General features: G+C 44.6%; 48 protein-coding genes, 4 pseudogenes and 2 riboswitches (1 of these 54 running past the window's edge). Of the genes and pseudogenes, 21 read left to right on the top strand and 31 right to left on the bottom strand.

What is annotated here, in order from left to right; genetic code table 11:
* Positions 1–228 precede the first annotated feature (228 nt).
* The gene (locus AAY47_RS02080) at positions 229–603 is read right to left on the bottom strand and encodes a hypothetical protein (protein ID WP_047766593.1); all 375 of its coding nucleotides are present in this window, start codon (positions 601–603) and stop codon (positions 229–231) included.
* A gap of 39 nt (positions 604–642) precedes the next feature.
* Positions 643–1,005, bottom strand: a complete 363-nt coding sequence (locus AAY47_RS02085) for a hypothetical protein (protein WP_047766594.1) — start codon at positions 1,003–1,005, stop codon at positions 643–645.
* A 32-nt stretch (positions 1,006–1,037) separates the two neighbouring features.
* On the opposite strand from AAY47_RS02085, the gene AAY47_RS23015 reads away from it, so the two are divergent.
* On the top strand, positions 1,038–1,490 hold the full coding sequence (locus AAY47_RS23015; RefSeq protein WP_053014193.1) for a DnaB-like helicase C-terminal domain-containing protein: 453 nt from the start codon (positions 1,038–1,040) through the stop codon (positions 1,488–1,490).
* On the top strand, positions 1,397–1,663 hold the full coding sequence (locus tag AAY47_RS23020) for a DnaB helicase C-terminal domain-containing protein (RefSeq protein ID WP_255334824.1): 267 nt from the start codon (positions 1,397–1,399) through the stop codon (positions 1,661–1,663). Before AAY47_RS23015 ends, AAY47_RS23020 begins: the two co-directional genes overlap by 94 nt.
* Here AAY47_RS23020 and AAY47_RS21160 read toward each other — a convergent pair.
* The 5 genes and pseudogenes from AAY47_RS21160 to AAY47_RS02125 form a co-directional block, all read right to left on the bottom strand.
* Positions 1,635–2,332 (bottom strand): IS1 family transposase gene (locus AAY47_RS21160; RefSeq protein WP_152669749.1). Its coding sequence is split into 2 segments (ribosomal slippage): positions 1,635–2,083 and positions 2,083–2,332, totalling 699 coding nucleotides; the frame shifts between segments, so codons are not numbered across the junction. The two genes, AAY47_RS23020 and AAY47_RS21160, sit on opposite strands and share 29 nt — an antisense overlap.
* 62 nt (positions 2,333–2,394) lie before the next feature.
* Positions 2,395–2,961, bottom strand: a pseudogene (locus AAY47_RS20305) (transposase); the annotation flags it as partial.
* A 93-nt stretch (positions 2,962–3,054) separates the two neighbouring features.
* Complete coding sequence (locus AAY47_RS02115; RefSeq protein ID WP_047766598.1) at positions 3,055–3,945, bottom strand: plasmid partitioning protein RepB C-terminal domain-containing protein; 891 nt, start codon at positions 3,943–3,945, stop codon at positions 3,055–3,057.
* The gene (locus AAY47_RS02120) at positions 3,932–4,840 is read right to left on the bottom strand and encodes a ParB/RepB/Spo0J family partition protein (protein ID WP_053014194.1); all 909 of its coding nucleotides are present in this window, start codon (positions 4,838–4,840) and stop codon (positions 3,932–3,934) included. The genes AAY47_RS02115 and AAY47_RS02120 overlap by 14 nt, the downstream gene beginning before the upstream one ends.
* An 11-nt stretch (positions 4,841–4,851) precedes the next feature.
* Positions 4,852–6,364 (bottom strand): annotated as a pseudogene (locus tag AAY47_RS02125) (recombinase family protein).
* Positions 6,365–6,874: 510 nt separating this feature from the next.
* On the opposite strand from AAY47_RS02125, the gene AAY47_RS23250 reads away from it, so the two are divergent.
* Both AAY47_RS23250 and AAY47_RS20315 read left to right on the top strand, forming a co-directional pair.
* Entirely contained in the window at positions 6,875–7,015 is a 141-nt protein-coding gene (locus AAY47_RS23250; protein ID WP_083446714.1) for a transposase, read from the top strand.
* Positions 7,016–7,281: 266 nt separating this feature from the next.
* A pseudogene (locus AAY47_RS20315) lies at positions 7,282–7,584 on the top strand (IS66 family transposase); the annotation flags it as partial.
* Between the two features lie 492 nt (positions 7,585–8,076).
* On the opposite strand, the gene AAY47_RS19890 reads toward AAY47_RS20315, so the two are convergent.
* The 9 genes and pseudogenes from AAY47_RS19890 to rppH form a co-directional block, all read right to left on the bottom strand.
* Positions 8,077–8,298 carry a hypothetical protein gene (locus AAY47_RS19890; RefSeq protein ID WP_053014195.1) on the bottom strand — a complete coding sequence of 74 codons (222 nt, stop codon included), beginning with the start codon at positions 8,296–8,298 and terminating at the stop codon, positions 8,077–8,079.
* A 304-nt stretch (positions 8,299–8,602) separates the two neighbouring features.
* Positions 8,603–8,824, bottom strand: a complete 222-nt coding sequence (locus AAY47_RS19900; RefSeq protein WP_053014197.1) for a hypothetical protein — start codon at positions 8,822–8,824, stop codon at positions 8,603–8,605.
* A 112-nt stretch (positions 8,825–8,936) separates the two neighbouring features.
* Positions 8,937–9,578, bottom strand: coding sequence for a LysE family translocator (locus AAY47_RS02140; protein WP_047766601.1), 642 nt, complete (start codon positions 9,576–9,578; stop codon positions 8,937–8,939).
* Between the two features lie 6 nt (positions 9,579–9,584).
* Positions 9,585–10,457, bottom strand: coding sequence for a hypothetical protein (locus AAY47_RS02145; RefSeq protein ID WP_047766662.1), 873 nt, complete (start codon positions 10,455–10,457; stop codon positions 9,585–9,587).
* An 85-nt stretch (positions 10,458–10,542) separates the two neighbouring features.
* Positions 10,543–10,705, bottom strand: a pseudogene (locus AAY47_RS20320) (transposase family protein); the annotation flags it as partial.
* Between the two features lie 93 nt (positions 10,706–10,798).
* Positions 10,799–11,593 carry a thymidylate synthase gene (gene thyA / locus AAY47_RS02150; protein WP_047766602.1) on the bottom strand — a complete coding sequence of 265 codons (795 nt, stop codon included), beginning with the start codon at positions 11,591–11,593 and terminating at the stop codon, positions 10,799–10,801.
* On the bottom strand, positions 11,590–12,480 hold the full coding sequence (gene lgt / locus AAY47_RS02155; protein ID WP_047766603.1) for a prolipoprotein diacylglyceryl transferase: 891 nt from the start codon (positions 12,478–12,480) through the stop codon (positions 11,590–11,592). The genes thyA and lgt overlap by 4 nt, the downstream gene beginning before the upstream one ends.
* Positions 12,481–12,815: 335 nt before the next feature.
* Positions 12,816–15,062 (bottom strand): phosphoenolpyruvate--protein phosphotransferase, encoded by a 2,247-nt coding sequence (ptsP, locus tag AAY47_RS02160; RefSeq protein WP_047766604.1) that lies wholly within the window; start codon positions 15,060–15,062, stop codon positions 12,816–12,818.
* A gap of 9 nt (positions 15,063–15,071) precedes the next feature.
* Positions 15,072–15,602, bottom strand: coding sequence for an RNA pyrophosphohydrolase (rppH, locus tag AAY47_RS02165; RefSeq protein ID WP_047766605.1), 531 nt, complete (start codon positions 15,600–15,602; stop codon positions 15,072–15,074).
* A 116-nt stretch (positions 15,603–15,718) separates the two neighbouring features.
* A riboswitch (TPP riboswitch) is annotated at positions 15,719–15,823 on the top strand.
* Positions 15,824–15,984: 161 nt separating this feature from the next.
* Between rppH and thiB the strand changes: the two genes are divergently transcribed.
* The 3 genes from thiB to thiQ are packed head-to-tail and all read left to right on the top strand — an operon-like array spanning position 15,985 to position 19,239.
* On the top strand, positions 15,985–16,971 hold the full coding sequence (gene thiB, locus AAY47_RS02170) for a thiamine ABC transporter substrate binding subunit (protein ID WP_200897719.1): 987 nt from the start codon (positions 15,985–15,987) through the stop codon (positions 16,969–16,971).
* Positions 16,947–18,551 carry a thiamine/thiamine pyrophosphate ABC transporter permease ThiP gene (thiP, locus tag AAY47_RS02175; protein ID WP_047766607.1) on the top strand — a complete coding sequence of 535 codons (1,605 nt, stop codon included), beginning with the start codon at positions 16,947–16,949 and terminating at the stop codon, positions 18,549–18,551. The genes thiB and thiP overlap by 25 nt, the downstream gene beginning before the upstream one ends.
* The gene (gene thiQ, locus AAY47_RS02180) at positions 18,544–19,239 is read left to right on the top strand and encodes a thiamine ABC transporter ATP-binding protein ThiQ (RefSeq protein ID WP_047766608.1); all 696 of its coding nucleotides are present in this window, start codon (positions 18,544–18,546) and stop codon (positions 19,237–19,239) included. Before thiP ends, thiQ begins: the two co-directional genes overlap by 8 nt.
* A 92-nt stretch (positions 19,240–19,331) precedes the next feature.
* On the opposite strand, the gene AAY47_RS02185 is transcribed toward thiQ, so the two are convergent.
* A complete protein-coding gene (locus AAY47_RS02185) occupies positions 19,332–21,035 on the bottom strand; it encodes an ArnT family glycosyltransferase (RefSeq protein WP_047766609.1) in 1,704 nt (567 codons plus the stop codon).
* 365 nt (positions 21,036–21,400) lie between these two features.
* Between AAY47_RS02185 and AAY47_RS02190 the strand changes: the two genes are divergently transcribed.
* The 3 genes from AAY47_RS02190 (at position 21,401) to rluA (ending at position 27,648) form a co-directional block, all read left to right on the top strand.
* Positions 21,401–23,743, top strand: coding sequence for a DNA polymerase II (locus AAY47_RS02190; protein ID WP_369813287.1), 2,343 nt, complete (start codon positions 21,401–21,403; stop codon positions 23,741–23,743).
* A 219-nt stretch (positions 23,744–23,962) separates the two neighbouring features.
* Complete coding sequence (gene rapA / locus AAY47_RS02195) at positions 23,963–26,872, top strand: RNA polymerase-associated protein RapA (protein WP_047766611.1); 2,910 nt, start codon at positions 23,963–23,965, stop codon at positions 26,870–26,872.
* A 122-nt stretch (positions 26,873–26,994) separates the two neighbouring features.
* Positions 26,995–27,648, top strand: a complete 654-nt coding sequence (gene rluA / locus AAY47_RS02200) for a bifunctional tRNA pseudouridine(32) synthase/23S rRNA pseudouridine(746) synthase RluA (RefSeq protein WP_047766612.1) — start codon at positions 26,995–26,997, stop codon at positions 27,646–27,648.
* Positions 27,649–27,654: 6 nt separating this feature from the next.
* Here rluA and djlA read toward each other — a convergent pair whose 3' ends face one another.
* Positions 27,655–28,464, bottom strand: coding sequence for a co-chaperone DjlA (gene djlA / locus AAY47_RS02205; protein WP_047766613.1), 810 nt, complete (start codon positions 28,462–28,464; stop codon positions 27,655–27,657).
* A 182-nt stretch (positions 28,465–28,646) separates the two neighbouring features.
* Here djlA and lptD point away from each other — a divergent pair, with 182 nt between their 5' ends.
* The 6 genes from lptD (at position 28,647) to apaH (ending at position 35,404) form a co-directional block, all read left to right on the top strand.
* Positions 28,647–31,013, top strand: coding sequence for an LPS assembly protein LptD (gene lptD, locus AAY47_RS02210; protein WP_047766614.1), 2,367 nt, complete (start codon positions 28,647–28,649; stop codon positions 31,011–31,013).
* A 64-nt stretch (positions 31,014–31,077) separates the two neighbouring features.
* Positions 31,078–32,379, top strand: a complete 1,302-nt coding sequence (gene surA, locus AAY47_RS02215; RefSeq protein ID WP_047766615.1) for a peptidylprolyl isomerase SurA — start codon at positions 31,078–31,080, stop codon at positions 32,377–32,379.
* A complete protein-coding gene (gene pdxA / locus AAY47_RS02220; RefSeq protein WP_200897720.1) occupies positions 32,369–33,361 on the top strand; it encodes a 4-hydroxythreonine-4-phosphate dehydrogenase PdxA in 993 nt (330 codons plus the stop codon). The genes surA and pdxA overlap by 11 nt, the downstream gene beginning before the upstream one ends.
* A complete protein-coding gene (gene rsmA, locus AAY47_RS02225; protein ID WP_047766617.1) occupies positions 33,354–34,169 on the top strand; it encodes a 16S rRNA (adenine(1518)-N(6)/adenine(1519)-N(6))-dimethyltransferase RsmA in 816 nt (271 codons plus the stop codon). The genes pdxA and rsmA overlap by 8 nt, the downstream gene beginning before the upstream one ends.
* A 36-nt stretch (positions 34,170–34,205) precedes the next feature.
* A complete protein-coding gene (gene apaG, locus AAY47_RS02230; RefSeq protein ID WP_047766618.1) occupies positions 34,206–34,583 on the top strand; it encodes a Co2+/Mg2+ efflux protein ApaG in 378 nt (125 codons plus the stop codon).
* A gap of 2 nt (positions 34,584–34,585) precedes the next feature.
* Positions 34,586–35,404: a bis(5'-nucleosyl)-tetraphosphatase (symmetrical) ApaH gene (gene apaH / locus AAY47_RS02235; RefSeq protein WP_047766619.1), complete on the top strand. Its 819-nt coding sequence runs from the start codon at positions 34,586–34,588 to the stop codon at positions 35,402–35,404.
* 67 nt (positions 35,405–35,471) lie between these two features.
* On the opposite strand, the gene folA is transcribed toward apaH, so the two are convergent.
* From folA to nudF, 8 genes are all read right to left on the bottom strand, one after another.
* Positions 35,472–35,957 (bottom strand): type 3 dihydrofolate reductase, encoded by a 486-nt coding sequence (folA, locus tag AAY47_RS02240; RefSeq protein WP_047766620.1) that lies wholly within the window; start codon positions 35,955–35,957, stop codon positions 35,472–35,474.
* A 345-nt stretch (positions 35,958–36,302) separates the two neighbouring features.
* Complete coding sequence (ftsP, locus tag AAY47_RS02245; protein ID WP_047766621.1) at positions 36,303–37,724, bottom strand: cell division protein FtsP; 1,422 nt, start codon at positions 37,722–37,724, stop codon at positions 36,303–36,305.
* Between the two features lie 259 nt (positions 37,725–37,983).
* Complete coding sequence (locus AAY47_RS02250; protein WP_047766622.1) at positions 37,984–38,715, bottom strand: 1-acylglycerol-3-phosphate O-acyltransferase; 732 nt, start codon at positions 38,713–38,715, stop codon at positions 37,984–37,986.
* Between the two features lie 191 nt (positions 38,716–38,906).
* A complete protein-coding gene (parC, locus tag AAY47_RS02255; protein WP_047766623.1) occupies positions 38,907–41,162 on the bottom strand; it encodes a DNA topoisomerase IV subunit A in 2,256 nt (751 codons plus the stop codon).
* 52 nt (positions 41,163–41,214) lie between these two features.
* Positions 41,215–43,110: a DNA topoisomerase IV subunit B gene (gene parE, locus AAY47_RS02260; RefSeq protein WP_047766624.1), complete on the bottom strand. Its 1,896-nt coding sequence runs from the start codon at positions 43,108–43,110 to the stop codon at positions 41,215–41,217.
* Positions 43,111–43,183: 73 nt separating this feature from the next.
* A complete protein-coding gene (gene yqiA, locus AAY47_RS02265; RefSeq protein ID WP_047766625.1) occupies positions 43,184–43,792 on the bottom strand; it encodes an esterase YqiA in 609 nt (202 codons plus the stop codon).
* Positions 43,792–44,634 carry a 3',5'-cyclic-AMP phosphodiesterase gene (gene cpdA, locus AAY47_RS02270; protein ID WP_047766626.1) on the bottom strand — a complete coding sequence of 281 codons (843 nt, stop codon included), beginning with the start codon at positions 44,632–44,634 and terminating at the stop codon, positions 43,792–43,794. Before cpdA ends, yqiA begins: the two co-directional genes overlap by 1 nt.
* Before the next feature lie 97 nt (positions 44,635–44,731).
* Positions 44,732–45,373 carry an ADP-ribose diphosphatase gene (nudF, locus tag AAY47_RS02275; protein ID WP_047766627.1) on the bottom strand — a complete coding sequence of 214 codons (642 nt, stop codon included), beginning with the start codon at positions 45,371–45,373 and terminating at the stop codon, positions 44,732–44,734.
* A gap of 218 nt (positions 45,374–45,591) precedes the next feature.
* Here nudF and tolC point away from each other — a divergent pair, with 218 nt between their 5' ends.
* The 3 genes from tolC (at position 45,592) to AAY47_RS02290 (ending at position 48,978) form a co-directional block, all read left to right on the top strand.
* Positions 45,592–46,956 carry an outer membrane channel protein TolC gene (gene tolC, locus AAY47_RS02280; protein ID WP_047766628.1) on the top strand — a complete coding sequence of 455 codons (1,365 nt, stop codon included), beginning with the start codon at positions 45,592–45,594 and terminating at the stop codon, positions 46,954–46,956.
* Between the two features lie 186 nt (positions 46,957–47,142).
* Positions 47,143–47,811: a DUF1190 family protein gene (locus tag AAY47_RS02285; protein WP_200897724.1), complete on the top strand. Its 669-nt coding sequence runs from the start codon at positions 47,143–47,145 to the stop codon at positions 47,809–47,811.
* A gap of 6 nt (positions 47,812–47,817) precedes the next feature.
* Complete coding sequence (locus tag AAY47_RS02290) at positions 47,818–48,978, top strand: glutathionylspermidine synthase family protein (RefSeq protein WP_047766629.1); 1,161 nt, start codon at positions 47,818–47,820, stop codon at positions 48,976–48,978.
* 5 nt (positions 48,979–48,983) lie between these two features.
* On the opposite strand, the gene ygiD is transcribed toward AAY47_RS02290, so the two are convergent.
* Both ygiD and ribB read right to left on the bottom strand, forming a co-directional pair.
* A complete protein-coding gene (ygiD, locus tag AAY47_RS02295) occupies positions 48,984–49,760 on the bottom strand; it encodes a 4,5-DOPA dioxygenase extradiol (RefSeq protein ID WP_047766630.1) in 777 nt (258 codons plus the stop codon).
* 219 nt (positions 49,761–49,979) lie between these two features.
* A complete protein-coding gene (gene ribB, locus AAY47_RS02300) occupies positions 49,980–50,633 on the bottom strand; it encodes a 3,4-dihydroxy-2-butanone-4-phosphate synthase (RefSeq protein ID WP_047766631.1) in 654 nt (217 codons plus the stop codon).
* Between the two features lie 118 nt (positions 50,634–50,751).
* Positions 50,752–50,936: riboswitch (FMN riboswitch) on the bottom strand.
* Between the two features lie 155 nt (positions 50,937–51,091).
* Between ribB and ubiK the strand changes: the two genes are divergently transcribed.
* Entirely contained in the window at positions 51,092–51,367 is a 276-nt protein-coding gene (gene ubiK / locus AAY47_RS02310; RefSeq protein WP_047766633.1) for a ubiquinone biosynthesis accessory factor UbiK, read from the top strand.
* A gap of 87 nt (positions 51,368–51,454) precedes the next feature.
* Here the strand turns inward: ubiK and hldE are convergent, their stop codons facing one another.
* The 3 genes from hldE to AAY47_RS02325 all read right to left on the bottom strand — a co-directional run bounded on the left by hldE (position 51,455) and on the right by AAY47_RS02325 (position 56,823).
* Positions 51,455–52,879, bottom strand: coding sequence for a bifunctional D-glycero-beta-D-manno-heptose-7-phosphate kinase/D-glycero-beta-D-manno-heptose 1-phosphate adenylyltransferase HldE (hldE, locus tag AAY47_RS02315; RefSeq protein WP_047766634.1), 1,425 nt, complete (start codon positions 52,877–52,879; stop codon positions 51,455–51,457).
* Between the two features lie 85 nt (positions 52,880–52,964).
* A complete protein-coding gene (glnE, locus tag AAY47_RS02320) occupies positions 52,965–55,811 on the bottom strand; it encodes a bifunctional [glutamate--ammonia ligase]-adenylyl-L-tyrosine phosphorylase/[glutamate--ammonia-ligase] adenylyltransferase (protein WP_047766635.1) in 2,847 nt (948 codons plus the stop codon).
* A gap of 43 nt (positions 55,812–55,854) precedes the next feature.
* On the bottom strand, positions 55,855–56,823 hold the full coding sequence (locus AAY47_RS02325; protein ID WP_047766636.1) for an inorganic triphosphatase: 969 nt from the start codon (positions 56,821–56,823) through the stop codon (positions 55,855–55,857).
* 290 nt (positions 56,824–57,113) lie between these two features.
* On the opposite strand from AAY47_RS02325, the gene AAY47_RS02330 reads away from it, so the two are divergent.
* Positions 57,114–57,671, top strand: partial view of a TIGR04211 family SH3 domain-containing protein gene (locus AAY47_RS02330; protein WP_047766637.1) — the 5' portion only. It continues 63 nt past the right edge of the window; the window shows 558 of its 621 coding nt (coding positions 1–558); it begins with the start codon at positions 57,114–57,116; the stop codon falls past the right edge of the window.

Raw genomic sequence — 57,671 nt, forward strand, 5'->3', positions numbered from 1 at the left:
TGATGATTATCGTGCACAGGTTTTCTTTGGCTGAGGATTAATCAAAGTATGCTCGCGCCCTGCAATAGACATGAGGTCTTTTTATGATTCAAAATTCTAGCCAAGAAGAGTTGTTAAGACTGATTGAAGTTGAAACAGCTGCTTTTAACCGCATTATTCAGTCTATTTTCAAAGTATTAAATGAGGAGCAAAGGAAAGACATTTATCGCGACCTAGAGGGTCTTAGCCTTACTCTTGTGAAGGAAATGAAGGAGAGTGACAGCAAGCTTTACAATCGCGAACAAGCGATTCGTAATCATGTTCATCGCCTTCTGGATAATTCAACTGGCGAATAATTTCGTGGCGTTCCCTTTCTAATTTCATGATCGGGTCAGAAGCATTATTTATTTCCCGATCATGGTCTTGTTTATAAGGATTTATTTTAGCTTGGTTGATTGCATTATCTAATTGCTGATTCACTTTTTCTCGCGCTTTGTTTAGGTATTCCACTTGTCTTGCAAGGGAAATTACATCGCGACGTGCATCTAATTTATGTTCCATCCACTGATAAATTTCCTCAATTGTATTTCCATTTGCGATTATTACTGGCTCATTCTTTTGCATTTTTATTTTCCTATGTTTTTTTAATGAATAGATTTATCACTAAACCCTAGCTGTCACCCCGCCCGACTCCGATCTACGGCGGGGCTTGGTTTTGGTTGAATACAGGGCTACGTCACTCATGCAGCAAGATCCGCTGCTGTCAGAACTCACATGCTTCTTAAGTCCCACAATAAGACGAGCGTACAATTCATTTTCATCAACGTTTCTGACGACTGAATCTATAATTTTTTCCACCGAGCGGGATTGAAATTTTGACTCCAGCTCCTGACTTTTCTTTGCCAAGAATTTAGCCCGGCGCTCAAAACGACGAGCGGTATAAGCTGTCTGAGTTTTTACTTTAACCGGGGGTTTTTTATCGCCATTTTTCTTAATAGAAAGTATAGAGCGATCTGTATTAGCCATATTCGCTTCCATAAGTAAGTTTTGGTGGTGTGTTGCATACCGGTATTGCCCGGATCACTGAGAGCGGTGTTAACGCTGTTCAGGATATTGCTGGGGATATTGAAAATCAGATATCCAATATCAATAGCGTTAATGACGGTGGAACCGCTCATATCATGGTGGGTGTTGAAGAGTCGATAGAAATTCTTGAATCGATGATCAATGGCGAAATCTGGAAACACAAAACAGAACTGGGTATGCCTGATATCGATAAGGCATTTGGTGGGTTTAATAACACAGATTTTATTGTGGTTGGCGGACGTCCGGGTATGGGTAAAACTATGATCAGCACTGCAATCACAAAATCAGTTGCATTAAAAAATAAAAAACCGGTGATGTTTTCAGTATGGAAATGCCAAAAAACCAGATCTCCGAGAGGATTGCATTTTATCATGCACGTGTCCGAAAAGAGGATTTATTGGGGGAAAACTGTACAAAGGAAATGATGGATGTGGCATGGGGAAAACTGGCTCATGCACTGGATGATATCCAAAAATCACCGATATATATCAACGATAAAACATCTCAGAGTATTAACGAAATTCGCGCAGAAGCACGGAGAATGGTCATGCTTCCAATGGTTAGATTGCTTAGAGAAAGTAGTATTCACGCTCAATAAACGTTTCTATCACTTTATCGTGTATTTCTTCGGATTTGGAATAGCCTATCGTTTTTCGATTCAGCCTTTTTATACGAATACGCAGGGTGAGATTGGTTCTTTCTATACGTTGGGTAAATTTCTTTCCCGTGAGGTGTTTTTCCTCAGGTAGGCAATCGTAAACCGCATAATCATCCGTACAGTAGAACTGAATGTTAAAAGGAGACAGGAGTGCCAGCAGTTTTTTCAGCGTGTTCCGGCTACGATCACCAAAAACATGTGCCACTATCCGCTTCAGGTTGGGTTCCCAGGCATACCAGAGCCAACGCTGATTTCGCTTGTTATCGACAAATGACCACTGTTCGTCTATTTCACAGATAATCTGAATATCACCCCCTGCAAGCGGCAGCGTAGTTATGTTTCTGGGAGAGAGTTTTTTAGTGTGCGAATGACCGTGTTAATGCCGACCTTCAGGACGCGAGCGGTATCCCTGACACCGGCGTTATTCATGGCCATATCAATAATCTGGTCTTTCATGCCGGGCTGACAGGCTTGATAAGTATAAGTCAGTTGAAAGGTTTTACGGCAAGCATAACAGTGATAACGCGGATGCCCAGTGCGCCCTTTTCCATGCCCTTTAACCTCTTCAGTTTTGTGACAGTACCGACAAACCACATCAACTTTAGCCATATCTCATCCATAACAAAAAGTAGAGAGTTTATCATATTATCTAATCATTGGGAGCATGACCCAAGGTTGATCCCCAGAGCCAGGAACACGGACTTGTTGATCACCCGCCCCTCATGTCGAACCTTAATGACGATACAGTCAAAATAAACAATAGGGTATAGGCCATCCAGCGGGCGGCCACTCAGTGACTTGCTCCAGTACGGCGTCAGTGACCTTTGAGATGAGCGTGGGCGATACATCTGCGTCGTACATTTCTTTGAAGGCGGCGGTAATTTCACGGGGCGTCATCCCCTTGGCATAGAGCGCCAGAATCTGGTTGTCCATGGCGGTGATTCGGGTTTGGTGCTTCCGGATCAACTGGGGTTCAAACGCGCCCTCCCGATCACGGGGAATACACAATTCCAAAGGGCCATCATTGCTCATGACCGTCTTTGATGAATAACCATTACGGGGGTTGGTGCCTGTTTTGGCGTTATTTTTCCCGTGGCCGAGTGTTCAGTCAGTTCAGCATTAAGGGCGGTTTCAACCGTTAATTTTTTGAGAAAACGGGAAAGCTGACTGAGATCATCAGGGGTTTTGAGATTTTTAGCCAATTCAGCCGCAAGAGCCTGTAACTGTTTGTCGTCCATAAGTGCACCTTCTTTTGAGGGTTAATTAAACATATCAAAATCGGGCAATTACACAAATCTACGTACAGGCTCTTGTAATCGATTAGTAAACATTTAAAAGATTTCTTTATCTTCGAGAACTGGTAAGGAATCAATAGCAGAGATCTTTTTTAGTTGTGTTAAATAGTCTGGATTATTATCTACTAACCAATTCAATACAGCATAATTACTAAGAAGCTTCTTGATATGATTTATAATCACAGCTAACTTTAAATTATTTGTACCATAAATATTTTCTAATTGTTTAGTTTCCATTTCCATTGCAGCCATTTCTCGCTCCATTCTGGCAAAATTTTTTGCGATATCTTGCTTCTTAAGCTTGGAGTCTTTGGGGTTCTTAAGCATTTCATCAGGGGTTGTATGCAATAATGAAAGTGCAAATTTTCTACTAAAGTTATTTATATTTATCATCGTACATACCGCCTCATGCTGTCTTTCCGGCTTCATTTTCTTCAACACCTTGAATATAGCTTGAGGAACTATTTTGTCAGCTAATAAAGCTGTTGTTTCAGGGGTAATACCGTCAAGTAATTTAAATTTTGCTCTAAGAGACTTTATCGAAATATTTAGCGCAGTGCTTAATCTCTCTTCTGATACTCCAGCCTCAACAGCTTGTAATGCCATTCGGTGCTCCTGAATGACCGATAAACGGTTAACATACTTATTATAGCTATAAGATTCCTCATCCTCCGCTATTAAGCAGTATATTTTTTCAAGGCCTGCATCTTTTGATGCTTCAACTCTTAAATGTCCATCAAGTATAATCCTTTCAGAGTTTTCGTTAATGTAGATTACGATAGGTTCAATAACACCAATTATTTTTATAGTTGAAAGTATTTGTTTATATTTTACACTTATCTTAACGTTTAATGGCAATTCTTTACCGTATTTCAGTTCGCAAACATCCATTAATATACTTAGACTATTAAACTTAGGATTGTTCATTTTCCAGTCCTCGTTCAGGATTCACATTTTCGAGAATAAATGCAGGAACAGCATTTAAATTTTCAGAAACTAACACATCAGAAAACTCTTTATTTTGCAAAAGATTTACCATGATCTCTTTAACAACCATCAGACTTAACATCGTAAACTCAGACCTTGTATGGAGCATTTTATGTCTTTTCACATTATCTTGATAAAGCTCCCTCAACTCGTCAGGCGTAATCCGCTTCTTTTTTGCGGCCTTAACAAAAGCATTATTATCACTTCCTTTCCCTGAGGTTTCCCTCTGAGCTAATATTTTTTTAATTATCGCTATTTGCTTTGAGTTAAGTTCACCAGAATTGAAACCCTCCAACAAAATATCTTGTATATCATTTCCTTTTGCTCTCGATATCTCAACAGCAAGGTAGAACGGTATTCTTCCAGATTCTACAGCAGCAAGTAGTTTATCCTCCCCATTCTCCTTTAATGAAACTATTGCACTTACCCAAGTTCGTGAACGCCCTATCTTTTGTCCTATTTCTAATTCGGTAAAACCTTTCTTTTTTAATTCTAATATACTATTGAGAAGCTCAGTTGCGCGGGGCTTTCTTCGTGCAATATTTTCAGCAAGACTCATGATATGCCCGTCTTCATGATCCACGGACTTTACTATTGCAGGGATTTGTTTCTCACCTAATATCTCATAAGCCTCAATTCTTCCTTGTCCACAAATTAAATCGTACATATACGTCTCACATGGGGAATCAGATAGTCTTACAGTTATTGGTTTTTTTAAGCCTATGTTTCTTATACTTTCAACAAGTTCATCATGAATAGATTTACTTCTGGAGCGTGAGTTAACAATCTTGATCTTAGATATAGCTATAAGCTTTATTTCTTCATATTCTTTCATCATGGTTCCTCTTAAATAATTTCACGTCTAAGAATCTGTAGAAAAGGATTCAAAGAATCAAACCTATAAAACTCTAACTGATAAGAATTTACATTTTCAAAAATTAACTGTCGTTCTAATACCTCTATTGAAGGGAATATATAGTAATCTTTCGTGTTTACGTTTTGACTATCAAGTCGAACAACAATACAAGCATCATAACTGTACTTACGTTCAAACCGTATCTTCCAACGCTTCTTAGTGGTATTCAGAAAACAACGTGAAATAACAACGGACATCTTAAATTCATCATTGATAGTAAATAATTTCGTTTCCTCATCATAATCAACATAACAACCCTGTTCTGTAATATCACGGATGAATTTTTCAATGAAGACGTGATATTTTTCTCTTAGTAATGAATTTATTCTCAAATAGTCATAATCATGTTTTGGTTTATAGTTAATTAATTGATAAGCCTGCAATAGGCCACCAAAACGCTTTCTATAAACAGATGAGGATGGGGTCTCATCGTCCTCATCTATAATGATACCGGAGAGCTTCCCTCTTGTTTTCAAAAGATCCGAGAGTTTACAAAGTAAATCCTCATTGCTAAGATGAATACTTCTATTACTAATAACCTCCTGTGCTTGTAAAAAGATCTCAGGAGAAATAATAGCCTCAAAAGCATTTTCACATCTTATCCATTCATGTTTTGGATTACGGATAAAACGTCGCTTTAATCGATAGGATGTTCGGTTATAAACATTATGACCAATATATTTTTCGTTAGTTAAAATCTCATGGATCTTTCCTCTGGTCCATTTCGTGCCTCGCTCTGCTGCTATCTCTCTCCTGTTCAGTTCAGAGGCAATAACTCGCTCTGGTTTTGAGCTATTAACGAATTGGTCGTATATCCATTTTACAACTGCAACTTCATTTTCTGGCCCTAATACTAAAATTATTCTGTCAGTCTGGATGCTTTTCCACTCTTTGTAATTAAGTATTCCTTTATGTTTCCGGTTTTCATCTACCAACATTCTCCGCAGACCATAACCTGCAGGCCCACCTTGGTGATATCCACGACCAGCCAGATTTACTTGACCAAGAAAGACTTTTTGAGATAAATTTCGACTGAATAGAGATGCTTCTTTGCGACCTATGAACAATTGGAAATCAGCATAATCGTTATCAACTTCGGCGATAGGATTCGCACAATAGATGATCTTAACATCATGCATTTCAAGTTGATGGGTGTAATATCCATATTGATCTATTTTTTTGAAATCTACCGAAACGACTTATATCATAAACTAAAACAGCTTTAATATTTATTCTTCTGCTAACTACATCATCAATTAGTTGATGAAATGCTTCTCTTCGGTTAGCCGTAACTCCGCTTTTACCTGAGTCATCGTAAGTATGAATAATATTCATACCATGTTCAGAAGCATATTTACTTATGAATTGCGACTGATTGAATAATGAATACTGTTGGTGGTCTGTAGACATTCTAAGATATTGAGCTACACTAATCTCATCCATAACATCCACCTCATCTTTAAAAAATAAAGTTTGTGGTGTTATGAAAAGCCTTGATGTCCTAAAAAATCATTTCTCCACAATACTCTATATGCAAAATACCTAACTTAAACTACACTATTAACCATGCCTATTTTCTTGATCTGGCTCCCAAATCTGAACATAATTTAACCAAAATCATTTATGAAAGTCCAAATGACATCTGAGCCACCGGACAAGGATTCCAGTATTTTTATGGGAACCTCCAAAAACTTTTCACAGCCACAAAATTGAGTAAAATGTAGACACAGTACATCTCTGCAAGGTAGCACCGTCATGATACTGCCTCGTTCTGCTTTAAAAAAAGACAAGCTGGCATCCGAATATCACCGTCGAAAAATCGATGAATGAGATGATCCACTGCTTGTTCTTGATAAGTCTGTTGATTTCTCGGCACTGGCTGACACCATAGACCGTGTCGCACCACGTATTATTTCTCCCAAAGGGGGACGCCCGCCATTCCCGACTGAGGTGATGGTTCGCATCATTATCCTGAAACATTTCCATAATCTTTCCGATGAAAAGAGGGAATATCAATTACTTGATCGAATGAGCTGGTCACGTTTTTGTCGCCTGACCGATATCATTAATATTCCAGACTGTCACACGATTTAGTGTTTCGAAAAACGGATTGGGCAGGAAGTGCCCGCGCATTGTTTGAAGAGGCGAAGCATCAGCTTTCGGCACAGGGATTCATTCCCAGAAGGGGGCAACTCATTGATGCCACGTTGATTCCAGTGCCTAAGCAGCACAATAAGAAGTAAGAGAATGAACACATCCGTCAGGGTAAAACCCCGGATAACGGGACAGCCAACAAACGATGCCAGAAAGACACCGAGGCAACCTGGCCGAAAAAACACTTTATCGCTGAGTCACCTGAAGTGAGCAATATCAGCGAAAGTCCCGGGCTGAATGGCAAAAGCTCAACGCCCTCGTCGCACAAATCCAGCTGGCGCAACCGCCTATCCAGACTGTGGAAAAGTCTGGTGAGCTGGCTGAAAAAGAGGGAACAGGTTCCGGCGTCCCGCTATGCCGGAAGGTGTGCTTATATTCTTAAGCATGAAACGGGGCGATGGGTTTTTCTCCGTCATAAAGACATCCCGTTGACCAACAACGAGGCGAAATGGTGCCTGCGTGGCAGTGTGATCATGCAAAAAATCTGCTTTGGGACCCGTTCCCAGCGGGAGTGAACAGTACTGTTTCCGAGGATGTGATCAGTGAAATCGTGACCGAGATGACCCAAAAACAGCCCTACCAGGATGTGTTTAATCTTCTTCCCACTAGTCAATATAGGGCTGGTAAAGGGTTACTGTATTTTTAACCTAAACTTTCTCCACTGCAATTTAAAATAAATTAAGAATATGCTATTTTTTCTGGTATATTTAACCAGAATTTTAATAAAAACAAACAAAAGCATTGAATATTATTTTGCAAATGGTAATTTCTTAACAAAGAAGAAATTAAATAACAAATCGTGTGTTAATGATCCTGGATTCTTCAAGGATATCATGACTTGCCTGTTTAATATTAGTTAATGCGCAGGTACGTAACAACCATCTATTATAACCATCATAACGCGCTATACCAATTCACCTTCAAGGTGCATGTTACATATTCCCGTAACACATGGAAATATAAGGCTTTACTTCATATTGCAGATTGCAATTTGAAGTTTATCAAGTATATAAACTCAGAACGGAAGGGCTATGTAACCCATCACTATAAAATCCTTTTCTAAGTAACTCATCATTATCTACATAAATAATATGGTCACCTTTAATTTTAGATAAATCACGGGTAGTATCTGGTTCTCTATATTCAATAATACTATTAGAAAAACTCATTCCTGATTGAAAATCAAAATTTTTTTGATCGTTATCGATAATATCTCCAATCATTTTCTTTAAAAGAACCTCATTTTCTCACCTTGCAAAATAGAAAGAAGACCCCAATGACAAAGTCGTTATATTTTATAAAAGGCTGCCATCCCTCATAATCAATAAATTGTCTGACATAATTACCATGCAAATGAAACCCCTCCCCTTCGTAAACTACTTTAATTTCCCCATCAAGTTGATTCAAGTAATTATACTCTCCATGTTTAAACTCTATATTTTTGGTAACAACACCTTTGTTAACAATGTTATTTTCAGCGTGAGAGTAAATATCCGACAAAGAAAATATAATAGATAAATTTGGTTGTTATTCTAAATTATTCTGTGAAAATTCATTGGTTGTAAGAAAGATATCAATATCACTTAAAATATTTCCTTTTGACATATAATTATTCATATCACATACATCAAAATTATAATATTTGAAAAAACAAACCACATTATAAAATGAGTTTTTGGCAATATTATTGCCACCTAATTTCTTATAAAAAGAATCATCATGAACAACACAAAGCCTTCTACCTTTCATTACCCAACCTCATATATAAAGATAATAATGGCATCAATTAATCTTATATTGATGCCCCCATGATGCTATAGATAAATTCGGACAGAAATAACATTCTACGGTAATAAGTCAATTAAATAAAAACAGTACCCACAAACATAACAACTCCAAATAACAGCAAGAAAATATTAGTTATAGACTCTATAATAACTTGAGAATTTCCTTTCAAAAATATATTTTGAATATAGTGAATCGCATGAACAAATATAACCCACCATAAGACCCCAATAACAATATCAATTATCCCAAGTATGATAATTTGCCTAAGAGGAGGTAGTGCCGGATTAATAAATTGAGGCAGAATACTGATAAAAAATATGGCTACTTTAGGGTTAAGTACATTAGCAAATAACCCGATTAAAAAAGGATTTCTTTTTTGCTTAATGATTCCTTGTGAATTAATAACTGACTGTTGTTGGTTTTTATTGCGATAAATCTCCCTTAATCCCGAACTTCCAAGATAAACAAGATAAACGGCGCCGATTATTTGTAATATATTGAATGCTGTTTTCGATGTTGCCAGAATAACTGTAGCGCCTAATGATCCTAACACAAGATGAAAAAACAGCCCTGACTGTACACCAAATGCAGTGATCATTCCTTCTCTCTTGCTCTTAAATACCCCTTTACTGATAACAGCCCAATCAGGTCCAGGGGTCAAATAAGAGAGTAATGCCAATAAAACAAATATAGATATCAATTCAAAACTGATCATGTTTTATCATCTCAACTTACAGTATGTCGTAATCACAATATACTCATCACTTTCTTCTGGCTTTATCTCTACCTTAACATCCTGTATTTCTTCTGTATTTTTTATATGGGTTCCACCACACGGAATAACAACCGGACGATTTTCTACCGTGCTTTTCCATAACCTCAAACTTCCAATATCTTGTGATGTATATTCAACCCGTATTTCACTCCCTGTTACCAGCCAGTTTTTCAAAATTAAATTTATTTCTTCATTGATGCTAACAATACTTTCCAAAAATGATGCTTTATCAAACCCTTTTTTCTTTAACGACTTACCAAGCCGATATGTATCTATGGATTTTAACTCAGAAATTGATGATTTAAATATTGCTGCTTTATCTAAGTTATAATTTTCTAAACCATCCTTATCATAATCTTTATTCCAATATTTATTAGTCACCTTATTTAAGGCTAAAGACATAAAGTGAGCCATACTATGTGCTGCGCTAATTTTATGCCTGACTTCAGCATCAACCGATAATTTAACTTTTGCGCCTACTATAGATTGACATTCCAGACCATTTAGCGATTCTAAATAGTGGGCTGGGATCAGTTTATCTTCTATATTCAATTTGTTGGGTATATCGTGATCAATATAAATCATACTGTCAATGATAACTGCGGTATAAGTCTTGACAATATTTACTGCTTGGTTATTAAGAACAATAACCCCAATGTCACTTTTTTGGTCACCCCATTTATAGTTTTTGGGATAGAAAGGGCTATTACTTGTAATAACGATATATCCATTATTATATTTGAATGCTTCGATGATAATTGCGTCCAAACTTAATTGCCCTGTCATAAATGATGAATTAATCGCTGCATTATTTAACATATCAATTTCTCTTGCTGTTGATTTTATCAACAGACAATCTACTAATTGATCAAAAAATGTCAAGGGTTCTATGCAGGGTAACCGCATAGCCTTCGGTATATTCCTGAATATCATGCCAGCCTTTTGCCCCCGCAATCATTGCACAAAGCGACGCAAACAGGATATCAAATAAGGGATAAGCGACTTTCGCGCTCTGGTGCGGGTCTTGGATCTCTGAAAAAATGCTGGCTAAAGTTTCTGAGGGACATGGGATTGGTTTTCAACTCTCAAAAGAGAGTATAGGATCACAGCTCTTTATGCGAAGTGTTTCCATCCCCAGATTTGAGGATGGAAAAAGAGAATTAAATGGCAACCGGTGCTTTAATACCGGGATGCGGATCGTAATCCACAATTTCAAAGTCTTCGAATCGATAATCAAACAATGAGTCGGGCTTACGCTTAATCACTAACTTAGGTAACGCACGTGGCTCACGACTTAATTGCAGTTTTGTCTGTTCCAAATGGTTGCTGTAAAGGTGAGTATCTCCGCCAGTCCAGACAAAATCACCGATTTCAAGATCACATTGTTGGGCCATCATATGTACCAATAACGCATAGCTGGCGATATTGAATGGCAATCCTAAAAATACATCACAAGAACGCTGGTAAAGCTGGCAGGAAAGTTTACCGTCTGCTACGTAGAACTGGAAAAAAGCATGGCACGGCGCCAGGGCCATTTTATCCAGCTCCCCAACGTTCCACGCAGAAACAATGATCCGACGTGAATCAGGATCACTTTTCAACTGTTCAATAACCTGGGTTAATTGATCGATCTGACGGCCATCTGCACAACCCCAGGCACGCCATTGTTTACCATAAACAGGTCCCAAATTGCCATTTTCGTCAGCCCATTCATCCCAAATAGATACGCCATTATCATGCAGGTATTTGATATTGGTGTCGCCATGCAAGAACCACAGCAATTCGTGGATAATAGAACGAATATGGCAACGCTTGGTGGTTACCAACGGAAAACCTGCTTGCAAATTGAAACGCATCTGATGACCAAAAATAGAAAGGGTTCCCGTCCCCGTTCGGTCATCTTTTGCTGTGCCCTCTTCCAACACTTTTTTCATTAAATCCAGATACTGTTTCATTTTGCCTCTTGTACCTTGCTATTGCGTGTTTTATTGCCAGGGCATTTATGCGCCCATATCATCAAAAATATTCCCGCTAAAATCATGGGGACAGAAAGGATTTGCCCCATACTTATCCCGTCAAACAACCCAAGTTGGGCGTCAGGCTGGCGGAAAAATTCGACTATTATGCGGAATGCACCGTAGCCAATCAGGAATAAGCCTGAAACACTCCCCATCGGGCGCGGTTTACGGATAAATAAGTTGAGGATGATAAATAATACGATACCTTCAAGTACCATCTCATAGAGCTGTGATGGATGGCGGGGCAGGACACCATATTTTTCCAGAATAGGCCATAAAGAAGGATTGGCGGTGGCGATGGCAATATCTTCACTGCGGGAGCCTGGGAATAACATGGCCCACGGCGTATCAAGCGTAACACGCCCCCACAATTCTCCATTGATAAAGTTACCGATCCGCCCCATGCCCAAACCAAACGGAACTAATGGCGCAACGAAATCCGCGACTTGCAAGAAATGGCGTTTGGTGCGGTGCGCAAACCACCACATGGCGCAGATAACCCCTACCAGTCCACCGTGGAAAGACATTCCGCCATCCCAAACTTTGAACAGATAAAGCGGGTTATCAAGGAACATGGGAAGATTATAGAACAGGACATAACCGAGGCGTCCACCGACGAAAACCCCGACAAACCCGGCATATAGCAGGTTCTCAACTTCAGTTTTGTTCCAGCCACTGTTTGGCTTTGCCGCACGGCGATTTGCCAGCCACATGGCAAAAACAAAGCCAACCAGATACATAAAACCGTACCAATGGAGGGATACAGGCCCGATTGAAAATATGACGGGGTCAATATTAGGAAATGCCAGATAGCTAGTGCTCATCGTTCCCCACTAAAAATATGTTGTGTGAATGAATGATCTTGTGCGAGTAAATTATATGACTTGAATAGCTTAAGACAAATAATCGCAGATAATAACACAGGCAAGTGACGTGCTCCCACCATTAGACCGCAAGTGATTGTCGTGGCGCCTCTGATGAACCCTATTAGTGGAGACTACAAACTCAGTTAGGTTGGTAGGTTGGTTGGTATGTTGCAAGGCGGCTGCACGTATCAACAACAACTTGTCGTCTGAAGAAATTCATAAGGATATATGGTCATTGGTTTCTACTGGAATCTGAGGCATCATTAAGTCCTCCAATTTTTTGTATAACTTCCCTAAATACCCCCTCGAATCAAGCCTCCCAAACCCTGTGATTCCATAAATTCGGCTGACAATACTTTTACTTCATGGCTGGTTTCAGCTCTCAAAATCAACTCAATAAGATGCTCAAGTTCTTTGGCATCCAAATGCCTTAATAAATACTTAATACGCGGAATACTGTGACCACTCATGCTCAGGCTACGGTAACCTAAGCCAAGCAATATGAGTGTTTCCATTGGCAGGCCTGCCATTTCTCCGCATATGCTAATAGGGAGATCAAGACGCTGGCATTCATCAAAGGCGAATTTCAAGGCTCTAATCACCGCAGGATGCAAATTATCATACAGCGAAGCGACGTGGGTATTATTGCGATCCACCGCAAGCAAATACTGGGTTAAATCGTTCGTGCCAATAGAAACAAAATCAATCCGTTTCTTTAATTGAGGCAGCAAAAAAATGGCTGAGGGAACTTCAAGCATAATACCAACCTGAGGCATTGTGATTGTTTCAGCCAGCGTTTGCTCTACTTCAATTTTTGCTCTCTCAATCAGTTTTCGGGCTTCATCAATCTCTTCAATACTGGTCACCATCGGCAACAGTATTTTTAAATTGCCCGTTTGTGCATTGGCTTTTAGCATCGCCCGCAGCTGAATCAGGAATATTTCCGGTTGATCCAGCGTGATGCGGATGCCCCGCCATCCCAGACAAGGGTTTTCTTCATTGATAGGCATATAGGGAAGTTGTTTATCAGCGCCAATATCCAGTGTTCTCAATACCACTGGCTTATCAGGAAAAAGCTCCAGTATCTCTTGATAGCGATTTTTCTGCTCATCTTCTGATGGAAAACCGCTATGCAACATAAAAGGAATTTCCGTGCGATACAGCCCAATGCCATCAATATTGTCTTCTATCTGCCGTTCATGTTTCAAACTCAAGCCCGCGTTAAGCTGCACCAGAACCCGTTCTCCGCTTTTTAGCCGTGCTTGCTTTTGCTGTTCACATTCAGCCAGCTTACTGAGAACCTGTTCCTCCTCGATGATTTGTTGGTATTCTTTAGCAACCAGAGGCTCCGGTTCAATAAAAACCTCTGCGCGATAACCATCCAGGATGAGTGTCCGATTGTGTAATAACTCAGGCTGGATATCCGCGCCCATGATAGCCGGAATTCCCATCGCACGAACCAATATTGCAGAGTGAGAATGGGTCGCGCCATCTCGTACAATCACACCCACCAATTGATCTTGTGGCAATTCAGCCAATAAGTTAGCACTGAGTTCATCAGCAACCAGTATAAAACGCGCTGGCCACTGCCTGCTCCCCGTAGAGGAACCATTCAGATGAAACAACACCCGCTGACCGAGCGCCCGCAGATCCGATGCCCTCTCGCGCATATAAAGATCTTGCAAGCTGGCAAACTGTTCCGCATATTTTTCAATCACCGTTTTAATCGCCCATTCCGCTACAAAACCGTTATCAACGGCACAAAACAGATCCCGCTTGAGTTGAGGATCATTTAATAGATGGGAATAGATATCAAAAATGGCGGCGCTTTCTTTCTGTGAACTGGCAGTAAAGCGCTTGCTGATACGACGGCATTCCGCAGTGGCTTCTTCAAGCGCCAAAGTCAGCCTGGAGCGTTCAGCCTGATAATCCGGCGTCAATGCTTCAGTCACTTGTTCCAACAAAGGTTGAGAGCGATCTTGCCATCCCTGTGCCAGAACAATGCCATTAGAAATAGCAAGCCCCTTAATGCGGGTCTGGCGATACTGGCCGAACACCCCTTTGGTTTGCGCCTGAGCGAGAACAGCAGCAAGTTGCATCGCCAGTGTCACCATGAAAGATTCTTCACTTTCATCAAATAACCGTCGCTCATATTGCTGGACAACGAGTATTCCCTGCAATTGGCGACGATAAATAATCGGTACACCTAAAAAAGCCCGCAGACTTTCTTCTCTTACTTGGGGAATATATTTAAAACTGGGATGATCACGGACATCAGCGAGATTAATTAATTCGGATAAACGCCCAACTTGCCCCACGACACCTTCATCAAAGGCGAGACTAATTGCTTGCCCCCTGGGTTTTCTCAACCCCTTGGTTGCCATCAGGTAATAACATTGCCGCTGATGATCCGCCAAATAAATAGAGCAGACATCCGTGTTCATTGCCCGGCACGTTTCATTGACCAATAACTCAAGCGCTTCAGATAAATTAGCTGCCATTGCAACCTTTTCAACAATTTCCCGTAAGCGCATGAGCATAGCAATAACCTAACTTTTTCTACGACGATGTAAATAAGGTGAATGGAATAATGAAGCCGGCTCCTGCGTTGACATCACAATAAAAGAGAATTCTTTCATCACGCGGCGATAGACATCGCGTTTAAAAGAAACGACCTGCCGGACAGGATACCAATAACTGACCCAACGCCAACCATCAAATTCCGGTGTCTTACTGCGCTGCACATTAATATCCGCTTCATTACACAATAACTGTAATAAAAACCAACGTTGCTTTTGCCCAATACAAACAGGCTTTGTATCCCAACGCACCAAACGTTTGGGTAATTTGTAACGCAACCAACTCCGGGTTGAGGCAAGAACCCGTACATCTTTGCGATTTAAACCAACTTCTTCGAACAACTCGCGATACATTGCCTGCTCTGGTGATTCCCCTGGATTGATACCCCCTTGAGGAAACTGCCAGGAGTGCTGCCCATAACGGCGGGCCCACAGAACTTGCCCTTGGCGATTACAAATTACAATTCCTACATTCGGGCGGTAGCCATCATCATCGATCACCAGACTACCTCTCGGTATAACAAATTTAAAAAGATAGCTAATTGTTTCACACTCATCTCAAGCGGTAAACCTCTATGATTAGACTTTGCAGACGTAGCCGAAGTCTCTACAATACCGCTATCTCAACGGGGTGCGGCTGTCGCAAAACAGTACCGCTGAGAACAAACCCGTCGAACCTGAACCGGTTAGTACCGTCGTAGGGATTTGAGACGCTACTCATTGATATAATAGATGTCATTTTCATTTAGCACCTTCTCAGATCCTTTGCTATCTGCTAATAACAAACATTAAGTAATTGATGTATAGAATTATCAATATTGCTAACTATTGATATATGCAATTATAGGAGAGCAAAGTGTTTACAAAATTATTTCCCCGCTTTATGGCTATCAGCCTGCTGTCTATTGCTACCAGCGTTTTTGCTCAGACAGGCCAGACAAAACCTACCCTGACAGTTTATACTTATGATTCATTTGCCTCTGAATGGGGACCCGGGCCTGCCATCAAAAAAGCCTTTGAAACCGAATGTGGCTGTGAACTGAAACTGGTTGCGTTGGAAGATGGCGTCTCCTTGCTGAACCGTTTGAGAATGGAAGGCAAAAAAACACCCGCAGATATTATACTGGGGTTAGATAACAACCTGATTCAAGCCGCTCAACAAACCGGATTATTCACACCAAGTCACGTCGATACCTCAAAACTGAAATTACCCATTGCATGGCACAACACGACGTTTATTCCTTACGATTACGGTTATTTTGCCTTTATTTACAACAAAAACACCCTGCCTCATCCCCCCAAAAGTATGGATGAATTAATCAATAATCCCCAGAATTGGAAGATTATTTACCAAGACCCACGCACCAGCACGCCGGGTTTAGGGCTATTACTCTGGATACAAAAACTCTATGGCGACAAAGCCGCTCAGGAGTGGCAAAAAGTGGCGCCAAAGACACTCACTGTGACTAAAGGTTGGAGTGAAGCCTATGGCCTGTTTCTGAAAGGTGAAGGTGATATGGTGTTGAGCTATACCACATCACCTGGCTATCACATGATGTCAGAGAAAAAAGATAACTACGCCACCGCTATCTTCAAGGAAGGACATTACTTGCAAATTGAAGTGGCCGCTCAGGTAGCCTCAAGCAAACAGCCAGAACTGGCACAGAACTTTTTGAAGTTCATGCTTTCTCCGGCATTTCAGCAAGCCATTCCAACAACCCAATGGATGTATCCTGTCATTGATATCCCTTTGCCCGACGTTTTCAAACAACTTCCTGTTCCTGAGAAATCCCTGCAATTCAACGCAGATGATGTGGCAAAACACCGTACAAAATGGATACGTACATGGCAAAGCGCTGTCAGCCGTTAATCGCGGGTTGGTTATTGCCGGGGGTTCTTGCCGCCGGCCTGTTAATGATGGTTGCCCTGTCGGCGTTCGGGGCGCTGTGGTTCAATGCACCTGAAAGCCATTGGCAGGCATTTTTGCATGACAGTTATCTCTGGCATGTCATTCTGTTCACCTTCTGGCAGGCATTTCTCTCTGCCGTTTTATCGGTGACACCGGCCATTTTTCTGGCTCGGGCACTGTACCGTCGTTGTTTTCCAGGCAAGACTCTCTTTCTGCGCTTATGCGCCATGACATTGATTCTCCCTGTTTTGGTTGCCCTGTTTGGCATCCTCACGGTTTATGGTCAGACCGGCTGGCTGGCTAACCTTTTCCAATGGATAGGCGTTGAATATCGTTTTACACCTTATGGGCTACAAGGGATTTTGCTGGCACATATTTTCTTCAATATGCCAATGGCAACGCGGCTATTGCTGCAATCTCTGGAGAGTATTGCCATTGAGCAGCGCCAACTTGCCGCCCAGCTTGGTATGAGTGAATGGCAACATTTTCGTTTTATCGAGTGGCCTTACCTGCGCCGTCAAATTTTACCGACGGGTGCGCTGATTTTTATGCTGTGCTTCGCCAGTTTCGCTACAGTTCTGGCCCTCGGCGGTGGCCCAGCCGCAACGACCATTGAACTTGCCATTTATCAGGCGCTGAGTTACGACTACGATCTTGGTCATGCTGCCCTGCTTGCCTTGATACAGCTTTTTTGTTGCCTCGGCTTGGTGCTTCTTAGCCAAAAACTTAAGGGCGCACTTTCCGTTGGTTATGGGCATCAACAACAATGGCGGAATCCACAGGATCCATGGCTGCAAAAATTATCTGATGGTTTACTGATTGGCATCGCGTTATTGCTGTTACTTCCCCCTTTATTGGCGGTCATCGTGGATGGCCTGAACCGTGATATTTTTGCTGTCTTAAGCCAGCCCGCTTTATGGCAAGCCTTTATGACATCCATCATTATTACAGTAGGTGCAGGATTGTTGTGTGTTATTTTCACCATGATGTTGCTATGGAGCAGCCGCGAATTACGCTTACGCCATTCCCCTCGCTGGGGGCAGGCAATGGAAAGTAGCGGATTGCTGATCCTTGCCATGCCGGGAATTGTCCTTGCCACAGGCTTTTTTCTCCTGCTAAACACAACCATTGGTATACCTCAATCACCTTACGGGCTGGTTATCCTGACCAACGCATTAATGGCGATCCCCTACACGCTAAAAGTATTGGAAAACCCCATGCGCGATCTGGCACAGCGTTATAACCCTCTATGTCGCTCCCTCAATATGCAGGGAATACACCGCCTGTATTGGATCGAGCTTAAAGCATTAAAAATACCATTGGCCCAAGCGTTGGCTTTCGCCTGTGTTTTATCCATTGGCGATTTTGGTGTGATTGCCTTATTTGGCAATGAAGATTTCCGCACTTTGCCTTATTACCTTTCCCAACAAATTGGGGCCTATCGCAGTCAGGATGGTGCCGTGACCGCATTTCTGTTGCTCCTGCTGTGTTTTGTTTTATTCACTGTGATTGAACGCTTACCGAGCCGACGCCATGATTAAACTTGAAAATGTCATTTATACTTATGAACACTTTGCCATGCATTTTAATCTAAGCGTCAAAGCCGGAGAACGCATTGCGATCCTCGGCCCAAGCGGCGCCGGTAAAAGTACCTTGTTAAGTTTAATGGCGGGTTTTCAGTTTCCAGCACAAGGCGATATTTGGCTGGATGGCGAAAACCATACGCATACCCCACCTTCCAGGCGGCCGGTTTCGATGCTGTTTCAGGAAAATAATCTGTTTTCCCATTTAACCATCGCACAAAATATTGGTTTGGGATTGCATCCCGGCTTGCGGTTAAGTGCTGAGCAAAAGAAAACGCGACAACAGATTGCCTCCCAGGTGTCACTGGAAGAGTGTCTATCGCGCCTGCCTGCCCAACTTTCAGGTGGACAACGCCAGCGGGCTGCGTTGGCTCGTTGTTTAGTCCGCCATCAACCGATTTTATTGCTGGATGAACCCTTTTCGGCACTTGATCCGGCTTTACGCAATGAGATGCTGGGATTACTGGATCAAATATGCAGTGAACGACAAATGACGTTACTTATGGTGTCCCATAATCTTGAGGATGCCGCCAAGATCGCCCCACGCTCTTTGCTGATTGTGGATGGAAAAATTCATTATGATGGTGCAACAGAGAAATTGGTGAGCGGGGAGGCGGCTGAGGCGGTGGTTTTAGGGATAGGTTGATGTTGGGGGATAAAATTATGGCCTACATTTTAAGCACAAGACGCCCCGGTAATGGGGCGCTAATCAAAAGAATAAGAGTAATCTAATATAAATTACCCATTGTCCTTTATATCACCCAACACCACTTTCTTATAAACAACTAAATTCTCTTTATCTCGAGTTGGTCTATGCCCATGCCAAAATAGCGCCATTCCTTCGGGGGCGGGTGCTATTTCTTCGGATAATACAATCAGCCAATCACACTTTTCAGGCGCTTCAAATTGACGCTGCTGTTGATGCAAAACACGGGCAAAATAATAAAGCATTGGCGCTTCGGATTCCCCAATATAATACGACGCCATACAGTCATTATCTTTATACACTCCCGCCAACTTCTGTTTTAAATCAAGAAATGCCCCTTGATATCCTTTGGTGTAATCAATCCAGCCAACAAATAGCGTGAAGACTAATCCCCAAACGGTGGCAATACCCAAAACCCAATTTTGGGCAGCACGCAAGGCGGGTGATTGAGAGAGAAACCAACTTTTAGCTATCCATACCGCAGTGATCAAGGCAGCGGCAACAACGATAAATCCCGAAAAATGCATTTGATAATCCATTGGCAACCAGCGGCTAAATGGGGTTAACCAATGTTTATAATCAGTGGAAAGGGACAAAAAATAACAAGCCCATAAAAATACAATCAGGACAGACCAAAATAGGGAAGAAAATAGGGTTAAATATTTATAGATTATTTGCGGTATTTTAATGAATGCTCCTGTTGCCAGGATCGCCATAGGGGCAATAAAGGGCAGTAAATATAATGCACGGCCAGAAGCCGACATTTGCAATAGAACAACCCCTAAGATAACAAAGGCAGCACACAAGAAATAATGTTTATCCGACAGAATTTTAATTGGATTTGTCAATATAAAGAGAAAAGCCAATATTCCTGATGGCAGGGCAAACAACAGCACCGCCTCAGGGATCATAGTCAGATTCCCCCTTGCGCCCAGATCTTCAACAGAAAAACCTAAAAAGCGACCGATATTGTTATCCCAAATCCAGATTTTAAATAAATCAGGATGTTCAATAAGTAACATGACAGGCCACGGCAGGATTAAAACCAACGCAATAATACCCGACAATAAAGCCCTTAGCCAATATTGTTTGGTTCGGCAATGTTTAAGGAAAACGGGCGCCAAAACCAGGCAAATCCATAATAATCCCGGAATAAAGACCCCTTTTGATAAGAGTGTTACAGCCGTACCGATGATCAACCATAAACAGGCGTAGCCTGTTTTTTCGTTTTTGATTAATCCCAGTAAACCATATAATCCGATAGTTGTTCCTGTTATTAATGCGGTATCAGTAAACATATCATGGCTGTGGCGAACTAATCCGGGAGCACTGGCATACAAAGCAAAAGCTATCCATATTCGACTGTCGGTGAAGTTTTTGACATCAAATACGCGACGCGCCAACAGAATAAAAAAGGAAAAATTGATCACTGAAAAGAATAAAGAGGCGGTTCTGGCTGCATCGTGCATCGGAAGCCAATGGGATAACAAATGAATAAATGAAGTCGCTGTCCAATAATACAAGGGGGGCTTTTCCATAAAAGGTTGCCCGGCATTCATGGTGACCAACCAATTCCCTGTTTCATACATGGTATGAATAATACCAAAACTGTAATTTTCATCTTGTTTCCAAGGGGTATGTCCATAAACGCCCGGCAACAAATACAGCAGAGTAAAAGCAGTAAATAACAGTAAGGCTTTGATATCTGTTTGAGTCAATTTATTGGGGTTATTCATCAATATTTACCAGATTCAATTAATGTTTCATTTTCTCAGTAAAAAAATCGATAGAATATTAGCCAATTAATAATAACAACAAAAGTGACTTACTTACTGAGAAATAATAAATCTCTCTGATAATTTAAAATAGTTAATATTTCTCTGGTAAAAATCAAATTATTATCTACCAATCCAACTTGAAATGTGAGGGGTATAAATAATGTTTTTATGGCGTTATTAATTAATAAAATAATAAATCATCATAACTATGAAAAGCAATCCAACACAAAATACTGTATAAATAACCATATTCAATGCTATGATTGAAATGATCCCGATAACACTAAATAGGGTTGGTTTCTCATAAGAGAAAGATTATGCAGATAAATCACGTTGAACAGGGTTTTATCCTGACCCGCCACTGGAAAGATACCCCATTGGGTATCGAGCTGGTGTATTGGCTGGCGACAGAATCGGGTACACGCCGCGTGACTATTCCTCACCAAAAAGCAGTTGCCTTTGTTCCCCAACGTGATCTGCATAAAGTAAAATCTTTACTCACACAAGAGCGGCACTGTGAATTAACCGCATTGCCATTGAAAGATTTCAATCGTCAGCCTGTTGCGGCGCTGTATTGTCTGCATTACCGCCAATTGCAACATCTGGAGAAAATTTTCAGGGAACAGAATATTCCCCTCTACGAAGCCGATATCCGTCCACCCGACAGGTTTATGATGGAGCGCTTTATCACTGCTCCGGTCTGGTTCAGCCAGAAACCCGACGGTAGTTACCAGATGAAACCCAACCCCACCTATTGGCCAAATTTGAAATGGGTGTCACTGGATATCGAAACCAGCCAGCATGGTGAGTTGTATTCCATTGGTTTGGCGGGATGCGGCGAGAAAATTGTCTTTATGTTAGGGCCAGCAACGGGTAACCAACTGGATCTTGATTTCAAGCTGGAATATGTAGCCAGTCGTCCGATGATGCTGGAAAAACTCAACGAATGGCTGGCACATTATGATCCTGATGCCATTATTGGCTGGAATCTGGTGCAGTTTGATTTGAGGGTGTTACAGCAACATGCTGAACGCTATAACGTGCCGTTAAAATTCGGCCGCAATCAGACTTTGCTCGAATGGCGAGAACACGGTTTCAAGCCAGGGCACTTTTTCGCCTCAGCAGAAGGCCGTTTGATTATTGACGGCATTGATGCACTGAAAACCGCAACCTGGAATTTTCCTTCTTTCAGCCTTGAATATGTGGCACAACAACTTCTGGGGGAAGGAAAAGCCGTCGATAATCCTTATGATCGCATGGATGAGATCAACCGCCGCTTTCAGCAAGATAAACCTGCCCTCGCCCACTATAATTTACAGGATTGTATTCTGGTTAATCGTATCTTTGAGAAAGCAGATTTGATGGCCTTCTTATTGGAACGCGCCACAGTAACAGGATTAGCAGTAGATCGCAGCGGCGGATCGGTCGCGGCGTTCACGCACCTTTATCTGCCTAAAATGCACCGTATTGGCTATGTTGCGCCCGTCCAGCCAACGTATTCCGATGATAACAGCCCCGGCGGTTTTGTGATGGATTCGTTTCCGGGATTATACGATTCGGTGTTGGTGCTGGATTACAAGAGCCTTTATCCTTCGATTATTCGCACGTTTTTGATTGATCCGGTCGGGATGGTTGAAGGCCTTGCCAACCCTGACAATGAACACGCTGTCCCCGGCTTTCGGCAGGCATTTTTTTCCCGGACACAACATTGCCTGCCGGATATCGTCACCCAAATCTGGCAGGCGCGCGACAAGGCCAAACAGCAACAGAATGCGTCCCTTTCTCAAGCCCTGAAAATTATTATGAATGCCTTTTATGGCGTGCTCGGTGCTTCTGGCTGCCATTTTTTTGATCCTCGCCTGACTTCATCAATTACGATGCGCGGCCACGAAATCATGCACCAAACCCGTGAGCTAATCGAATCACAAGGCTATCAGGTGATTTATGGCGATACGGATTCCACGTTTGTCTGGCTAAAATGCCCCCATTCAGAGGATGAAGCCTGCCAAATCGGGCATTATTTGGCACAATTTGTCAGCCAATGGTGGCAAAACCATCTCAAAACCGAATTCAATCTTGAAAGTACGTTGGAGCTGGAATTTGAGACACATTATCGGCGTTTCCTGATGCCAACGGTACGCGGGGCAGAGCAAGGTAGCAAAAAACGTTATGCCGGATTAAGCGGTGATAAGGTGATTTTCAAAGGATTGGAAACAGTAAGGACTGACTGGACACCGCTGGCACAAATATTCCAGAAGGAACTGTATACTCTGATTTTTCAGCAAAAATCCCATCAAAATTATATTCGTGAATATCTTGCCAAGACGCTGGCAGGTGAATTTGATGATCGTCTGGTTTATCGTAAGCGGTTACGCCGTAAGTTGTCTGATTATCAGCGCAATATCCCTCCCCACGTTCGGGCAGCGCATTTGGCTGATGAGTATAATCAATTACATAATCGCCCACTACAGTACCAAAATGGTGGCTGGATCAACTATGTCATCACCCAAGCAGGCCCTGAGCCATTAGAAAACCAAACCTCTGCCCCCGATTATGAACACTATATCAATAAGCAATTGAAGCCGATTGCTGACGCTATCTTGCCCTTTATTCAAGATGATTTTATGCCTCTGCTGACAGGGCAAATGAGCATCTCTTTCGAATAATGGTTATTTTTGCAGGTGACGGCTTGCTCGGCTTCAATTAACATATCGCCCCTCTAATGGGCCATTGTACTTTTGTGATCCCTTTTATCAAAAAACAGGCGTTGTAAAGTGCAATTGAAAACTATCCCTATCGATAACCAATAACGATCGATATCCAACAAAAGCAGCCATCCTGCAACCATAAATAATATTGTCTAACAGAAAACTGAGCCAAAATTTATGCCATTTACTCTTGGTCAACGCTGGATAAGCGATACAGAAAGCGAACTTGGATTAGGAACAGTCGTGGCGCTTGATGCGCGCATGGTAACGTTACTCTTCCCTGCCAGCGGAGAAAACCGCCTTTACGCACGCAATGACTCCCCCATCACCCGTGTTATGTTTAATGTGGACGATACCGTGACCAGTCACGAAGGCTGGAAGCTCAAGATTAATGATGTCCAACAAGATAATGGCCTGCTGATCTATGTTGGTACGCGTCTGGATACGGAAGAAGAAAATACCTGCTTGCGGGAAGTTTTTCTGGATAGCAAGCTGACGTTTAACAAGCCACAAGATCGTCTGTTTGCAGGCCAAATTGACCGCATGGATCGCTTCGCTTTGCGTTTTCGCGCCCGTAAGCACCAAAGCGAACAGTTCCGTCTGGCAGAAAGCGGGCTGCGGGGTATTCGTGCCAGCTTGATCCCTCACCAATTACACATTGCCAATGAAGTGGGCAAGCGACACGCGCCTCGGGTATTACTGGCGGATGAAGTCGGATTAGGTAAGACCATTGAAGCCGGGATGATTATTCATCAGCAATTAATGGCCGGGCGGGTTGAACGTGTATTAATCATTGTGCCGGAAAGTTTGCAGCACCAATGGCTGGTAGAAATGCTGCGCCGTTTCAACCTGCGTTTTTCGCTGTTTGATGATGGCCGATATAGCGAAGCTCAGCATGACAGCGATAATCCATTCGAAACTGAACAGTTGATTATCTGTTCTCTGGATTTTGTTCGCCGCAATAAGCAACGTTTTGAACTTCTGCTGGAGGCAAGTTGGGATTTGATGGTAGTGGATGAAGCGCACCATCTGGCATGGAGCGAAAAATCCCCAAGCCGCGAATATCAAGTTATCGAACAATTGGCAGAACAGATCCCGTCTGTCTTATTGTTAACCGCGACACCAGAGCAGTTAGGGCAAGAAAGTCACTTTGCCCGCCTGCGCCTGCTGGATTCAAATCGTTTCCACGATTATCAGGCTTTCATTGATGAACAACAGAAATACCGCCCTGTCGCGGATACCGTGACGTTGCTGTTATCTGGTGAAACGCTGAACAATGACCAGCAAAATGCTATCGTCGAACTGATCAGCGAACAGGATATTGAGCCTCTGCTGAAAGCCGCAAACAGCAATCAGGATGGAGAGAGCGAAGATGCGCGGCGCGAACTGATCACCCTGCTGATGGATCGTCACGGCACCAGCCGCCTGCTTTTCCGTAACACACGTGGTGGTGTGAAAGGTTTCCCGCATCGTGAATTGCACGAGATCAAGTTACCATTGCCGACCCAATATCAGACGGCAATCAAGGTTTCTGAAATCATGGGGGCCAAAAAGACGGTGGAGTCCCGCGCCAAAGATATGCTCTATCCTGAGCGGATCTATCAGGAATTCGAAGGGGAAAATGCCACATGGTGGAATTTCGATCCCCGCGTAGAATGGCTGATGGGTTTCTTGATGGCAAACCGCGATGAGAAAGTGCTGGTGATCTGTGCCAAAGCAGAAACTGCGCTGCAACTGGAGCAAATTTTGCGTGAACGCGAAGGCATCCGCAGTGCCGTGTTCCACGAAGGTTTGTCCTTGCTGGAGCGGGATCGCGCCGCCGCTTACTTTGCATCTGCGGAAGAAGGCGCCCAAGTGCTGCTCTGCTCTGAAATTGGCTCAGAAGGACGTAACTTCCAGTTTGCCAACCAGCTTGTCATGTTTGATTTGCCATTCAACCCTGATCTGCTGGAACAACGTATCGGTCGTCTGGATCGTATCGGTCAAAACCGTAATATCAAAATCAGTGTGCCTTATCTGGAAAACACGGCGCAATCCATTCTCCTGTGCTGGTATCACGAAGGGCTGGATGCTTTTGAGCATACTTGTCCAACCGGCCGCTCTATCTATGACCAGTATTATGAAACCCTGCTTAATTTCCTTGCCAAACCTAATGAACAAACGGGTTTCAGTGAGTTTATTGCTGAATGTCGCGGGCATCATGACAAGCTTAAGCAGCAATTGGAACAAGGACGTGACCGTCTGCTGGAGATGAACTCCAACGGTGGCGAGCAAGGCCAGAAGCTGGCAGAAAAGATTGCGGCACAAGATAACGATACCGATTTGGTGAATTTTGCCCTGAATCTGTTCGATATTATTGGCATTAATCAGGAAGATCGCTGCGACAATATTATTGCTCTGCATCCATCCGATCATATGCTGGTACCTGATTTCCCTGGGTTACCACAAGATGGCTGCTCGATTACGTTTGACCGTGAAAAAGCCCTCTCCCGCGAAGATACTCAGTTCCTGAGCTGGGAACACCCCATCATTCGCAATGGCCTGGATTTAATTCTGTCGGGGGATACAGGAAGCTGTGCTGTTTCCATCCTGAAAAACAAAGCACTGCCAGTCGGGACGCTGTTGGTTGAGTTGATTTACGTTGTTGAAGCTCAGGCACCGAAGCACCTGCAATTGACCCGTTTCTTGCCACCAACGCCAGTGCGCCTGTTGTTGGATCTGAAAGGCACAAATCTGGCTCCTCAGGTGGAATTTGAAAGTTTCAACCGCCAGCTAAACGCTATCAACCGCCATAATGCCAGCAAGCTGGTTAACGCAGTACAGAAAGAGGTTCATGCTATTTTGCAACAATCTGAGCCGCTGATTGAAGCGCAAGCGCGTGCGTTGATTGAAAAAGCAAAAAAAGAAGCGGATGAAACGCTGTCGGCTGAATTGTCACGTCTGGAAGCCCTGAAAGCGGTTAACCCGAATATCCGTGATGATGAACTGGAAGCAATTAGCGCCGAGCATAAGCATCTGCTGCTCAATCTTGATCAGGCCAACTGGCGTCTGGATGCGATCCGTTTGGTGGTTATTTCTCATCAATAAACAGCCACCAATAAACAGGCATCAATAAACAGACAGCAATAACCTGTCATCCGGTAAACTCAGGGGCGCTTTCCGCAAGATGCCCCTGGGTATCCCATTTTTTCCGACCCATAGGAGCCACTATGCTGGAGTCTTATCATCCCCCGACAGATCCTTGGTTATATGTGCTGTATCAGGATGAGCACATTATGGTTGTCAATAAACCCAGTGGATTGCTTTCTGTGCCGGGTAAAGCAGAAGAGCACAAGGACAGTATCATGACGCGGATACAGGCTGAATTTCCTACCGCCGAATCCGTCCATCGATTGGATATGGCTACCAGCGGTATCATGGTTGTGGCGCTGACTAAAGCCGCCGAGCGTGAGTTGAAACGCCAGTTCCGTGAACGTGAACCGAAAAAAATCTATCTCGCGCGGGTATGGGGAAAGCTGGAGCAGGAAAAAGGCTTGGTGGATCTGCCCTTAATCTGCGACTGGCCGAATCGCCCAAAACAAAAAGTCTGTTTTGATACGGGCAAATCCGCACAGACTGAGTATCAGGTACTGGAATATGAGTCCCAGGCTACACGGGTCAGGCTCGCCCCCATCACAGGGCGCTCTCATCAGCTTCGCGTGCATATGCTGGCACTTGGTCATCCCATTCTGGGAGATAATTTCTATGCTCATATGCAGGCAAGGGAAATGGCACCTCGCCTGCAATTACATGCTCAGGAACTGTTTATTACTCATCCGGCTTATGGCACACCCATGCATTTTGAGTGTAAAGCCGAATTTTAACGAGCGCTATTTAAAGCCCCGCTCCTTTTTAATCAAATCGTAAGCCGACTGGATGGACTGCGTCTTTTGTTTCGCCAATTCCATCATTTCTGGTGGTAAACCTTTTGCCACCAGTTTATCGGGATGGTGCTCACTCATCAGTTTTCGATAAGCCCGCTTAATGGTGGTCGCATCATCCTCTTTGTTGACGCCCAAGACTTTACAAGCATCTTCCAATGTCGCACGCTGCTGCTCATGCCCCTGATGGGGGCCATATTGCTGGTACTGTCCATTGAAATGGCGGCCGCCTTCCATCATGGCAAGGAATTGTTCAAATTGAATACGGGAAATACCTAACTCTTCGGCAATGACAAACAGAACCTTTCTTTCATTGGGGTGCAGTTCGCCATCAGCAAATGCTGCTTGTAGCTGAATTTCCAGAAACATGCGGATCAGATCAGAACGGCCGAAGCAAGCACGGCGTAATTGTCGCATTGTTTCACGCAAAGGAAATTGAGACTGTTTGCCTTCACGAAACGCCTGCTGCGCGGAAAGCCGTGCCTCACCATGCAGTTGCATTCGGTTCATCAATTGGGTGGCAAGCCGGATATCCGTTTCTGTTACCCGGCCTTTTGCTTTGGTTAAATGCCCCAATACTTGAAAAGTACTGCGGAAAAACAGCGCCTGTCGGGTTGGGCCTTTCGTTGTTTTCCCCAATTTTTGCATCCTGATTTTGTCAAGGATGTGACCAAGCACTAAGCCAATCACTATTCCCCAAAAACCCGCACCAGATGCAATCCCAAATATCAATCCGAATAATTTTCCCCAATACTGCATATAGTCTTCAATTCCCCAATGCCCTGAGCGCAATTTTGCATTATCATACTATCCATTAAGCTCTGTGCCTAACAACAAGATTAGCAAAGTTAAACTTTACTCTGGCGCATATCTCTCAACTACGTTAGTCTCTGAGCGTTTGCCGGCACGATGCCACTGATGACGGAACCGCATAAACATCTATGAATAAATGTTATCCTACCCTGCTGGCCACAATGGTATGGGCAGCACTTTATAGTCAGCAGGCCCATGCTGACCTCGCAGCACAATGTATGCTGGGTGTCCCTGTCTACGATAAGCCGATTATCACAGGCGACCCTAATAAACTGCCAGTTTATATTCAGTCCGATGATTCTCACGGTGAATATCCCAATGCGGCTGAGTTCATTGGCAATGTGAATATCCAACAGGGAAATAAAACACTGATAGCCGATAAGGTTCGGCTCGAACAGACACAAGAGCAGGATAAAGAACCTGTGCGCACTGTTACCGCAGTGGGTAATGTCAGCTACGATGACCCTCAGATCATTTTGAAGGGGCCACGCGCCTGGGCGAATCTGAACAATAAAGATACCGACGTGGAACAAGGCAAGTACCAGATGGTTGGCCGTCAAGGACGTGGCAGCGCAGACAAGATGATGCTGCGTGATGAAAACCGCTATACCATCATGAATAATGGGATATTCACTTCCTGTCTGCCCGGTAATGATAGCTGGAGTGTCGTGGGTTCTGAGGTCATCCTTGACCGTGAAGAAGAAGTCGCCGAAATCTGGAATGCCCGTTTTCGGGTTGCCAATGTGCCGGTGTTTTATACGCCCTATTTGCAATTACCCATCGGGGATAAACGCCGTTCTGGTTTCTTAATTCCGAATGCCAGTTTTTCCAACAAAGATGGCTTCCAATTCCTGCTGCCATATTATTGGAATATTGCCCCCAACTATGATGCCACGATTACTCCGCATCTCATCACGATGCGGGGTTTGAAGCTGGATAATGAATTCCGTTATTTAACCAAAGCAGGGGCAGGTACAGTTGCGCTGGATTGGATTGGGCGTGATCGTCTGTATGAAGAGGATAAAAGACTCAATGCCAGACCTGAGCGGGATAGCAACAGCCGCTGGTTGTTCTACTGGAATCACAGTGGCGTCATGAATCAGGTTTGGCGTTTCAGTGCTGATTATACCAAAGTCAGTGATCCGAACTATTTCAGTGATTTCAACTCACAATACGGTTCCAGTACCGATGGCTACGCCACTCAGAAATTCAGTATTGGCTATGCTCAACAAAACTGGAATACCACACTGACAACCAAACAGTTCCAAATCTTTACCCCCAGTGATAGGGGAAAAGCTTACCGAACAGCACCTCAGTTGGATTTCAACTACTATAAAAATGATTTGGGACCCTTTGATTTTCGTACTTATGCCCAAGTCGCCAAATTTACCAGTGTAGGTAACCGGTGGCCGGACGGAACACGCTGGCATCTGGAGCCGTCCATTAATTTACCAGTCTCCAATGGTTGGGCGAGCATCAATAATGAATTTAAATTGATGGCAACCCATTACCAACAGGATCTTACTGAAACAACGAAAGCCAACTCTGAGATACCTGCACTGGAAAGATCAGTCAATCGTGTCCTGCCGGTATTTAAATCAGATGCGAAGATGGTGTTTGAACGCGCCATGTATCTTAACCAGAATTATACCCAGACACTGGAGCCACGCGTTCAATATCTCTATGTGCCTTATAAGAATCAAAACAACATCAATAACTTTGATTCTTCCCTGCTGCAATCGGACTATACCGGGCTGTTCCGCGATCACTTCTACAGCGGCTTGGATCGCATCTCGTCTGCTAATCAATTTACCACCGGCGTGACCACCCGTATTTATGATGAAGATTTGGTTGAACGTTTTAGCCTGTCCGTAGGTCAAATCTACTACTTTGAACGTCCACGTACCGAAGATGCTGGGTCTGTTTCAGGTAGCAAAGATATCATCGGAAACAAAAAAGGCACGGGGGCGACAACCTGGGCTGGAGATGTACACTGGAGAATCAATGATTCCTGGGGCATCAAAGGCGGGCTGCAATATGATAATCGTCTGGACAGCTTCACTATGGGTAATGCCGTGATGGAATACCGTCATGATACTGACCGCATGTTGCAGTTAAGCTACCGTTTTGTTGACCGCGATTATATTCAAGCCACACTCAAGGGAGGTGCGCCTGCTTATCAGCAAGGAATTTCTCAGATTGGTATGGTGGCAAGCTGGCCATTGTCAGATCGTTGGGCATTTGTCGGGGCTTATTACTACGATACCAAAGAGAAACAGCCAGCAAACCAGATGGTCGGTTTGCAATACAACACCTGCTGCTGGGCAGTCAGTGTAGGTTATGAACGCAAGATCACCGACTGGCGCTTCGACAGTAGTCAATATGACAACAAATGGTCATTCAATATTGAACTTCGTGGCTTAAGTAACAATCATAGTTTAGGTAGTCAGAAAATGTTGCAGCAAGGTATTCTTCCATACCAACGTGCATTCTGATACCGATAAACGCAATGTAAACAAAATAACCCCGCCAAGGCGGGATTGATATGATGGGAAATGTATGAAGAACTGGAGATCGCTCATTTTCGGATTGATGTTTTCAGTAAACTCTGTCGCAATGGCTGCTCCACAAGAGCTGAATAAGGTCGCCGCCGTTGTTAACAACGATGTCGTACTGGAAAGTGACGTTAACAGCCTTTTACAATCCGTTAAACTCAATGCAAAACATGCAGGCCAGCAATTACCGGATGAGAAAACATTGCGTCACCAAATCCTTGAGCGCCTGATTATGGATGATATTGTTCTGCAAATAGCAAACCGGATGCAGCTAACTATCCCAGATCAAGCCTTAGATTCTGCGCTCGCGAATATTGCGGCTCAAAACCACTTGAGCCTAGCTCAGTTACAACAAAATCTGACCGCAGAAGGGATGAGTTTTGATACCTACCGTAATCGGATCCGCAAAGAGATGATGATTGCAGATGTACGTAACAATGAGGTACGCCGCCGCATCACTATCCTGCCACAGGAAGTTGATTCACTGGCTAACCAAATCAGCAACCAAGACAGTCAGGACTATGAGGTAAATCTCAGCCAGATCCTGATCCCTCTGCCGGAAAACCCAAGCCAGGAGCAGGTAGAAAAAGCGGAAACCACGATCAAAAAAATCTTGTCTGAACTCCAGAATGGCGTGGATTTCGGCAAATTAGCCCTCTCCTATTCTGGTGATGCCCAAGCCCTGAAAGGGGGAAATATGGGTTGGAACAAACCGCAAGAATTGTCATCCCTGTATGCTGCACAGCTCAAGTCTGCCCATAAGGGGCAGATTATTGGCCCAATTCGTTCCGGTGTTGGTTTTCACATTCTGAAAGTGAATGACATCCGTGGTGGTCAGATGTCAATTGCCGTCACCGAAGTGAATGCCCGCCATATTTTGCTGAAAACATCACCGATTATGAATGACGAGCAGGCACGCAACGAGTTGATGAAACTCAGGGAAGAGATCTTAAGCGGCAAAACTTCATTCGAAGCAGCAGCAAAAGCGCATTCAGAAGATCCAGGTTCAGCCATGCGTGGTGGAGAACTGGGTTGGAATTTGCCGAGTGCTTACGATCCTGCTTTCCGGGATGCGTTGATGAAGCTGCAAAAAGGTGAGATCAGCCAGCCTGTTCACTCCTCTTTCGGCTGGCACTTAATCCAACTGCTGGACAGCCGCAAAGTTGACAGAACAGACGCCGCACAGAAAGATCGTGCCTACCGCCTGCTGTTCAACCGTAAATTCAATGAAGAGGCACAAAACTGGGTGCAGGAATTACGCGCCTCTGCTTATGTGAAAATTTTAGATGGCAACGATGCTCAATAATAAACCCATCGTCATTACCCCCGGCGAACCTGCCGGGGTTGGCCCTGACTTAGTCATTGCCTTGGCGCAAAAAGAATGGCCTGCCCAACTGGTTGTTTGTGCCGACCCAGAGCTGATGCTCTCCCGGGCTGAACAATTGAATTTACCTCTGCAACTGCAAACTTATTCTCCAGAACACATTTCGTTATCACAAGCAGCCGGAACCTTAACCATCCTGCCCGTGAATCTTCACGCCCCGACGATTGCAGGGGAGTTAAACCGGAAAAATGGTCTCTACGTCACGGAAACCTTAGCAAGAGCCTGCGATGGTTGCCTGAATGGAGAATTTTCAGCATTAGTGACAGGACCTGTACATAAAGGTGTCATTAATGATGCAGGCGTGCCTTTTATCGGACATACTGAGTTTTTTGCTGACCACAGCCAATGCTCAAGGGTGGTCATGATGTTAGCAACGGAAGAGCTACGGGTCGCGCTGGCAACCACGCACCTGCCGATTCTGGATGTCCCCAACGCAATTACGTTTGACTCCTTGCGGGAAGTGATCACCATTCTTAATCATGATCTAAAAACCAAATTCGGTATCCCCCGTCCCCATATCTATGTTTGCGGTCTGAACCCTCATGCCGGTGAAGGCGGGCATATGGGGCATGAAGAAATAGATATCATCATGCCTGCTTTAGACAGTCTGAGAGCAGAAGGGATATGGCTGGAAGGTCCATTACCTGCGGATACCCTGTTCCAACCCAAATATTTAGATCATGCTGATGCCGTGCTTTCAATGTATCACGATCAAGGGTTACCCGTGTTAAAATACCAGGGGTTTGGCAGGGCCGTGAATATTACGTTGGGACTGCCATTTATCCGAACTTCTGTCGATCATGGCACAGCACTGGAGCTGGCGGGGACAGGTCACGCTGATGTGGGTAGTTTTATCACCGCATTGAATCTAGCAATTAAAATGATACAAAACAGTAATGAATAACAAAGTCCACCAAGGGCACCATGCCCGTAAACGTTTCGGGCAAAACTTTTTAACCGATAAATTTATCATTGATAGTATTGTCAATGCAATGAACCCACAGGTCGGCCAAGCCATCGTGGAAATCGGCCCAGGTCTGGGGGCACTAACCGAGCCAGTGGGTGAACGCATGGATAAGATGACTGTCGTCGAGCTTGACCGTGATTTAGCGGCCCGTCTGCACGTCCACCCCAAACTGAAAGATAAACTGACAATCATTCAGCAAGATGCAATGACCGTTGATTTTGGGCAGATAGCCAAAGAACATGGGCAATCCCTGCGTGTATTTGGTAACTTGCCGTATAACATCTCTACGCCGTTAATGTTCCATCTTTTCAGCTATACTGATGCTATCGCTGATATGAGCTTTATGTTGCAGAAAGAAGTTGTGAATCGTCTTGTCGCAGGGCCTGACAGTAAAGCCTATGGACGCTTAAGTGTGATGGCACAATACTACTGTCAGGTAATCCCTGTTCTTGAAGTACCGCCAACAGCATTTACACCCGCGCCAAAAGTGGATTCTGCTATTGTGCGTTTGATCCCACACAAGAGTATGCCTTATCCTGTTCAGGATATTCGTATGTTAGCCCGGATCACAACGCAGGCATTTAACCAACGGAGAAAAACGATCCGCAATAGCCTTGGGAGCCTTTTTTCTGTTGAACAGTTAACTGAATTGGGTGTTGATCCAAACACGCGGGCTGAAAACATCTCTGTCGAGCAATACTGTAAGATGGCGAACTGGTTATCATCTCAACCTGAAATTGCCTAAACAAATAAACAGGCGTTGCAGCAACAGGAGGTCTCTATGCTCAATGAACCAAGAATTCATATTCAAGTACAAAGTACTTACGTAGAAAGTCAATCACAGCCGGAACAACAACGTTTTGTGTTTGCTTATACTGTATCAATTCGCAATCTTGGGCATTCCCCTGTGCAACTTATCAGCCGTTACTGGCGCATTACCAACAGTGATGGTCACCTAACCGAAGTTCAGGGTGAAGGGGTTGTGGGAAAACAACCTTTGATCCCACCGGGAACAGAATATCGCTACAGCAGTGGCGCTATTTTGGAAACACCGCTGGGGACAATGGAAGGCCATTATCAAATGATTGATCATGATGGCCGTCCGTTCCGTGTCACCATTCCCGTGTTCCGGCTGGCTATTCCATCACTGATAAATTAATTATGGCTACATACCTTATTGGCGATATTCACGGCTGTTATCGTGAATTTCGCGCCTTGTTAGAACAAGTCAATTTTAATTCCAGTGAAGACACTTTATGGTTAACCGGCGATTTGGTCGCTCGTGGCCCTGATTCATTGGCGGTACTTCGCTACATTAAGCAACTTGGCTCCGCAGTTAAACTGGTATTGGGCAATCACGATCTGCATCTGTTGGCGGTTTACGCTAAGATCAGCCGCAATAAGCCGAAAGATTTGCTGGATGAATTACTCGCGGCACCGGATGCCAATGAATTAATAAATTGGTTGAGAAAACAGCCAATGCTGCAAATCGATGAAGAACTGAAACTCGTCATGGCACATGCAGGGCTTACCCCACAATGGGATCTGGAAACAGCCAGAATATGTGCCCGTGAAGTGGAAGCCATTCTTCGCAGTGACAGTTATCCCTTGTTTCTCAATGAGATGTATGGGGATATGCCGAATAATTGGACGCCAGAGTTAAGCGGACTTGCTCGATTACGTTACAGTACTAATGCGTTGACCCGCATGCGTTATTGTTTTCCACATGGGCAATTGGATATGAGCTGCAAATCCAAACCGGAAAATGCCCCTGCCCCGCTAAAACCCTGGTTCGCATTACCGCGCCGCATTCCTGAGGACTATTCCATCGCCTTTGGTCACTGGGCAGCCCTGGAAGGTCAAGGCACACCCGCTGGCATCTATGCTCTGGATACGGGGTGTTGTTGGGGAGGTAAATTGACCCTGCTTCGTTGGGAAGATAAGCAGTATTTCAGCCAGGAGCCATTACCCAAATCATAAGGCTGATAAATAATAAACCTGCCTGTGACACTGGAGTGCCCCAAGGCACTCCGCACGTAAGATTAACTCACTCTCGACGTTCCAGAATTTCAAAACAATAGCTATGAGAATTGTTTTCATCTGCATCGTGGTATTCGGTAAACGTTGAATTCCATTCATCAGGTTCATAATCAGGGAAATACGTGTCACCAATCACTTCTGCATCAATGTGAGTCAGATACATACGATTAGCCAGAGGAATAAATTGCTCATAAATTTGCCCTCCTCCCATCACCATCACTTCGTTAACATCGCTGGCAGCTGATAAAGCAGCTTCGATAGAGTTAACCCAAGTCACCCGATCATCATTTACAGGTTGACTGCTAATCACGATATTCAGGCGCCCTGGCAAAGGACGGCCAATTGATTCATAAGTCACTCGCCCCATTACAACCGGCTTTCCGAGTGTATTGTGTTTAAACCAGGCTAAATCACCCGGCAAAGTCCACGGCATGGTATTTTCCATACCGATAACCCGATCCATAGCCATCGCAGCAATCAAGCTGATAATCATTAAATCACCTTACAGCTAAGTAGTATGAAAATTTTGGACACTATACGGAAAGGGTTACTCTCAGTCGATAAGATTAGCCATTTATCCAAACAAATAGTGAGTTTGCCCGTGAATTGTTAAACAATCCGTTGTTTAACACATTATTACTTAACAAGCAGGCAGAAAAATAACAACTTCATTCAATTTGACAGAATATCTATCTATACTCGATAAACTTCAAGTTACAATCCGCAAGACGACGCGAGGCCTTATATTTCCCCGCTGCGTGGGGAAATATAACACGCATCTTGAAGTTGGCTTGGTATAAAACAGAGCCAGAAACGAGTAACAGAGCAAAGATTTCATTTAAAAACCAGCAGGATTAACAATTAACTGCCCGGCAACCCCACGATCTGCCATCTCCAATATCTGGCTGTAATACATGAAAGGAAAATGATCATAAGACGGCTGCATCATATTAACCAGCAACTCAGCACGATTATCAATCCAAACGGTATCTTTCCAACCATAATCCTGTGGCTCCGGACGATTACCATTCAGGCTGATGATCTTAAATCTTACCCCTTCAATATGGAAAGGCTGGGGCACTGACGTTGTGACTATCCAACGTTCCCACGCGCCTTGTTGGCTTGTGATATCGATTCGGTGCTCATTCAGCCGTGAGCCATTAATCCCTTGCGAATAATCGCCCAAATCAATCTGACGACTTTGAATGGTAGAGTTGATCTGCGGATTATCGACGATAAGTTGAGCCGGGAGTTGATCTGTCACCAAAGGAAGTAATCCGCTGGCTTTTAGGGTTAATACCGTCGTTGACAACAGTTTGGTCGAAGGCTCAAACAAGCCTTTCAAACGATCGATGACACCAGCGGACTCTCCCGCCGTAACGGTAACACTCTCTACTTTCGACATATCAATCAAGACTTCTCGCCGTTCTCCCGGCGCAAGTGATAATAACTGTACCGTTACGGGAGCAGGCAGCAAGCCTTGATCAGTGGCAATCATGTAGAAAGGATGCCCATCACTGAGTTGCAATTGATATCGACGGGCATTAGATGCATTCAGGAAACGTAACCTGACCCAACCTCTGGCAACCTCCACAAAAGGATTTTCGACACCATTCACCACCAAGGTATCACCAAGAAAGCCTTGATTAGCTGACGGTTTATATTGCGGTACACCAAAATTATCCAACCGCTTATCTTGCAAGATAACAGGAAAATCATCGACACCATAATGTCTGGGTAAAGGCAGGCTGCGGCTACTTTCATCTTCCACCAGCCACATACCCGCAAGACCGGCATAAACATGCCGTGCCATGCGATTTGGGGTATTGGCATGATACCAACAGGTTGTTGCAACTTGATCTATCGGGATAACCGGCGACCAGCTTTCCCCCGGTGCCATCAAACGCGCTGAACCTCCCATCAAGGTTCCAGGCACCAGTAATCCCCCGACGGTCATTGAAACCGGTTCAGATAATCGATTGCTATAGATCAGTTTGACATCATCCCCCCGGTGAACCCGAATAGTTGGTCCCAAATAATGTCCGTTGATGCCCCAGACTTGAGCTTTATTATGACCGTTAAATGACCAGGTGGCTTTTTGTATGGCTAAAAACAGGGGTTGCCCTCTGCGGGATTCCAGTAAGGGAGGGAGCGGCAATTTGGTTTGTTGATTTTTGTTGGCCCGAACGACAAAAGGAAGCGCCCCTAAACACATAGCCAACCCAGAAGCCTGAATAAATTGGCGCCGACTCAGTGACATACTTTCTCCACAGAAGGTCTCCACAGAAGGAATAATCTCTTTACGATAAAAATAATTCCCACAACCCGAATCGCAATTCCCAATGATTGCCTGATTCAAATAATTGCAGGGATGAATACCCTGAATTGTGGCTATCAGGATTTATTATTCTATCGATTGCGTTTAATAAAAACGTTAATTTATTAAACGCAATCATATCGTGAACAGGAGAAAATTTCTAAAATTATTGAAAAATTATAGTGATAATCAGCCCAACTGGCTACCCACGCTGATTAAGTACCTCGACTTCTTTATCCAATTCTTCAATTTTCGTTTTCATCATTTGTCGGCAGTGTTCTGCCAATTCACGAACCTGATCTTTGGTATATTTCGTGGTATCAATCGGGGGCAACATTTCAACAATGACGGTGCCATTATCCCAACGATTTAGTTTTATTTTATCGTGTGTTGTCGAAACACAGACCGGTACAATAGGTGCACCGGCTGTAATGGCGGCATGAAAGGCGCCTGTTTTAAAAGGCATCAACCCACGCCCCCGACTGCGCGTTCCTTCTGGAAACATCCAAACCGAAACCCGATTTTTTCTGATCTGATCGACAACCTGTGAAATCGTGCCATGGGCTTTTGTCCGATTATTCCTGTCGATCAAAATATTACCTGTCAGCCAATAAATCAGGCCAAAGAAGGGAATAAAGACCAGGCTTTTTTTGCCCACGGTGACTGTACGTGGCTGCACCGCATTCGACATCGTAACCATGTCGTAATTATTTTGGTGATTGCCGATATAAATACTGGGTCCATATTCCCGAGCTTCCTTTGGAATACGTTCCTGCAACTTAATGCCAAGCACTTTATGCAATTTGCCAAACGCATGCCCGAAAGTCATAACATGACGTGGGTTGCGTGGGCTGAATAAACAGTAGGTACATCCAAAAATAAAGATCAGTATCACAAACAGAATAACAATAATTCCCCGAATGATTGCTAGCATAGCGGCCTCTTGTTGAAAGGCCAGTGCATTCCATTCATTACACTGGCCTAAAATGACGATTTATACTCGATAAACTTCAAGTTGCAATCCGCAAGACGACGCGAAGCCTTATATTTCCCCGCGCAGCGGGGAAATATAACACGCATCTTGAAGTTGGCTTGGTATATACCTTTTATCCTGCAATTTGCAGCTTAATTGCTTGTATTACAAACCACGTCAATGCGTTCAACACGCTGTAACCCACGAGGCAGGGACGCTCCCTTGCGCCCTCTCTCTGCCCTGAATTTCTGTAACTCCTCAGGGCGAAGCAGTAATTTGCGTTTGCCAAAGTAAAGCGTGATAGAAGATTGTGCTGGCAATACCCGTAACCAAGTCAACATATCTTCGCCTGATGCAGCCTGTGCCGCCGGGATGGAAACAATCTTATTGCCCTTACCCTTTGAAAGCTGTGGCAGATCAGACACCGGGAACATCAACATACGACCCGCTTTGGTAAGCGCCAGTAACATATCATCCTGTTCGTTGTTAATCTCCAATGGCTGCATTACTTTGGCATTTTCAGGCAAAGTAATCATGGCTTTGCCCGCCCGGTTCTTGGCGATCAATTCACTGAAAGTACAGATAAAACCATACCCCGCATCAGATGCCATCACGAATTTCTGGTCTTCTTTCGCCATCAAAAGATGCTCAACTGATGCCCCTACCGGCAACGCCAGTTTGCCCGTTAATGGTTCTCCCTGCCCTCTGGCTGATGGCAAATCCAGCGGATCAAGGGAATAACTACGCCCGGTGGTATCAATAAAGACCACAGGCTGGTTACTCTTGCCACGCGCCGCACTGCGGAAGCTGTCACCCGATTTGTAATTTAAGCCAGCCGGATCAATCTCGTGCCCTTTCGCACTACGTACCCAGCCCATCTCTGACATAATGACAGTAATCGGCTCAGACGGCAGGATGTCGTGATCACTCATGGCCTTCGCTTCCGTGCGCTCTTTGAGCGGCGAGCGACGGTCATCACCGTAGCTTTCTGCATCGGCAATAATTTCTTTTTTCAGTAACGTATTTAACTTACGTTCAGAACCCAAAATCGCCTGAAGTTTATCGCGTTCTTTCGCCAACTCATCCTGCTCACCACGGATTTTGACTTCTTCCAGTTTCGCCAAATGACGCAATTTCAGTTCAAGAATGGCTTCTGCCTGCGTTTCGGTTAAGTCAAAACGCTGCATCAATACTGATTTCGGTTCATCTTCATGACGAATAATATGGATGACTTCATCAATATTAAGATAGGCCACCAGCAAACCTTCCAGAATATGCAAACGCTTAAGCACTTTTTCCAGACGGTGATTCAAGCGATTACGCACGGTTTCGCGCCGGAAAACCAGCCATTCATTGAGGATCTCAACCAATCCCTTAACCGCAGGACGGTTATCCAGACCGATCATGTTGAGATTGATACGATAGCTTTTTTCCAAATCGGTGGTTGCAAACAAGTGGTTCATTACCTGCTCAACATCCACGCGGTTAGTACGGGGAACAATCACCAAACGGGTTGGATTTTCATGATCAGATTCATCACGCAGATCATCTACCATCGGCAACTTCTTCGCCCGCATCTGGCTGGCAATTTGCTCTAATATCTTCGCACCAGATACCTGATGAGGCAAAGCCGTGATCACGACGTTACTGTCTTCTTTCGACCAAATCGCCCGCATCCGCACCGAACCACGGCCATTTTTGTAGATCTTGCGGATATCTTCTTTTGGCGTGATGATCTCAGCTTCTGTCGGGTAGTCCGGCCCTTTGACATATTCCATCACCTCATCAAGCGATAGATCTGGCTTATCCAGCATGGCAATCAGTGCATTCACGACCTCACGGGCATTGTGTGGTGGGATATCGGTCGCCATACCGACAGCAATCCCCGTGGTGCCATTGAGCAAAATATTGGGCAGACGTGCAGGCAAACACTTAGGCTCCTGCAATGTACCATCAAAGTTTGGCACCCAAGCTACGGTTCCTTGCCCCAACTCAGACAGTAACAATTCGGCATATTTGGACAAACGGGATTCGGTATAACGCATCGCCGCAAAGGATTTTGGATCATCCGGGGCGCCCCAGTTACCTTGTCCATCGACTAACGGATAGCGGTATGAGAAAGGCTGAGCCATCAAAACCATAGCTTCATAACAAGCCCCATCGCCATGTGGATGATATTTACCAAGAACATCACCGACAGTACGGGCAGATTTTTTAAATTTGGCGCTGTTGCTCAACCCAAGTTCTGACATCGCATAGACAATACGACGCTGAACAGGCTTTAAGCCATCACCGATAAAAGGCAACGCCCTGTCCATGATGACGTACATGGAGTAATTCAAATAGGCATTTTCAGTGAACGTGTGGAGTGGCTGACGCTCCACACCGTCGTGAGTTATCTCACTCATGTAATAATTTCCTCAGGATCTGTATTGACTATCTTTGCGCTCAATTCATGCGCTAAATTTCGATATTGATGGAATCGCCCTTCTCTTGCAGCCAATTACGGCGATCTTCTGAACGTTTCTTCGCCAGAAGCATATCCATGACAGAGAGGGTTTCTTGATAATTTTCATCGTCGATAGTCAATTGCACCAGACGGCGAGTGTTAGGATCTAACGTGGTTTCACGCAACTGCATTGGGTTCATTTCACCCAACCCTTTAAAGCGCTGAACGTTCGGCTTGCCCCGCTTGCGGCTCAAACGATCCAAAATGGCGCTTTTTTCCCCTTCATCCAGCGCATAATGTACTTCTTTACCGAGGTCGATACGATACAGCGGCGGCATTGCCATGTAGACATGCCCACGTTTCACCAATGTCGGAAAATGACGGACAAACAGGGCGCACAGCAATGTAGCAATGTGCAATCCATCAGAGTCTGCATCCGCCAGTATGCAAACTTTGCCGTAGCGCAGTTGGCTCAAATCTTCGCTGTCTGGATCGATACCAATTGCAACCGAGATATCATGAACTTCCTGCGAAGCCAGCACTTCATCCGAAGAGACTTCCCATGTGTTCAGGATCTTTCCGCGCAGCGGCATGATCGCCTGAAACTCACGATCACGGGCTTGCTTGGCAGAGCCACCCGCAGAATCCCCTTCCACTAAAAACAGTTCAGTAATATTGAGATCTTGCGCAGTACAATCTGCTAATTTACCCGGCAAAGCAGGGCCATTAGTCAGCTTTTTGCGTACCACTTTCTTCGCCGCCCGCATTCTACGCTGCGCACTGGCAATCGCCATTTCAGCGAGTTGCTCTGCATCTTGAATATGCTGGTTCAACCACAAGCTGAATGCATCTTTTACCACACCGGAAACGAAAGCTGCAGATTGGCGGGAAGAGAGGCGCTCTTTGGTTTGGCCGGCAAATTGCGGATCTTGCATTTTAAGGGATAGCACATAAGCACAGCGATCCCAGATATCATCGGCAGAGAGTTTAACCCCACGTGGCAATATATTGCGGAACTCGCAGAATTCACGCATGGCGTCCAACAAACCTTGACGCAAGCCGTTCACATGGGTGCCGCCTTGTACCGTTGGGATCAAGTTGACGTAACTTTCCGTCAATAAATCCCCGCCTTCCGGTAGCCAGAGTACTGTCCAGTCAACCGCTTCAGTATCTCCGCTTAATGTGCCGACAAAAGGCGCTTGTGGCAATGTGACCAGCCCGTTGACGGCTTCCAGCAGATAATCTGTCAACCCGTCGGCATAACACCATTTCTGTTCGGTATCGTTGAGTTTGTCTTTAAAAACAATCTCAACCCCCGGACACAGTACCGCCTTGGCCTTCAGCAAATGCGTCAAACGGGTGGCAGAAAAACGGGGCGTGTCGAAATAGCTTTCATCTGGCCAGAAATGGACACTCGTTCCGGTATTGCGTTTGCCACAACTGCCGATGACTTCCAATTCTTGTACTTTTTCACCATTTTCAAAGGCAATTTGGTGTACCTGACTATTACGACGAACAGTCACCTCCACACGCTTAGAGAGGGCGTTAACCACCGAGATCCCAACCCCATGCAGGCCACCAGAGAATTGGTAATTTTTATTGGAAAATTTGCCGCCCGCATGCAGGCGGGTCAAAATCAATTCAACAGCAGAAACTTTTTCTTCAGGATGGATATCAACCGGCATACCACGGCCATCATCTATCACTTCCAGAGACTGATCGCTGTGAAGGATTACTTCAATATGCTTCGCGTGACCAGCCAGAGCTTCGTCCACACTGTTATCGATCACTTCCTGTGCCAAATGGTTCGGGCGGGCTGTATCCGTATACATTCCGGGACGGCGACGAACTGGCTCCAGGCCACTGAGGACTTCAATGGCCTCTGCGTTGTAACTAGATTGAGTCATGTTGTAATTCTGTCGGTTGCTTCATTATTAGAGGGCCAATCAGTATTGATCTACTGTTGATAATACCAGTCGTTTACCTATTTTTGGCAATTTTTTTACTATTGCCACTGGTTAACCCCAAGAAGTCAATGATTTGAGGGAAATAATATTCGAAGCCAATAAAAGCATGATTCCCACCAGATTCAACTGTCTGCCGGCACTGCATCAGGTAAGCAACGGCTTGGCGGTAATCGAGCACCTCATCCCCTGTTTGCTGCAATAACCAAATAAGATCAGGTGATTCCAGCGGGTCAATGTGCATCACTTTGAGATCATGTATATGGCCTGGTTCGAGAGTATAGCGCTCTTCGGTATAGGGATTCACGTTTTCCCCAATATAATTCTGAAACAAGTCGAAAGGACGTACCGCAGGATTGACAACCACAGCGGGCAAACTAAAACATTGGGAAAGCCAGATAGCCAGATAACCGCCCAGGGAAGAACCCACCAGCCCGATGTTTTCACCGGCGTGTTCCATCACCAGTTCTTCCAGTAAGATGGCTGCATCTTCAGGATACGGGGGTAATTGCGGCACCAACATGTCAATTTCAGGATGCTGTTGGTGTAACCACGTTTTCAACGCATTCGCTTTCGCTGATTGAGGAGAACTATTGAAACCGTGTAAGTAGAGTAACGTCGACATTAATATCCGTCCGAATTTAAATCCGGGCAAAACTCGTTACTCTTAAGCCTGTGAACCTGTGTCTGCAATTTCGCGTCTTTATTGTTGCCAGCCACAGACAGTTCGAGATAACGCCACCCCGGAGCCACTGTATCAAGCATAAAATTAGTACAATGTGGCTTAAATTGCACACAGGTTGATGGGGTTGCCATAACGCGAATGCCGTTCCACATTTCATCAACTTCTTGGTGGATGTGCCCACACAGCATGGCTTTCACCTGGGTTTTTCCTTTCAAACACGCTGATAATTCGGGAGCATTACGCAAACTGTGCTGATCCAGCCATGTGCATCCAGACGGAATCGGGTGATGGTGAAGCATAATAATTGTGTGGCGATCACTGTGCTCATCCAGGCATTTTTTCATCCACTCAAGCTGATAATCCGTCAATTCACCATGAGGAACACCTTGCACTTGACTGTCCAGCATAATCAACTGCCAATGCTGTCCGATAACTATCTGCTTGGAAGGTGAAATACCTGCTGCTGCCAACGTGTCAACCATCGCGGGTTGATAATCGTGATTACCGGGTAACCAAACACAAGGTGCAGATAAACGGGCAATGCCCTCAGCAAAATGCTGGTAAGCATTGATGGTCTGATCCTGTACCAGGTCACCTGTCGCCACTATCAAATCAATATCGAGATTTTGCTGTAAAATCCTATCTAATACAGCATGATAACTGCGATAGGTATTGACTCCCAGCAATGAGTCTCCCTTATTAGCAAAAAGGTGCGTGTCGGTAATTTGCAGTATTCTGGCTGTGGCACCTTCTGCCACAGGTACTTCAAGCAGGCTTTCCAAAGGGTTTCCTTTTCCTATCGATCATAAGGATTATTTTAACGTGTCTTGATGCAAAAGATCTGCTGGCTGGGGCACACTTCCCATTTTCCAACATAAATCAGGAATGATTATCCAACCACTTTTTCCTAAGTTTTTCATGGTTCAATGCCAGCCACTGTATTGCAATAACTGAAGCCGCATTATCAATAATGCCCTCTTCTACCCACTGATAGGCTTGATCGCGACTCACAACCAGAACGCGAATATCTTCATGTTCACCTTCCAGACCATGAACCCCTGACGCGGTGGTGGCATCAACTTCACCGGCAAAGATATGCATGCGCTCTGTCGTACCACCTGGGCTGGAAAGATAACTTAATGCAGGCTGGCAGCGCTTAACCTCAATCCCTGCTTCTTCCACGGCTTCACGACGGACGACCTGTTCAGCGTCTTCTCCTTCTTCGATCATGCCGGCAATCACTTCCAACAGCCACGGCGTATGACGGGTTTCAATCGCCGGAATACGGATTTGTTCAATCAAAACAACTTCATCGCGCACCGGATCATAAGGCAACAAAACGCCGGCATGACCTCGCTCAAAAACTTCACGTTTAATGATTTCACTCCAGCCACCGCGAAATAGGCGATGCTTGAATTGATATTCAGTCATTTTAAAAAAACCGCGATAAAGCGTTTTTTGAGAAATAACTTCGATATCTTGTTTAGTAAAAGTATATGGCGAGGCAAGGTTTTTACTCATAAAATGTCCTGATTAGTTTTTAAAATTTCCTATTATTAAAAGGTATTTTTTCATATTGATCTAAATAAATTCATTTTGATGATACAAACAAGCAGAGAAATGAGGCAATATGGCACAAACAGCCACCCTACCCTGCTGGCATTCTCTGCTAGAATCTGTGGTATCCGTTTTTATGCAGAGGCAACTTAAGCAAAATAGCTGCACAACAAGGAACGCAAATGAAAAAATTGCTCTCTCTTTTTATCGCTATGAATCTGGTAGGTTTTAGTACTTCAAGCCATGCTGCGGATTTACTCCAGATTTATCAGCAGGCGAAAGAAACAAACCCTGAATTGCTTAAGGCACAAGCTGACCGCAATTCAGTAGTTGAAAAGATTAATCAAGCGCGTAGTACTTTATTGCCTCAATTGGGGCTGAATGCGGGTGTCAATTATGGCAAGGGCTTTCGCGATGCCAGAAATTCAGAATCTCATGGCACAAGTGCGAGTCTGCAACTGACGCAAACTATCTTTGATATGGCAAAATGGAATCATCTGAGTCAAGCAGAGAAAAATGCGGGTATTGAAGACATCAAATATCAAGCAGCTCAACAGCAATTAATTCTCAACACTGCACAAGCCTATTTTGACGTTCTGAATAAAATCGATACATTGACATTTACCGAAGCGCAAAAAGCTTCACTGTACCGTCAACTGGATCAAACCACTCAGCGTTTTAATGTCGGTCTGGTTGCCATTACTGACGTGCAGAATGCCCGCGCTCAATATGACTCGATTCTGGCAGCCGAAGTTTCTGATCGCAACAACCTGGAGAATGCGCTGGAAAAACTGCGTATGATTACAGGTACTTACCACCCACAGTTGGCTGCATTAACTATTGATCAGTTCAAAACCAAACAACCAGAATCGGCTGATGAAGTGCTAAAAGAAGCAGAAACCCGTAACCTGAACCTGCTGTCAGCCCGCTTAATGCAAGATCTAAGACGCGAACAAATCAAAGAAATGCAGACAGGCTATATGCCAACGGTTAATTTAAGCGCAGATACAAGTATTTCTAACGATCATACGCGCGGAAATCAACGAATAGATGAGTATAGAGGCGGTAATAGCGTTAAGCTATCTTTGAACTTACCGCTATTCAGTGGCGGAGCTACCTATTCTCAAGTAGAACAAGCGAAATATAATTTTGTCAGCGCCAGTCAGGACTTGGAAAATACGTATCGTAAAGTGACACAAGAAGTGCATTCTTCCACTAATAACATTGCTGCTGCGATCAGTAGTGTTGACGCTAACAAGCAAGCGGTACTCTCTGCGCAAAGTTCATTGGATTCAATGGAAGCCGGTTATCAGGTAGGAACCCGCACAATCGTCGATGTGCTGGATTCGACAACTAAACTTTATCAAGCCAAGCAGAACCTGTCTAAGGCACGTTACGACTATTTGCTTTCCCTGTTACAGAATAAACAGGCACGCGGCGTTTTGAATGAAAATGATTTGATAGAGTTGAATAAGATGCTAGGCACACAAATCTCAACCTCTGCCAACAGTATCATTAAAGAGATGAAAACGCCGTCAGTTCGCTGAATTAATGCACTATCGTTCTCAATTGAAAAACGTTATATTAAAAACGCTATACTAATAGAAAGCAGCCCGCGATTGCGTGGGCTGCTTTTTAGCACATCCCTGAGAGCCGCTCCCATTGAGCACAATAAAATGGGGTAAGGCTCTTAATCTTAATCAAAGACCTTCAAGATGGATGCCCCTATGACAATGAAACGGACAAAAGAGATAAACCGCGATTCTTTCCGTAAAACGTGGCGAAGCTATCGCCTGACACCTGTAGCGCTTGCTGTCAGTGCTGTTTTTATGCTTTCTGCCTGTGAACAAAACGATGAAACGGTGTCACTCTATACGAATGCCGACGAGTGCTCCCAGGCGAATCCTTCTCAAAGCGAACAATGCAAGACCGCCTACAACAATGCCCTGACAGAAGCGGAAAAAACCGCACCAAAATATGCGACTCGCGAAGAGTGTGTCGCTGAATTCGGTGAACAACAATGTACGCAAACCCCAGCTCAGGCGGGTGTCGGTCAGCAGGCTCAGGCACAAAGCAGTAGCAGCAGTTTCTGGATGCCTTTGATGGCAGGTTATATGATGGGGCGCTTAATGGGCGGCAGCTCTGCACCATCACAACCGCTGTTCACATCACAATCGGCTTCCAGCCCAGCCAATGGCAAGTTTGTTGATGCAACAGGTAAAAGCTATGGCCCGGCCACCGCAGGCGGTCGCAGCATGACCGTGCCAAAAACCGCAATGGCACCAAAACCGGCCACCACAACTACGATTACCCGTGGTGGGTTCGGTGAATCCGTGGCGAAACAATCTGCCATGCAGCGTTCGTCTGCCAGCTCCAGCTCTTCCCGTTCTATGGGTGGTTAATTAAAGATGAAACGCATTGGTATTACCGAGCGCCCGGATTGGCGCGAAAAAGCAGCAGAGTTTGGTTTTAATTTTCACACCATGTATGGTCAACCTTACTGGAGTGAAGACGCTTATTACCAGTTCACCCTGGATCAAATTGAAGAAATTGAAGAGGCAACAGCAGAACTGCACCAAATGTGTTTGCAGGTCGTGGAAAAAGTGGTCGATAGTGAAGAGTTACTGACCAAATTCCAGATCCCAAAACACTGTTGGGAATTTATCCGCTCTTCATGGGTCACCAGTCAACCCTCGCTCTATTCCCGTCTGGATTTAGCCTATGATGGCAAAAATCCCCCCAAATTGCTGGAAAACAATGCCGATACCCCAACGTCACTGTATGAATCGGCTTTCTTTCAGTGGATCTGGCTGGAAGACCAGACTAATGCCGGTAATCTGCCGTCAAATGCTGATCAGTTCAACAGCCTGCAAGAAAAGCTGATTGAGCGTTTTGCACAGTTACGTGAAAAACATGGGTTCGGCCTGCTGCACATGGCCTGCTGTCAGGATACTGAAGAAGATCGTGGCACCATCCAATATTTGCAGGATTGTGCTGCGGAAGCCGATATTCCTACCGAGTTCCTGTTTATTGAGGATATCGGGTTGGGTGAGAAAGGGCAGTTTACTGACTTGCAGGATCAAGTGATCAGTAACCTGTTTAAGCTGTATCCGTGGGAATTTATGCTGCGTGAGATGTTTTCCACCAAGCTGGCTGATGCGGGTGTCCGTTGGCTGGAGCCAGCATGGAAAAGCATTATCTCCAACAAAGCACTGCTGCCAATGCTGTGGAAAATGTTCCCAAATCATCCTAACCTGCTGCCTGCCTATTTTGCGGATGAACGCCCTTCAGACATGAACAGCTATGTTATTAAGCCACTGTTCTCCCGCGAAGGGGCCAATATTCGCATCATTGAAAACGGCCGTGAAATCGCCAGTGCGGATGGCCCTTATGGGGAAGAAGGGATGATCATCCAACAGTTCCACGCATTACCGAAATTTGAGGGTAACTATACGCTGGTCGGTAGCTGGTTGGTGGATGATCAATCTGCGGGTATCTGTATCCGTGAAGACCGCGAGTTGATTACTCAAGATTTATCACGCTTCTACCCGCATATTATTTTGGATTGATTCAATCAGCCAATCTGAATCGATAACATACTTAAAGAGCCGTCTTCAATCCCTTCAACTGGCGTTGAAATTGGCTCTTTTTTATTCCATGTCCCCATCACATACAGCAATGGCAGAAAGTGTTCTGGTGTTGGGTTAGACAATTGACCATCTTTCCTGTCCAAAGCATTAAACAGAGGATGAGGCTCTTCCAGGCTGGTTAAACTTTCACGCACACACTGCTCAAAAGAGAGTGCCCAGGAAAAAGGTTCTGCTCCCAATTTTGCGCCTGGCAGGTTATGTACAATATTTCCACTCCCTATGATTAAGACACTTTCATCTCGCAGTAAAGCTAATTTTTCACCTATTTCATAATGAAAAGAAGCAGGTTGATTGCGATCCATGCTCAGTTGGATAACTGGAATATCAGCATCAGGATACATTTTTGCTAATATCCCCCAGGATCCGTGATCCAATCCCCATTCTTCAAAATCAGTCTCGACCTCAATCGGTTCAAGAATATCCTGTACCAATACAGCCAGTTCAGGAAAACCTTTAGCCGGATACTGTTTTTCATGTAATTCTCTGGGAAAGTTACCAAAATCGTGGATAGTTCTGGGCTGTGACATCGCTGTAACGGTTGTACCATTCGTGTGCCAGTGCGCAGAAATCACCAGAATCGCCCTTGGTCTGGGTAATTTCTTCCCCAGTTCAAACCAAGCGCGTGAGTAACAGTTATCTTCAATGGCATTCATTGGGCTACCATGACCAATGAATAGAGCAGGCATTCTCAGGAGACTCATTTTCCGCCCCTTATACAACAAATTAAACATTCGAATAGTGAATTCGGGTTATGATAGAAAAATTATGACAGGATTAAGACATTCCTTCCTTGAATATCGTCAATCAAAAATGATGAAGTGTCTTAGAAATACTGAAAGGCTACAGGGTGTGGACTGTAGCCTTTCAAAGTACATGCGTACGCGTTGTGTGTCTCTTCCCAGTATTCCTTTTAAAATCCGTTAGCTGGCTGCCTTTGCCATTTTTAAGCGGTAATCCACCAAATCTTCAATCGTGACTACCGGCATATTATGCTGTTTTGCAAATTCAATCACTTCAGGGGCGCGGGCCATTGAACCATCATCATTCGTCAATTCACATAACACGCCTGCTGGTTTGAACCCCGCCATTTTGACCAAATCAATGGTCGCTTCGGTATGACCACGGCGGGTTAAAACTCCTCCTGACTGCGCACGCAGTGGAAAAACGTGTCCGGGGCGGCTCAGATCACTGGGTTGTGCGTCATCTGCAATAGCAGCCCGGATCGTGGTAATGCGATCTGCCGCAGACACACCTGTTGTCACGCCTTGTGCCGCTTCAATGGAGACGGTGAAAGCGGTTTGATATTGGCTGGAATTATTTTCCACCATCATGGGCAGTTTTAACTGCTGACGGCGTTCTTCGGTCAAGCACAGGCAAACAATTCCACTACCGTGGCGGATAGTTAATGCCATTTGTGCTACCGTCATTGTTTCGGCAGCGAAAATCATATCACCTTCATTTTCACGATTTTCGTCATCCAGTACCATCACGCCCTGACCCGCACGCAAAGCAGCAAGCGCACGTTCAACACGTTCAAATGGCGTTCCATATGAGGAAAGTAGCGTCTGATTCATGGTAAAGAAACCTCTTTAAATGTATGGATTACCAGAATCAGGGCAATTTTGAGGAGTTTGTGCTGCACCAAAATACGGCAACAAAAACAACAGACGAGCGCGAACACTCGATTGATGCTGTTATTCTCTCCCATCCGGACTATCACCGTCGGCTCCAGAATCACACTGGATCTGCTGACCTCTGTTTTATCCCAAAAAACACAGGGATAATGACAAACAGAGCGCTCGCGGGCTGCATAAAATGATCATTTGATATTTCATGTTACCGCCGGTAGGGACTTTCACCCTGCCCTGAGATAAACAATTTCACTATAGCGCTAATAATCGGCAGGAGCAATCAGCAAAATCAAATATGAAACCTGACTCTCAATCATTTATGCTTTCGCCATAGGGTATTAAAATATTGCTAATACCGTTACGCTATGAAACATTATTACATCATACACAGGATGATCATCATGCTCGATCCAAAGAAAATTGAACAAATTGCTCGCCAGCTCCACAATGCCATGCCGAAAGGTGTCAAAGAATTTGGCGATGATGTGGAAAAAAAATTGCGGGCTGTTCTGCAATCCCAGTTGAGCAAGTTAGATCTTGTTAACCGCGAAGAATTTGATGTTCAGACACAAGTCTTGTTGCGCACCCGTGAAAAACTGACCGCAATGGAACAACGCTTGAATGAATTGGAAACTCGCCTCGAAGAAGCAGGCAAGAAAACTCAGCAAGCTGAATAATGCGGCAAGAGAGAATGCCATGAAGACAATTGCGTGAGGTAATATGCCGCTATGCGCCAAAAAGCATAACGGCACATAATGCCAAACTTACTGGCTCTTAATGGTTTTGATGATATTGGTTGTGGAAATACCATCTTCGAAGTTTAATACCTTAACTTCGCCACCCGCCGCCCAAACTTCTTCACTACCGGCGATCTCTTCAGGCTTATAATCACCACCTTTGACCAAAATATCTGGCAGGATACCGGCGATTAAGCGCTGCGGTGTATCCTCCTCAAATGCCACAACCCAGTCCACAGATTCCAGCGCTGATAACACTACCATACGTTGTTCCAGCGGATTCACCGGGCGGGTTTCCCCCTTCAGGCGCTTAGTGGATGCATCACTATTGACGGCAACGATCAAACGATCTCCCAATTTACGCGCATTAGACAGATATGAAACGTGTCCCACATGGAGGATATCAAAACAACCATTCGTCATGACAATCCGTTCGCTACGCTGGCGCGCCTGTGTAACGGCTTCTTTCAGTTTGGCTTCATTCATTGCACCAAATCCAGTTTCTGCGCGTCCACGCACCGCATTTTCCAGCTCAACCGATGACACAGTGGACGTTCCCAATTTGCCAACCACCACACCCGCTGCCGCATTGGCAAGGTAACAGGCTTCGTTTAACGGCTTACCCGCAGCTAATGCCGTTGCCAATACACCGATCACCGTATCTCCTGCGCCAGTGACATCAAAGACTTCCTGTGCCTGAGTCGGCAAATGCAGGGGCGCCTGCCCAACCTGCAATAAACTCATGCCCCGTTCAGAACGTGTAATCAGCAGTGCTTTCAGTGCCAAATCCTGCACCAGTTTCATGCCTTTCTGTACCAAATCATCATCATCCTGGCAGTGTCCTACCACGGCTTCAAACTCTGACATATTTGGCGTCAGCAATGTTGCGCCACGATAGCGGCTAAAATCGCTGCCTTTTGGATCGATAAGCACAGGAACATTAGCTTCATTGGCGAGCTTAATCATCGCCTGAATCTGGTTTAGTGCTCCTTTAGCGTAATCCGACAGTACCAACGCGCCAATATGTGGCAAGGATTGCTGAATTTTTTCCAGCATCGGCTGGGCATCTATATTCTGGAAGCCCTCTTCAAAATCCAGACGCAGCAATTGCTGATTACGCGATAAAACACGCAGTTTCGTGATAGTTGGATGAGTTGGGACAGAAACAAAATCACAACGGACTTTCACACTACTGAGTTTTTCATTCAACGCCCGCGCCGCATCATCAATGCCCGTCAAACCTACCAAACGTGAATTCGCCCCCAAGGAAGCAATATTCATGGCGACATTAGCCGCACCACCAGGACGCTCTTCTATGGTTTCAACCTTAACCACCGGGACGGGCGCTTCCGGTGAAATGCGGCTAGTTGGACCATACCAATAGCGATCTAACATAACATCGCCAACAACCAAAACACCTGCGCGGTGAAAATCCGGGAGTGTTACTTTCATCCCATGCTCCAAATATCAAAATAAACTGTTGCGGATATTACCATAACCAAACTTAGTGCCAGCAAACTCAGGAAAAGCGACTGCGTTAGCAGCGATATTCTAACCATTTTTGCCAGCTATCACGTACCAATGCTTGCTGCTGGCTGAAATGTCCAACGGAAACTCGGCTGGATAACGCTTGCAACGCTAAATGATGCAATGCATCACGCATGGTAATGTAAGCCTGCGTCAGCGCCATCGCCTCCTGCTCATCCATAATATTATGCTGCGCCATTAATTCGAAAATTCGTACATTATCAGACCAACGGGTCAGCCTGGCATTTTCTGGTGCATAACGCAGCACCAGATACTGAGCAATAAATTCAATATCCGTGATCCCTCCCGGATCAGCTTTGATATCAAATTGCCCGTGTTGATGGCTGCCCAGGTGCCGATGCATTTTTTCTCGCATCTCACGCACCTGTTGGCGCAAAAGAGCGGGATCACGGGGAAAGCATAAAGTTTCACGGCGAATGCGTTCAAAATCATGGCGTATTTTCTCATCACCGAAAACCATGCGTGCACGAACCAGTGCCTGATGCTCCCAGGTCCACGCCTCATTTTTTTGGTAATCATCAAAGGCTTCAACGGTACTGACCAACATCCCTGACTCACCGGATGGCCGCAAACGAGCATCAACATCATACAATACCCCTGACGCCGTGCGGGTGCTGAACAAATGCAGGATACGTTGGGCAAGACGCAAATAAAATTGGCGGGATTCAATGGAACGGGCGCCGTCTGTCATCATCCCCATCGGGCAATCCAGCAAAAACACCAGATCCAAATCAGAGCCATAACCGAGTTCCCAACCACCCAATTTGCCATAACCAATAATGGCAAAGCCCAATCCCTGCTGTTGGGATAAATGAGCAGGTGCACCATAGCGCTTTACCATTTGGTTCCACGCCAACCGTACAACAGCCTCAATAATGGCTTCCGCCAGATAAGTCAGGTGATCACTCACCTTCATCACAGGCAAAACGCCCGCAATATCTTCTGCCGCGATCCGCAATAACTGCGCCTGCTTAAATTGGCGCAAAGCTTCCAGCAATTGTTCTTCATCATCTTCTGGAATGCGTAACAGATATTGATAAAGTTCATCGCGATATGCGTCTATCGGTAACGGCTGATACAGCGATTTAGGATCGAGCAGCTCATCCAGCAACACGGGGTGACGAGCAAGCTGGCTGGCGATCATCGGAGAAGCAGCACAGAGCCGGATAACATGAATCATGACCTGTTCTGATTCCAGTATCAGCTCCAGATAAGTCGTGCGGCTGACGATACTGAGCAACAAAGAAGTCATCCGCGCCAAAACGATCTCGGTATCTTCCCTGGCTGCAATTTTTGCCAACAAGCGTGGCATCAGCTGGTCAAGCACATCCCTTCCCCGTGGGCCGATGGTGCGCTTACTGACGTCCTGACGGAAAAGCACTATGACATCAAGCAGTTTCCGGGCTTTTTCTTTATCAAGATGAGGAATCAATGCGATAAGTTCGTCTGTGTGTAACGCTTCCTGCCATAAGCCCTTGAACGGGATATGGCCGGACTCTTCACTATGCTCTTCTATTTCATCACCAATCAACTGTTGGAAAATACTTCGCACCGCACTCATTTTGCGCTCGGTTTCTGCCATCAATTCAGCCCAGTTGACAAAATTCATGCCCCAGGAGAGACGGGCACGATCCAACGCGTTATCCGGTAAGGTTTGCGTTTGTTGGTCACGAATAGATTGCAGCAAGTTTTCAAGCCGCCGTAAAAACAGGTAACTTTCCTCAAGCTGCTTTAACGGTTCCGCTGGCAATAAAGCCAAATCATCGATAGCCTTCAATGTCGGCAACAAAGAACGAGATTGCAGGCTCGGCTCCCTTCCTCCACGGATAAGCTGAAAAACCTGAGTGATAAACTCAATTTCACGAATTCCGCCTGCGCCTAATTTTATATTGTCTTTTAATCCCCGCCGGCGAACTTCCCGTTCAATCATACCTTTCATATTGCGCAAAGATTGAATTGCACTAAAATCGATATAACGGCGGAAGACAAACGGTCGCAACATCTGGCGCAGTTCCTGACAATAAACCTGATCATCATGGCCCAAAATACGCGCTTTCACCAAAGCATAACGCTCCCAGTCACGCCCTTGTTCCTGATAATAATCTTCCAATGCCGGAAAACTGAATACCAAAGGACCACTGTCACCAAATGGACGTAATCGCATATCAACACGATAAACAAATCCATCCACGGTTTGTTGAGCCAGTGCCTTAATTAATTTCTGTCCTAATCGGGTAAAGAACTGGGAATTATCCATTTCCCGACGCCCACCTTGCGTTACGCCATTTTCTGGATACGCAAAAATGAGGTCAATATCAGAAGAAAAATTAAGCTCCCCGCCGCCCAATTTTCCCATGCCCAAGATCAGCAGCGGCTGTACCACTCCATCACTATTGGCAGGCGTTCCCCAATCCTGACAACAACGCAGATAAAGCCAATCACGGGCGGCTATAATCAAGGTTTCGGCCAACATGCTTAATTGCTGTAATGTCTGTTCTGTCGTACTGCTTTGCAATGCCTGTGACCAGGCAATCCTGACCAGTATCCGATGGCGGAAAAGACGTAAATCCCGCATCAAACCATTTTCATCATTTACCGCCAGCAGCGCTTGTCCCAGCCAATGGGAATAATGTTGCCACTCTTGTGGTTGGGGAGGATTTTGGCGAATATCCTCTAGCCATGCAGGATGTGATAACACGTTTTCTGTTACAAATTCACTCAATGACAGCACCGCCTGTTCATCAGGTGTAAAAGGCGTGATTGTTTCCCCTAATGACGGAAGATCCGCAACAATATGCCGTAATTGTTCGGTTAAAAGTGATGAAAGTGGCCGCATAACTGCTTTTTCCTTATGACCGTTTTTTAATAACAAAAGGGAATTATCGGGATTGAGCCAGCAACCACTGCATTAATGCCAGCTTACATTGCAACCAAGAAGCGCTATAACACAACGTTTCCGCCTGTGAATAGTTCATAGATAAAACAACTTTTAATTCCGGCAATAAATCGGCTAATACCCCCAAGAGCGGCAAACGGTCTGTCTGTCTTTCGGTCAGTTTTATCATCCATTGCAGAACCTGCGCTAATCCCGTTTTACTTTCCGGCAAACCCGCCAGCCATCCTTCTTCTTGCGCCTGCCATTGCGCCAAAATTTCAGGCAGAAGCACAGACAATGGCTGCTGCCATTCCAACTCATTCGGTACTTTTGGTAATATCTTACAAGGCAAACCATGAACAAGCGCATAGCCCCGTGCCGCCTTGCTTTTATCGGCTAAACGCAGGCCATTCTGTGATGCCAGTCTGTTTGCCAATGACAGCATATCGATGATATTTCCATTTTTTAGTTCCAGTTCAAACTCACAAATGGGCGAAGTTTGATCTCCTGAATCTTTATTGCCAGAAAAAATGCTCCCCTGATCCAGCACGACTTCAATTTCACTTTCTCCATAGGTCACAAGCCATTTTTCACGGTTAAAGTCAGTGCTGAATAATTCCGTCAATTGTGCCTGTAGGGCGACGAGATCGGTATTTTCAGGCCAGATATGGTCGGGAAACAGTGTCAGGTCTAATTTAGGTTGGTACAAAGGGATATTGAATTCAGGGCGTTGGTGTAACCCACCTATCACTTTACCGGCGGTTTTGATGGTCATCTCATAGTGCCCATCAAACCCACGGATACGCAACCCCATATCCCAACGCCGCAATTGATTATCAGGCGTCTCAAAATAAATATTAGTCAGGTGCTGTGGTGAAGTGTAATCATGAGGAAACTGAAATAACTGCCGGCAAACGGCCGATATCGCATCAGGCTTCACGGACAGTTTCAATTCTATTTCTACAGAACTCATATTTTTTATTCCTCAATGGATATTACAGAATTTTTTCTTAACCTTGTTCACACTTTCTTTCACAGAAGAAAAACTTTTCACACAGAAGAGAAAAATAAACCACAATAGGGTGTTATCTCAACAAACATCACTTTTACTTCACCAAAAAAAACCTCAAAAGGCGTGTATTCGGCTAGTTGATATCGCATTCATTCTGGTTTACTGATTGCACCCACAAACTTAACTCTTTACTATCTCTTGAGTAGTTTAAATCACGATTGATCCATACACAGAGAACAGTTGAGCACAGAATGCAAAAACTACATCGATTATTTATTTTGTTACTGAGTTTTACTCTTCCATTATCCGTACACGCTGAAGAAAAACGCTATGTTTCCGATGAGTTATCAGCTTACATTCATAGCGGCCCAAGCACTAAAAACCGCATCATTGGCTCATTGAATGCCGGCGAAGAGGTCACATTAGTCAGCCCTAAATCAGATAATGGTTTCTTGCAAATTCAAGACAGCAAAGGGCGTACGAGCTGGATACTCGCCAATGAACTCAGCGCTATTCCAAGCTTGCGTGAACGCCTTCCTGCAATGGAACAAGAGATCAAAACACTCACTGAAAATCTGGCCACCATTGACGATAAATGGAATAAGCGTACCGCTGAGTTGCAGAACAAAGTGGCAAACAGCGATAAGATCATCCGTGATCTGAAAAAAGAGAATGCCCAGCTCCAGAGCAAATTAACCGTGGCTGAGAAAAAGGTAGAAGTTGCCAATTTGCAGTTAGATGATAAACAAAGAGAGATCATCTTGCAGTGGTTTACCTATGGCGGTGGAGTTGCAGGCATTGGCCTGATT

It is taken from the genome of Xenorhabdus griffiniae (assembly GCF_001028135.1).
Lineage (GTDB): Bacteria > Pseudomonadota > Gammaproteobacteria > Enterobacterales > Enterobacteriaceae > Xenorhabdus > Xenorhabdus bakwenae.

Coding starts and splice junctions, on each gene's coding strand:
- AAY47_RS02115 (WP_047766598.1), bottom strand. CDS start 3,945: ATGAACAATCCTAAGTTTAATAGTCTAAGTATATTAATGGATGTTTGC.
- hldE (WP_047766634.1), bottom strand. CDS start 52,879: ATGAAAGTAACACTCCCGGATTTTCACCGCGCAGGTGTTTTGGTTGTT.
- ptsP (WP_047766604.1), bottom strand. CDS start 15,062: ATGCTCATGCGCTTACGGGAAATTGTTGAAAAGGTTGCAATGGCAGCT.
- AAY47_RS02120 (WP_053014194.1), bottom strand. CDS start 4,840: ATGAAAGAATATGAAGAAATAAAGCTTATAGCTATATCTAAGATCAAG.
- AAY47_RS02185 (WP_047766609.1), bottom strand. CDS start 21,035: ATGAATAACCCCAATAAATTGACTCAAACAGATATCAAAGCCTTACTG.
- pdxA (WP_200897720.1), top strand. CDS start 32,369: ATGCTCAATAATAAACCCATCGTCATTACCCCCGGCGAACCTGCCGGG.
- lptD (WP_047766614.1), top strand. CDS start 28,647: ATGAATAAATGTTATCCTACCCTGCTGGCCACAATGGTATGGGCAGCA.
- AAY47_RS02285 (WP_200897724.1), top strand. CDS start 47,143: ATGAAACGGACAAAAGAGATAAACCGCGATTCTTTCCGTAAAACGTGG.
- AAY47_RS02325 (WP_047766636.1), bottom strand. CDS start 56,823: ATGAGTTCTGTAGAAATAGAATTGAAACTGTCCGTGAAGCCTGATGCG.
- tolC (WP_047766628.1), top strand. CDS start 45,592: ATGAAAAAATTGCTCTCTCTTTTTATCGCTATGAATCTGGTAGGTTTT.
- lgt (WP_047766603.1), bottom strand. CDS start 12,480: ATGAGCACTAGCTATCTGGCATTTCCTAATATTGACCCCGTCATATTT.
- AAY47_RS23250 (WP_083446714.1), top strand. CDS start 6,875: ATGGTTCGCATCATTATCCTGAAACATTTCCATAATCTTTCCGATGAA.
- parE (WP_047766624.1), bottom strand. CDS start 43,110: ATGACTCAATCTAGTTACAACGCAGAGGCCATTGAAGTCCTCAGTGGC.
- parC (WP_047766623.1), bottom strand. CDS start 41,162: ATGAGTGAGATAACTCACGACGGTGTGGAGCGTCAGCCACTCCACACG.
- ribB (WP_047766631.1), bottom strand. CDS start 50,633: ATGAATCAGACGCTACTTTCCTCATATGGAACGCCATTTGAACGTGTT.
- thiQ (WP_047766608.1), top strand. CDS start 18,544: ATGATTAAACTTGAAAATGTCATTTATACTTATGAACACTTTGCCATG.
- yqiA (WP_047766625.1), bottom strand. CDS start 43,792: ATGTCGACGTTACTCTACTTACACGGTTTCAATAGTTCTCCTCAATCA.
- AAY47_RS02250 (WP_047766622.1), bottom strand. CDS start 38,715: ATGCTAGCAATCATTCGGGGAATTATTGTTATTCTGTTTGTGATACTG.
- AAY47_RS02080 (WP_047766593.1), bottom strand. CDS start 603: ATGCAAAAGAATGAGCCAGTAATAATCGCAAATGGAAATACAATTGAG.
- rluA (WP_047766612.1), top strand. CDS start 26,995: ATGCTGGAGTCTTATCATCCCCCGACAGATCCTTGGTTATATGTGCTG.
- djlA (WP_047766613.1), bottom strand. CDS start 28,464: ATGCAGTATTGGGGAAAATTATTCGGATTGATATTTGGGATTGCATCT.
- AAY47_RS02145 (WP_047766662.1), bottom strand. CDS start 10,457: ATGTTAAATAATGCAGCGATTAATTCATCATTTATGACAGGGCAATTA.
- AAY47_RS19900 (WP_053014197.1), bottom strand. CDS start 8,824: ATGAAAGGTAGAAGGCTTTGTGTTGTTCATGATGATTCTTTTTATAAG.
- apaG (WP_047766618.1), top strand. CDS start 34,206: ATGCTCAATGAACCAAGAATTCATATTCAAGTACAAAGTACTTACGTA.
- thyA (WP_047766602.1), bottom strand. CDS start 11,593: ATGAAACAGTATCTGGATTTAATGAAAAAAGTGTTGGAAGAGGGCACA.
- rsmA (WP_047766617.1), top strand. CDS start 33,354: ATGAATAACAAAGTCCACCAAGGGCACCATGCCCGTAAACGTTTCGGG.
- AAY47_RS23020 (WP_255334824.1), top strand. CDS start 1,397: ATGCCAAAAAACCAGATCTCCGAGAGGATTGCATTTTATCATGCACGT.
- thiB (WP_200897719.1), top strand. CDS start 15,985: ATGGCTATCAGCCTGCTGTCTATTGCTACCAGCGTTTTTGCTCAGACA.
- surA (WP_047766615.1), top strand. CDS start 31,078: ATGAAGAACTGGAGATCGCTCATTTTCGGATTGATGTTTTCAGTAAAC.
- nudF (WP_047766627.1), bottom strand. CDS start 45,373: ATGAGTAAAAACCTTGCCTCGCCATATACTTTTACTAAACAAGATATC.
- AAY47_RS02085 (WP_047766594.1), bottom strand. CDS start 1,005: ATGGCTAATACAGATCGCTCTATACTTTCTATTAAGAAAAATGGCGAT.
- ftsP (WP_047766621.1), bottom strand. CDS start 37,724: ATGTCACTGAGTCGGCGCCAATTTATTCAGGCTTCTGGGTTGGCTATG.
- rapA (WP_047766611.1), top strand. CDS start 23,963: ATGCCATTTACTCTTGGTCAACGCTGGATAAGCGATACAGAAAGCGAA.
- AAY47_RS02290 (WP_047766629.1), top strand. CDS start 47,818: ATGAAACGCATTGGTATTACCGAGCGCCCGGATTGGCGCGAAAAAGCA.
- folA (WP_047766620.1), bottom strand. CDS start 35,957: ATGATTATCAGCTTGATTGCTGCGATGGCTATGGATCGGGTTATCGGT.
- ubiK (WP_047766633.1), top strand. CDS start 51,092: ATGCTCGATCCAAAGAAAATTGAACAAATTGCTCGCCAGCTCCACAAT.
- AAY47_RS19890 (WP_053014195.1), bottom strand. CDS start 8,298: ATGATTGGAGATATTATCGATAACGATCAAAAAAATTTTGATTTTCAA.
- ygiD (WP_047766630.1), bottom strand. CDS start 49,760: ATGAGTCTCCTGAGAATGCCTGCTCTATTCATTGGTCATGGTAGCCCA.
- AAY47_RS02140 (WP_047766601.1), bottom strand. CDS start 9,578: ATGATCAGTTTTGAATTGATATCTATATTTGTTTTATTGGCATTACTC.
- apaH (WP_047766619.1), top strand. CDS start 34,586: ATGGCTACATACCTTATTGGCGATATTCACGGCTGTTATCGTGAATTT.
- thiP (WP_047766607.1), top strand. CDS start 16,947: ATGGCAAAGCGCTGTCAGCCGTTAATCGCGGGTTGGTTATTGCCGGGG.
- glnE (WP_047766635.1), bottom strand. CDS start 55,811: ATGCGGCCACTTTCATCACTTTTAACCGAACAATTACGGCATATTGTT.